The sequence below is a fragment of the Mycobacterium sp. genome (assembly GCF_052143115.1).
Lineage (GTDB): Bacteria > Actinomycetota > Actinomycetes > Mycobacteriales > Mycobacteriaceae > Mycobacterium.
This window is the reverse complement of record NZ_JBKQTQ010000330.1, coordinates 1-48545: the sequence shown is the minus strand read 5'-3', so window position 1 is coordinate 48545 and position 48545 is coordinate 1. Positions and strand designations below refer to the sequence as shown.

The 48545-nt window shown below is 62.9% G+C and carries 40 protein-coding genes and 3 pseudogenes; 19 read left to right on the top strand and 24 right to left on the bottom strand.

Annotated elements, in window-relative coordinates:
- The first annotated feature begins 312 nt into the window (after nt 1-312).
- From ACLQI9_RS32140 to ACLQI9_RS32130, 3 genes and pseudogenes are all read left to right on the top strand, one after another.
- A complete protein-coding gene (locus ACLQI9_RS32140; protein ID WP_442382784.1) occupies nt 313-1395 on the top strand; it encodes a sulfate ABC transporter substrate-binding protein in 1083 nt (360 codons plus the stop codon).
- 27 nt (nt 1396-1422) lie between these two features.
- Nucleotides 1423-3164: pseudogene (locus tag ACLQI9_RS32135) on the top strand (SulP family inorganic anion transporter).
- Nucleotides 3165-3348: 184 nt separating this feature from the next.
- Nucleotides 3349-4257 (top strand): TIGR03564 family F420-dependent LLM class oxidoreductase, encoded by a 909-nt coding sequence (locus ACLQI9_RS32130; RefSeq protein WP_442382786.1) that lies wholly within the window; start codon nt 3349-3351, stop codon nt 4255-4257.
- Nucleotides 4258-4264: 7 nt separating this feature from the next.
- On the opposite strand, the gene ACLQI9_RS32125 is transcribed toward ACLQI9_RS32130, so the two are convergent.
- The 4 genes from ACLQI9_RS32125 to ACLQI9_RS32110 all read right to left on the bottom strand — a co-directional run bounded on the left by ACLQI9_RS32125 (nt 4265) and on the right by ACLQI9_RS32110 (nt 9375).
- A complete protein-coding gene (locus ACLQI9_RS32125) occupies nt 4265-7162 on the bottom strand; it encodes an MMPL/RND family transporter (protein ID WP_442392818.1) in 2898 nt (965 codons plus the stop codon).
- A complete protein-coding gene (locus ACLQI9_RS32120; protein WP_442382782.1) occupies nt 7159-7593 on the bottom strand; it encodes an MmpS family transport accessory protein in 435 nt (144 codons plus the stop codon). Before ACLQI9_RS32120 ends, ACLQI9_RS32125 begins: the two co-directional genes overlap by 4 nt.
- A gap of 161 nt (nt 7594-7754) precedes the next feature.
- Nucleotides 7755-8351 carry a TetR family transcriptional regulator gene (locus ACLQI9_RS32115; RefSeq protein WP_442382785.1) on the bottom strand — a complete coding sequence of 199 codons (597 nt, stop codon included), beginning with the start codon at nt 8349-8351 and terminating at the stop codon, nt 7755-7757.
- Between the two features lie 91 nt (nt 8352-8442).
- A complete protein-coding gene (locus ACLQI9_RS32110) occupies nt 8443-9375 on the bottom strand; it encodes a TauD/TfdA dioxygenase family protein (protein WP_442382781.1) in 933 nt (310 codons plus the stop codon).
- A 69-nt stretch (nt 9376-9444) separates the two neighbouring features.
- Here ACLQI9_RS32110 and ACLQI9_RS32105 point away from each other — a divergent pair, with 69 nt between their 5' ends.
- Complete coding sequence (locus ACLQI9_RS32105) at nt 9445-10014, top strand: TetR/AcrR family transcriptional regulator (protein ID WP_442382780.1); 570 nt, start codon at nt 9445-9447, stop codon at nt 10012-10014.
- 27 nt (nt 10015-10041) lie between these two features.
- Here ACLQI9_RS32105 and ACLQI9_RS32100 read toward each other — a convergent pair whose 3' ends face one another.
- Together ACLQI9_RS32100 and ACLQI9_RS32095 are read right to left on the bottom strand one after the other, a co-directional pair.
- The gene (locus ACLQI9_RS32100; RefSeq protein WP_442382779.1) at nt 10042-10425 is read right to left on the bottom strand and encodes an STAS domain-containing protein; all 384 of its coding nucleotides are present in this window, start codon (nt 10423-10425) and stop codon (nt 10042-10044) included.
- Nucleotides 10426-10474: 49 nt separating this feature from the next.
- Nucleotides 10475-12136: a PP2C family protein-serine/threonine phosphatase gene (locus tag ACLQI9_RS32095; RefSeq protein ID WP_442392816.1), complete on the bottom strand. Its 1662-nt coding sequence runs from the start codon at nt 12134-12136 to the stop codon at nt 10475-10477.
- A gap of 279 nt (nt 12137-12415) precedes the next feature.
- On the opposite strand from ACLQI9_RS32095, the gene ACLQI9_RS32090 reads away from it, so the two are divergent.
- From ACLQI9_RS32090 to ACLQI9_RS32080, 3 genes are read left to right on the top strand one after another with little or no spacing between them, the layout of a single operon-like run.
- Nucleotides 12416-12814: a Zn-ribbon domain-containing OB-fold protein gene (locus tag ACLQI9_RS32090; protein WP_442382777.1), complete on the top strand. Its 399-nt coding sequence runs from the start codon at nt 12416-12418 to the stop codon at nt 12812-12814.
- Nucleotides 12815-12853: 39 nt separating this feature from the next.
- Nucleotides 12854-14065: a thiolase family protein gene (locus tag ACLQI9_RS32085; RefSeq protein ID WP_442392814.1), complete on the top strand. Its 1212-nt coding sequence runs from the start codon at nt 12854-12856 to the stop codon at nt 14063-14065.
- 38 nt (nt 14066-14103) lie between these two features.
- The gene (locus tag ACLQI9_RS32080; RefSeq protein ID WP_442382775.1) at nt 14104-14991 is read left to right on the top strand and encodes a fructose bisphosphate aldolase; all 888 of its coding nucleotides are present in this window, start codon (nt 14104-14106) and stop codon (nt 14989-14991) included.
- 110 nt (nt 14992-15101) lie between these two features.
- Here the strand turns inward: ACLQI9_RS32080 and ACLQI9_RS32075 are convergent, their stop codons facing one another.
- From ACLQI9_RS32075 to ACLQI9_RS32055, 5 genes are read right to left on the bottom strand one after another with little or no spacing between them, the layout of a single operon-like run.
- Complete coding sequence (locus tag ACLQI9_RS32075; protein ID WP_442382774.1) at nt 15102-15704, bottom strand: DNA-3-methyladenine glycosylase I; 603 nt, start codon at nt 15702-15704, stop codon at nt 15102-15104.
- 46 nt (nt 15705-15750) lie between these two features.
- Nucleotides 15751-16989, bottom strand: coding sequence for a thiolase family protein (locus tag ACLQI9_RS32070; RefSeq protein WP_442382773.1), 1239 nt, complete (start codon nt 16987-16989; stop codon nt 15751-15753).
- A gap of 5 nt (nt 16990-16994) precedes the next feature.
- A complete protein-coding gene (locus tag ACLQI9_RS32065) occupies nt 16995-17942 on the bottom strand; it encodes an aldo/keto reductase (protein WP_442382772.1) in 948 nt (315 codons plus the stop codon).
- 19 nt (nt 17943-17961) lie between these two features.
- Complete coding sequence (locus ACLQI9_RS32060; RefSeq protein ID WP_442382771.1) at nt 17962-18828, bottom strand: ABC transporter substrate-binding protein; 867 nt, start codon at nt 18826-18828, stop codon at nt 17962-17964.
- Nucleotides 18829-18879: 51 nt separating this feature from the next.
- Nucleotides 18880-19623, bottom strand: a complete 744-nt coding sequence (locus ACLQI9_RS32055; RefSeq protein ID WP_442392812.1) for an SDR family NAD(P)-dependent oxidoreductase — start codon at nt 19621-19623, stop codon at nt 18880-18882.
- Nucleotides 19624-20073: 450 nt separating this feature from the next.
- Here ACLQI9_RS32055 and ACLQI9_RS32050 point away from each other — a divergent pair, with 450 nt between their 5' ends.
- From ACLQI9_RS32050 to ACLQI9_RS32035, 4 genes are all read left to right on the top strand, one after another.
- A complete protein-coding gene (locus ACLQI9_RS32050) occupies nt 20074-20955 on the top strand; it encodes an aldo/keto reductase (RefSeq protein WP_442392810.1) in 882 nt (293 codons plus the stop codon).
- A 97-nt stretch (nt 20956-21052) separates the two neighbouring features.
- Nucleotides 21053-21478, top strand: coding sequence for a hypothetical protein (locus ACLQI9_RS32045; RefSeq protein ID WP_442392808.1), 426 nt, complete (start codon nt 21053-21055; stop codon nt 21476-21478).
- A gap of 271 nt (nt 21479-21749) precedes the next feature.
- Nucleotides 21750-22148 (top strand): MmpS family transport accessory protein, encoded by a 399-nt coding sequence (locus ACLQI9_RS32040; protein ID WP_324853308.1) that lies wholly within the window; start codon nt 21750-21752, stop codon nt 22146-22148.
- Nucleotides 22145-24970 carry an MMPL/RND family transporter gene (locus ACLQI9_RS32035; RefSeq protein WP_442392806.1) on the top strand — a complete coding sequence of 942 codons (2826 nt, stop codon included), beginning with the start codon at nt 22145-22147 and terminating at the stop codon, nt 24968-24970. Before ACLQI9_RS32040 ends, ACLQI9_RS32035 begins: the two co-directional genes overlap by 4 nt.
- Nucleotides 24971-24975: 5 nt before the next feature.
- On the opposite strand, the gene ACLQI9_RS32030 is transcribed toward ACLQI9_RS32035, so the two are convergent.
- Nucleotides 24976-26736, bottom strand: a complete 1761-nt coding sequence (locus ACLQI9_RS32030; protein ID WP_442381518.1) for an MOSC domain-containing protein — start codon at nt 26734-26736, stop codon at nt 24976-24978.
- Nucleotides 26737-26872: 136 nt separating this feature from the next.
- Here ACLQI9_RS32030 and ACLQI9_RS32025 point away from each other — a divergent pair, with 136 nt between their 5' ends.
- The 4 genes from ACLQI9_RS32025 to ACLQI9_RS32010 are packed head-to-tail and all read left to right on the top strand — an operon-like array spanning nt 26873 to nt 29464.
- Entirely contained in the window at nt 26873-27586 is a 714-nt protein-coding gene (locus ACLQI9_RS32025) for a TetR/AcrR family transcriptional regulator (protein ID WP_442392804.1), read from the top strand.
- On the top strand, nt 27573-28394 hold the full coding sequence (locus ACLQI9_RS32020; protein ID WP_442381522.1) for an SDR family oxidoreductase: 822 nt from the start codon (nt 27573-27575) through the stop codon (nt 28392-28394). The genes ACLQI9_RS32025 and ACLQI9_RS32020 overlap by 14 nt, the downstream gene beginning before the upstream one ends.
- A complete protein-coding gene (locus ACLQI9_RS32015) occupies nt 28391-28774 on the top strand; it encodes a carboxymuconolactone decarboxylase family protein (protein ID WP_442381524.1) in 384 nt (127 codons plus the stop codon). Before ACLQI9_RS32020 ends, ACLQI9_RS32015 begins: the two co-directional genes overlap by 4 nt.
- An 18-nt stretch (nt 28775-28792) precedes the next feature.
- A complete protein-coding gene (locus ACLQI9_RS32010) occupies nt 28793-29464 on the top strand; it encodes a nitroreductase family protein (RefSeq protein ID WP_442381525.1) in 672 nt (223 codons plus the stop codon).
- A gap of 68 nt (nt 29465-29532) precedes the next feature.
- Here the strand turns inward: ACLQI9_RS32010 and ACLQI9_RS32005 are convergent, their stop codons facing one another.
- From ACLQI9_RS32005 to ACLQI9_RS31985, 5 genes are all read right to left on the bottom strand, one after another.
- On the bottom strand, nt 29533-30240 hold the full coding sequence (locus ACLQI9_RS32005; RefSeq protein WP_442381527.1) for an alpha/beta fold hydrolase: 708 nt from the start codon (nt 30238-30240) through the stop codon (nt 29533-29535).
- A 48-nt stretch (nt 30241-30288) separates the two neighbouring features.
- Entirely contained in the window at nt 30289-31614 is a 1326-nt protein-coding gene (locus ACLQI9_RS32000) for an alpha/beta hydrolase fold domain-containing protein (RefSeq protein WP_442381529.1), read from the bottom strand.
- Complete coding sequence (locus tag ACLQI9_RS31995; RefSeq protein ID WP_442381531.1) at nt 31607-32482, bottom strand: alpha/beta fold hydrolase; 876 nt, start codon at nt 32480-32482, stop codon at nt 31607-31609. Before ACLQI9_RS31995 ends, ACLQI9_RS32000 begins: the two co-directional genes overlap by 8 nt.
- A gap of 12 nt (nt 32483-32494) precedes the next feature.
- A complete protein-coding gene (locus ACLQI9_RS31990) occupies nt 32495-33343 on the bottom strand; it encodes an alpha/beta fold hydrolase (protein WP_442381533.1) in 849 nt (282 codons plus the stop codon).
- A gap of 660 nt (nt 33344-34003) precedes the next feature.
- Nucleotides 34004-35035: a zinc-dependent alcohol dehydrogenase family protein gene (locus tag ACLQI9_RS31985; RefSeq protein ID WP_442392802.1), complete on the bottom strand. Its 1032-nt coding sequence runs from the start codon at nt 35033-35035 to the stop codon at nt 34004-34006.
- A 338-nt stretch (nt 35036-35373) separates the two neighbouring features.
- Between ACLQI9_RS31985 and ACLQI9_RS31980 the strand changes: the two genes are divergently transcribed.
- The 3 genes from ACLQI9_RS31980 to ACLQI9_RS31970 all read left to right on the top strand — a co-directional run bounded on the left by ACLQI9_RS31980 (nt 35374) and on the right by ACLQI9_RS31970 (nt 39516).
- Nucleotides 35374-36363 carry an amidohydrolase family protein gene (locus tag ACLQI9_RS31980; protein WP_442382258.1) on the top strand — a complete coding sequence of 330 codons (990 nt, stop codon included), beginning with the start codon at nt 35374-35376 and terminating at the stop codon, nt 36361-36363.
- A gap of 120 nt (nt 36364-36483) precedes the next feature.
- On the top strand, nt 36484-37503 hold the full coding sequence (locus ACLQI9_RS31975) for an alcohol dehydrogenase (protein WP_442382257.1): 1020 nt from the start codon (nt 36484-36486) through the stop codon (nt 37501-37503).
- A 177-nt stretch (nt 37504-37680) separates the two neighbouring features.
- On the top strand, nt 37681-39516 hold the full coding sequence (locus tag ACLQI9_RS31970) for an APC family permease (RefSeq protein ID WP_442382256.1): 1836 nt from the start codon (nt 37681-37683) through the stop codon (nt 39514-39516).
- Nucleotides 39517-39882: 366 nt separating this feature from the next.
- Here ACLQI9_RS31970 and ACLQI9_RS31965 read toward each other — a convergent pair.
- Nucleotides 39883-40019 (bottom strand): annotated as a pseudogene (locus ACLQI9_RS31965) (hemerythrin domain-containing protein); the annotation flags it as partial.
- A gap of 103 nt (nt 40020-40122) precedes the next feature.
- Here ACLQI9_RS31965 and ACLQI9_RS31960 point away from each other — a divergent pair.
- Nucleotides 40123-41358, top strand: a complete 1236-nt coding sequence (locus ACLQI9_RS31960; protein ID WP_442392800.1) for an IS256 family transposase — start codon at nt 40123-40125, stop codon at nt 41356-41358.
- Between the two features lie 63 nt (nt 41359-41421).
- Here ACLQI9_RS31960 and ACLQI9_RS31955 read toward each other — a convergent pair whose 3' ends face one another.
- The 6 genes and pseudogenes from ACLQI9_RS31955 to ACLQI9_RS31930 form a co-directional block, all read right to left on the bottom strand.
- Nucleotides 41422-42015: a nitroreductase/quinone reductase family protein gene (locus ACLQI9_RS31955; protein ID WP_442392798.1), complete on the bottom strand. Its 594-nt coding sequence runs from the start codon at nt 42013-42015 to the stop codon at nt 41422-41424.
- Nucleotides 42016-42090: 75 nt separating this feature from the next.
- Nucleotides 42091-42725, bottom strand: a pseudogene (locus tag ACLQI9_RS31950) (hemerythrin domain-containing protein); the annotation flags it as partial.
- Between the two features lie 224 nt (nt 42726-42949).
- Complete coding sequence (locus tag ACLQI9_RS31945; protein ID WP_442382255.1) at nt 42950-44032, bottom strand: hypothetical protein; 1083 nt, start codon at nt 44030-44032, stop codon at nt 42950-42952.
- A gap of 62 nt (nt 44033-44094) precedes the next feature.
- A complete protein-coding gene (locus tag ACLQI9_RS31940) occupies nt 44095-46830 on the bottom strand; it encodes a helix-turn-helix transcriptional regulator (RefSeq protein ID WP_442392796.1) in 2736 nt (911 codons plus the stop codon).
- Nucleotides 46831-46891: 61 nt separating this feature from the next.
- On the bottom strand, nt 46892-47368 hold the full coding sequence (locus ACLQI9_RS31935; protein ID WP_442382253.1) for a winged helix-turn-helix transcriptional regulator: 477 nt from the start codon (nt 47366-47368) through the stop codon (nt 46892-46894).
- Nucleotides 47369-47414: 46 nt separating this feature from the next.
- Nucleotides 47415-48182 (bottom strand): SDR family NAD(P)-dependent oxidoreductase, encoded by a 768-nt coding sequence (locus tag ACLQI9_RS31930; protein ID WP_442382252.1) that lies wholly within the window; start codon nt 48180-48182, stop codon nt 47415-47417.
- Nucleotides 48183-48545 lie beyond the last annotated feature (363 nt).

Here is a 48545-nt window from a genome sequence, read left to right as displayed (position 1 = left end):
AACCGCACGCTTGCCGACGACCTTGCCAAAGAAGTCCTAGCCACATGGTTCGATACCGAACCGGACGGCCGGGGCGACGCTGGTGTCGCCGACCTCGCCGCGGTCGAGGGTCGCAACCGACACTAGGGCCTCGCCGTCGGTTTCGAGGGTGCGGTCGATCCGATAATTAAGAACGCTTCAGGCCCGGTAGGCATGGCTGTTCTGTCGGAATTAATAATCACGCCGATTTCGACGCAGTGATATGCCTGGTCCGGCCTATAAGGTAGTCGGACTAACTGCCATTGAGAATGAATTGACACAAAGTTGCCACCCATGCCTCAAACGCCGGAACCGACGTCGAACCGGTCACGGTTCTGGTCGCGCATTCCGGTCCTCAATCTCGTCGGTGTGGCGGCCGTGCTCTTGGCCGCCGTTTTGATCACGGTGAGGAATCTGCCGGACAACACGCCGAACCAGCTCCTCAACGTCTCCTATGACCCAACGGTCGAAGTTTATGCGGCACTGGATAAAGCGTTCACGCAGCAATACCGCAAACAAACCGGCGTAACGCTGGACATCAAGGAGTCACACGGTGGCTCGGGCCGCCAAGCGCGCGCCGTGGTCGACGGCACCGAAAAGGCCGATGTGGTGTCTCTCGCGCTCATCAGCGACATCGACATCCTGAGCAAGCGCGGGCTGATCACCCCGGATTGGCAGAAGCGCCTCCCGAATAACTCGGTGCCATACACATCGACGGTGGTCTTTGTTGTCCACAAAGGCAATCCGAAGGGCATTCACGATTGGCCCGACCTCGTCAAAGACGACATCGGCGTCGTCACCCCCAACCCGCGTACGTCAGGTAACGGCCAGCTGAGCGTGCTGGCGGCGTGGGGCTCGGTCACCACGCGGGGCGGTAGCCCGGCACAGGCGCTCGCCTACCTGCATGCGCTGTACCGTCGCGTCGCGGCGTTCGACGCCGGCGCGCGCGCCTCTGCCACCAGCTTCTCGGTTCAGCGCATCGGCGATGTTCATCTGGCCTGGGAAAACGAGGCGCTACGCGAGGTCGAAGCCAGCAACAACGAGCTCGAGATCGTCTATCCGCCGGTCAGTATCCGCGCCGAGCCAGCGGTCACCTGGGTCGACGCCAACCTCACCGACAAGAAGACCGCCTCCTACGCCAAGGCCTATCTCGAGTATCTGTTCATCACCCCCGCCCAAGAGGTGTTCGCGCAGTATGGTTACCGGCCGATCGACTCCGGGATCCTGGCCAAAAACGTCAACCGGTTGCCGGCTATCAAGCTTTTTCCGATTTCCTCGATCGCCAAGGACTGGGACGATGCGCGACAGAAGTTCTTCGGAGACAACGGCATTATCGACAATCTCGCAGTGCCAGCGACAGTCGGCCCTCGCGTCTAAATACAGCCGGCCGTAGAGAGTGAAACCGTGGGCCCCGCAGTAAATTACGACTGGACTACAGGCCGGCGCGATCTGATCGCCGGCCTCACCGTTGCGGCCGTCTCACTGCCGCAGGGCATGGCATACGCCCTGATCGCAGGCGTCGATCCGAAGTTCGGCGTCTACTCGGGTCGTCGTCGCATCTGATCAACGGACCGACAAGCGCCATCTCCTTGCTGGTTTTCAGTTCCCTCGCCTTCATCGACCTCGACAACCGCACGGCCGTCTTCGAGGCATTGTTCCTGATCGCTGTGCTGGCGGGCACATTCCAGATCCTCATCGCGGTCTTCAGGCTCGGCGATTTGACGCGTTACATCTCTGAGTCGGTGATTGTCGGCTTCATGGCCGCTGCGGCCTTCTTGCTCGGCGTCGGCCAAATCGGTAACGCGCTGGGGGTGAAAGCCAAGGGCAACGGCAATATGCAGGTGTTACACCGGTTGTGGCTGACCGTGTTTCGCGGCGAAGCAATCAACCTGCGAGCGGTGTTGCTCAGCGTCACCGCCGTCGCGCTCGCGGTGGTGCTGCGCCGGATAGTCAAGCGCTACGGCTGGCCGCAGATCGACCTGCTGACCGTTCTCGTGGTCGCGGCGCTGATTGCGTACGCGGCCGGGTGGTCGATCTCCGGCGCCGATGGGAAGACGGCGGTGCCGCTATCTTTGAAAATTCCTCAGAGCCTGCCCTCCCCGCATATTCCGCACGTCGACTTCTCCACGCTCGGTGAGCTTTCGCGAGGCGCGTTGGCGGTCGCGTTCGTCGGTCTGATCGAGGCCCTCTCCATTGCCAAGGCTATCGCGCATCAGAGCCGGCAAAAAGTCGATTACAACCGGCAAATCCTGGCTGAGGGGCTGGCCAACCTGACCGGTGGGTTTTTTCAGAGCCTGCCTGGGTCGGGTTCGCTGACACGCTCGGCCATCAACTTTCAGGCCGGCGCCGTCACGCGGTTCTCCGGAATCGTCGCGGCCGCCGCCGTGTCGGTCGCGCTGCTGCTCTTCGCTCCTTTGCTGCATTACATACCTCAAGCCGCCCTGGCCGGATTGCTGCTCATCACGGCGGTGCGACTTGTCGACTACCGGCGATTGATCGACACGGTGAAGGCCTCGCGCTACGACGCCGGTCTGGTGTTTATCACCGCACTGACCGGAGTGATAATCGACCTCGACAAGGCGGTCCTACTCGGGATCGGTTTATCGGTCCTGCTATTCGTTCCGCGCGCAGCCAAACTCAAGGCGTCCGAACTGATCGTCACACCCGAGCGAGTGGTCCGCGAACGGATACCCGGCGATCTCGTCGACCCGTCGGCCGTGATCTACGACCTCGAAGGAGAGCTGTTCTTCGGGGCCGCACCTGATTTGGACCGCTACCTCGACACGTTAGAGGAGCGGGTAAGAACAAATGCTGCGAAATTCGTTGTGCTGCGGCTTAAACGGGCGCGACATCCGGATGCCGTGTGTGTCGAGCGATTGCTGCGGTTTGTGCGAGAGCAAGAGGAACACGGATTAACGGTCCTACTCGCGGGCGTGCGACCTGACACGCTCACCGTACTGCGCAACATGGGGCTGCAGCGCTGGCTGCCGGCCGAGCAGGTATTCCCCGAAGAGGACACCGAGTACTCGGCGACCCTCAAAGCAGTGCGCTACGCCCGCACGAAACTGGCAGTCGACAGTACACACCCTATTTCGACGAATGCGATCAACCACCATCCGAATCCGGTCCTCTACTACCTTGTCTGACAACCGATACGCGAAGTCCCTGTGCAATGAGCACACCAACGCCGTCGGCTAGACCTTGACCGGCACGTACCCCGTCAATCCGCCGTCGATAACGAACTCTGAGCCTGTCGCGTAGGAAGACTCGTCGCTGACTTGCCGCGGAGCTGCAAGCCGCAGGCTAGGATTGCCTTTCGTGCTGATCAGTTTGCTTGCCGGACTCTCCAACAAGTCACCTCTCGACAGCTGTATCCGTGAGCTCACCCAAGCCCGCGACGACGGGTTCGAGCGGGTCTGGATGACGCAGATGCCGTACGACTGCGACCTGCTCACAGTGCTGGCCGCCGCAATGCACGAGGTGAGCGACATCAAGGTCGCCAGCGGGGTCGTGCCGATCCAGAACCAGCACCCCATGCTGATGGCGCAGCGGGTGTTGACGCTCAACCAGATCGCCGGCGGACGATTCACCCTCGGTATCGGGGTCACCCACCGCGCCGTCACCGAGGGAATGTGGGGGATCTCCTGGGACCGGTCGGTGCGACGCCTCAGCGAATACCTTGATGGGCTGCTTCCGCTGCTGGCCGGGGAACAGGTCAATGCGACCGGCGAGATGTTGACAACCAGAGGCGCGCTCCAGATTTCTGGCGCGCCCACGCCCGACGTGTACGTCGCGGCGCTGGGCCCGCAGATGCTTCGGCTGTCCGGCCGCCGCACCGCCGGAACCATCACCTGGATGACCGGACCGAAGACGCTCAAGGAGCACATCGGGCCGACCATGCGCGCCGCGGCGGCCGAGACCGGGCGGCCCGATGGAGCTGTCAGCGTCGCCGCAGCCCTGCCCATCGCCGTCACCGACGACGTGGCCGCAGCGCGTGCAGTGGCGGCCGAGCAGTTCGTGATGTACGGCCACTTACCCTCCTATCGCGCGATGTTGGATCGCGAGGGTTACGCGGGACCGGAGGACGCCGCGCTCATCGGCGATGAGTCCACAGTGCACGACAGGCTCGATGAGGTGCGCGCCGCAGATGTCGACGAGTTCGTCGCGATTGCGTTCGACCCATCGCCCGAAGGCCGGGACAGGACGCGGGCGTTCCTGCGCAGCAGTGCTTCGCCCTGACAGAACCCTAAGCGGAGATTAGGGACTCAGCCTTGTTAGCCGGTGTCGGCCATGGTGAAGGGACCGGCCGCTGCCGGACGATCTGTGGCCACCAGAACCACTTGCCCAGCAGCGCGGCAATCGACGGCGTCATCAGTGACCGGACGACAAGCGTGTCGAACAGCAGGCCGAGGCCGATCGTGGTCCCGACCTGACCGATGACTGTCAACTGGCTGACCGCCATCGTCATCATCGTGAAGGCGAACACCAGCCCTGCCGAGGTGACGACCGATCCGGTGCCGCCCATCGATCGGATGATCCCGGTATTCAAGCCGGCGTGGATCTCCTCCTTGAACCGCGACACCAGCAGCAGGTTGTAGTCGGCGCCGACCGCGAGCAGGATGATGACCGACATCGCGAGCACCATCCAGTGCAGTTCGATGCCGATGAGGTGCTGCCAGATGAGCACCGAAAGTCCGAAAGATGCGCCCAGCGATAGCACAACGGTGCCCACGATCACCGCCGAGGCCACCACGCTTCGCGTGATGATCAGCATGATGATGAAAATCAGGCACAGCGATGCGATTCCGGCGATCAACAGGTCGTAATCGCTGCCGTCGTGCATGTCCTTGAAGGTGGCCGCAGTGCCGCCCAGGTAGATCTTCGAGCCTTCCAGCGGCGTGCCCTTAAGCGCCTCTTTCGCCGCCTTCTTGATCGCATCGATATGCGAAATCCCTTCCGCCGTCATCGGATCACCGTCGTGGCTGATGATGAACCGGACGGCGTGGCCGTCGGGGGAAAGGAAATTCTTCATACCGCGCTTGAACTCGGCGTTGTTGAAGGTCTCCGGAGGCAGGTAGAACGAGTCGTCGTTCTTGGATCCGTCAAATGCCTTACCCATGGCGCTGGAGTTTTTCTGCGCCTCCGTCTGCTGGTCCTGCAGACCTTTTTGGGTCGAGTACATCGTCAGCATCGTCGTCTTCATGCTCTTCATGTTCGCGATCATCTCGGGCATCAGCGCGGTTAGCTGAGGCATGAGCGTGTCGAGGTGATCCATGATGGGTAGCAGGCTCTCGATGTCGTCGGTCATCGTGTCGATACCGTCGAGCCCATCGAAGACGGACCGAAGAGACCAGCACACCGGGATGTCAAAGCAGTGCTTCTCCCAGTAGAAGTAGCTGCGGATAGGTCGGAAGAAGTCCTCGAAATCAGCCATGTGATCCCGTAATTCGGCAACATCGATGGTCATGTCGTGCATCTTTCGCACCATGGCATGCATATCGTCGGTCATCTGCTGGGTCAGGCTCTGCATCTTCACCATGCTGTCGATCGTGGTCTGCATCTCGTCGGCCTGCTTGAGCATGTCGACCATCTGATCTTGTTGGTATTTCTGGTTCAGCTGCTGGGTGACGCCTTGCATGCTGATCTGAAAGGGGATCGAGGTGTGCTCGATCGGTGTGCCCTGGGGCCGGGTGATGGCCTGCACGCGCCCGATGCCAGAGACTCGGAAGATCGCCTTGGCGATTTTGTCGATGACCAGGAAATCTGTGGAATTGCGGAGGTCATGGTCACTTTCGATCATCAGCAGCTCGGGATTCATCCGCGCCTGGGAGAAGTGTCGATCCGCGGCCGCATAGCCGGCGTTGGCCGGCAGATCGGCGGGCAGGTACCTGCGGTCGTTGTAGTTGGTCTGATACCCGGGCAGGGCGAGCAGGCCGACGAGTGCCACCCCGATCGTCATGATCAGGATCGGGCCGGGCCATCGGACGACGACCGCGCCGATCTTGCGCCAGCCGCGAATGCGCTGCGTTCGCTGGGGCTCGAGTATCTGCCGGAAGCGCGTTGCCACAGAGATGACCGCAGGGCCGAGCGTCAATGCCGCCGCGACGACGACCACCATGCCGATGGCCAACGGGATACCCAGCGTCTGGAAGTAGGGCAGGTTGGTGAAGTGCAGGCAGAACGTCGCGCCGGCGATGGTCATGCCCGACCCGAGTACAACGTGTGCGGTGCCGCCAAACATGCTGTAGTACGCATCTTCTCGGGACTCGCCTACACCGCGGGCTTCCTGATAGCGGCCTATCAGAAAGATCGCATAGTCGGTGGCCGCCGCGATCGCCAATGTGACCAACAGGTTCGTCGCGAACGTGGAGAGCCCGATGATCTTGTAGTAGCCGAGGAAGGCGACCATTCCGCGGGCGGCAGCGAGCTCGAGCATGACCATCGCCAGCGTGAGCAGCATCGTGATGATCGACCGGTAGACCAATAGCAGCATCGCAATGATGACCAAGAACGTGACGGTTGTGATCACTTGCAGGCTGCGGTCACCGGCGATGTGTTGATCCGCCGACAATGCGGCAGGTCCGGTCACGTAGGCCTTGACCCCCGTGGGTGCAGGCACGCTTTTGACGATCTGTTGGACGGCCTCGACCGATTCGTTGGCCAGCGCTTCACCCTGGTTACCGGCGAGGTAGACCTGGACGTAGGCGGCCTTGGCGTCGTTGCTTTGGGCACCTGCCCCGGTCAGCGGATCGCTCCACAGGTCCTGAACGTGTTCAACGTGTTTGGTGTCGGCCTCGAGCTTTTTGACGATCTGGTCGTAGTACGTGTGCGCCTCGTTGCCGAGCGGATTTTGGCCCTCCAGAACGATCATCACCGAGCTGTTCGACTTGTACTCGCCGAATACCTCACCCACGTGCTTGGTCGCGATTACCGATTGCGCGTCGTCGGGGCTCATCGACACCGAGCGCATCTGCCCGACGATGTCGAGCTGCGGGACAACGGTGTTGAGCACCACGATGATCGCGATCCAGCCCAGGATGATGGGTACGGCAAACGTGCGGATGAAACGCGGAATCGTAGGCCGCGCTGCATGTTTGGCGACGGGAATGGCGTCGGTTCGGGCGTCGTCGAAGCGTGCGCTCATGCTGATTTCACCAAGCAGAAGGTCAGGGCGTGCACACCGTTAGATATTTTCTCGGCCTTGACCTCGTTATCGATGGTGATACGGCAACCGAGGTAATCACCGTCGCTTTGTGCCGAGATGTTCGGGAACACCGAAGGGGCGGTCGTACTGAGCACCAACGTCCACGGCAGCGGCGCTCCGTCTATCCGCTGCGGATCGGCGCTGAGATCTAGATAGTTAACGTTGGCGCGCGGCGCCGATCCGAAGATCTCGTATTTGACGACCTTGGGTTTGAACGGCTTGGAGTCGTCTACCCGTGCGCTGGTCACGCCGGCGGCGTTCTCAGCGCCGAAGAACGACTTGACCCGTGCCACGGTGAAGCCACCGACCACCATGACCGCCGCAATCAACAGCGGCAGCCACGCGTTGCGGACAACCTTCGATAACTGCACCTAGATGCTTTCTCTCCACGAGTTACGTTGCACCACAACGAGCTTCGGTAGTTGCAGGGACTCACGCGGTCGCCCATGCGTGGGCGGGTACCGTTGTAAGACCATACTACATAATGTGCATCTTTTGCAGAATGTGCAACAATTACCAGCGGTGTTTCAGATCACTTCGTGAAAATGCTGTTGACCAGCGCAGCAGCGCGCTCGACGTAGGGCATCGGTGTGTCCTCCGCATCCTTGGGCCCGCCGCTCGTCCAGCTCTCGATGCCGGAACGCACGGCCGTCAATGCCAGCGCAGAGATCAACGCGGGTATCTCGTCGTCGGGCCCCATCGCTTGGCGACGGGCGACGATGTCGGTCAAGTGTTTTTGAAACCGCTCCAAGTCGGCCAGGAAGGCAGACAACACCGCAGGGGTCGTTTTGGCGAGTTCCAGCATGCCTTCCGCCTGTTCGCGCGCCGGGGGCATGTCGCGGAGATGGTGTGCCGCCAGGGTGATCAGCTCTGCCAGGACCACTGAATAGGGGGCAGGTCCGGCCGCGACGAAATCGGCGACCAGCTCTGGCGGTATGTCAGAGGGGCCGTAGGCGATCGCCGACTCTTTGTTCGGGAAGTAGTTGAAGAACGTGCGCGATGAAATCCCGGCCTCGACACAGATTTCTTCGATGGTCACCTTGTCGAAGCCGCGCTCGCGCGCCAGCCGCACCGCGGCATCGCGGATATCCGCGCTGGTCTGACGGCGGCGCCGTTCGCGCAGGCCCATCTGAGTCCCCACCCGCCCATCGTTGCACATAATGCAAACATTGCAGCCAAATGGCGTCGAGCCTGTTGGCAGAGCGTGATCGGTCGGCGGCTCAAGCCACGCGAGTTGTTGGACTGTCGATCACGGAGTATTCGGTCGCGTCGCCGGCGACTACCCGGCTCGGCTCACCGTGCACGCTCACCGGGATATCGCCGGCCAGCGTAATCCGGTGCATCCGGCGGGGCTGCTTTCCGTAATCGGAGACGGCGTAGTGCTGGGTCGCACGGTTGTCCCACATCGCGACGTCGCCGAGTTCCCAGTTCCATCGAATCGTGTTCTCTAGCCAGGTAATACGATCCTGGAAGATCCGGAACAGGGCCTGTGACTCGCTGCCGGTCACGCCCAAAATGCGCTTGACAAAGTTACCGAGGAGCAGCGCCCGCTCGCCCGTCTCCGGATGCACCCGCACCACCGGATGGTGCGTTTCGAAATGTGCCGAATGAAATTCGGCAGCGTACTTCAACACCGCGTCGGGGTTGGACTGTAACGCCGCCAACTTGGCCGGATCGATTTGGGCGTAGTCGAACTCGTTGCTATGCATCGCCCACAGGCTCTCAGCGAGCTGCTGCAGAGGCTGCGGCAACTGCTGGTAGGCAGCCACGGTCGACGCCCAGGTGGTGGTGCCGCCGTAGGAGGGCAGTTCGACGGCGCGCAGGATGGAGGCTTTGGGAACCCGGTCAACGAAGGTGACGTCGGTGTGCCACTGGTTGGCGCCTTGACCGTCGAAAGACTCCAGCCGCATGACCCGGCTTCCTTCGAATTTCAGGGTGGGGTGCGGGGTCGTTGGGACACCCAGGCTTTCCGCGAAGGCGAAGTGTGACTCGTCGTCCAGGTGCTGCTGACCGCGGAAGAACAACACTCTGTGCTGTGCGAGTGTCCGATTGATCGCGGCCGCGGTTTCAGCATTGAGTTCACCGAGTCGCACGCCCTCGACCCGCGCACCGATGTTCTCGCTCAGCTTCACCACACGGAGATCACTGCTCATGGCCGTCCCTTCCCGTCTTTCATCGTGTAGGCGGCTGTCTACACGACGGTCATCCGCTACTGTACACAGATGGCTACATCGCAGGCAACTGTCGCGGTCACCGCGAAACCAATCGGCAAAGAGGAGGTCGTCGCCGCCGTCCTGGAAGCGGCAGGCGAGCTATTCGCGGAGAAGGGTCCGGCTGCCACATCGATTCGTGAGGTCGCCGCACGGGCCGGGGTGAACCACGGCCTGCTGCATCGCCATTTCGGGAGCAAACGCCAACTGCTCGCAGCGACTCTGCAGCATCTCGCCGATTCCGCGGCGGCGCTGCGTGATTCCGGGGCGCCGGTGGAGCAACTGGAGGCCGCGCACGAACATCAGGCGCGCGTCATGGTGCGTTCGACGCTCGACGGATTTCCCATCGAAGAACTCCAGAAGCGCTTTCCCGGGATGGAACGGTTCCTGGACCAGGTGAGCCCCGGCCACACCGACGAACGCGAGGCACGGTTGTCGGCCGCCCACGCGATGGCATTGCAATTCGGGTGGGGGCTGATGGCCCCAACCTTGCGGGTCGCGTTCGGCCTCAAGGACCTCAGTGATGCCGAGATCCGGGAAGCAGTAGCAGAGCAAGTTGCGAAAATCGTTGCACCGCAATGACTGACCACCGCGACAGCTCAAGCGGTGTCAGCGAACGCCAGTCTCACCTGAAGTCGCGTGGCCCAACCGAGCGGAGACATCCGTTTGCGCATCGGAGTGCGACAAAACGAAGTGCCCGAACAGCCCGGTGACGTGCAGGACCCGTTCCAGGATAGGCGGTCGGTGGTCGAGATGAAGACGGACACCTGCCTGGGAGGTGCGGCGGTAGATGAGAAGCAGGCCGGACAGGGCCGCCGAGTCGAGAAACGTCAACCCGTCGAAATCGAGATGCAGATTCGCCAGGTCGACCTGTTCGCCCAGTAACCGCGTTGCGGTGTCGACCACCTCATCGACGGTCAAGTAGTCGAGGTCACCAACGACCCGCAAGCAGGCCGATCGTGCTGTCGTGGTGATAGTCAGGGAAAGAGTCATGCAGCGGCACCAATAACACTCGTGGTTGCGGTACGGACTTCAGAGAGACTCAAGCCGTGTACCTTCCCCGGGTGTGGCCGTCGACCACGCTGAGGTGTGTGCGGCGCGGGGCGGTAATGGCCACGACGGCAATGTCGTCGTGGACCTCCTGACCGACCCACTGCGTGGCGAGCACCATGACGCGTTCGACCACCGCCTCGGCCGGCATTCCGGCACACTCGGCCAGCGCGGCCTTCAACCGCTGCTCGCCGAACATGTACCCGCCCAGCGAGTCGCCCCGTGCCTCTATGACTCCATCGGTGTACAGCACACACGTCTCGCCGGGCGCCAGCGAAGTTTCAAACGACCGCACTGTGATGCTCGGCAAAGCGCCGACGAGCGTGCCGCGGGTATCAGCCTGTTCCACCTGCCCGCCGTCGCGCACGATCAGCGGTGGCAAGTGGCCGGCGCAGGTCAACCGCAGGCCCACCTCGCCGTCTCGGTGGGCGACCGAGGCCAGCACCAAGGTAGCGATACGGGCGTGTTCGGTGGAAAGCATTGCGCCGTTGAGTAATTCGAGCACAGCCCCGTGGTCTCCGGCCAGTGGCGTCAACGCCTGCAGCGTGTTGCGGATCTTGCCAGTGAGCATGGCGGCATCTAGTCCCTTGCCGCACGCATCGCCCAGCACCACCAGCGTCTCGCCTTCGGGGGTCGCCGCGGCGTGTAAGTCGTAGAAGTCGCCGCCAACGACCTCGTAATTCTCCGAAGCCCAGTAACCGCCGGCGAACTCAATTCCGTGCACCGGGTGTAACTGCGGAGGCAACAGATCGCGCATCAGCGTGCGGGTGGTCGCGGCCTGCTCCGCATACAGCCTTGCGGCAGACAACGCCGCGCCGGCCCGCGCGGCGAACAATCGCGCAAGCACCGCTTCGCCTTCGCTGAAGACCGCCTGGTCGGTATGCCGCAGCAGCACCAGCGCTCCTGCCGAAACACCGTGCCCTGGCAGCGGAGTGATCATCGCCGACCCCACCGCCCCGGTAAAGCTATGCGGGATTAGCCAATCCGGCAGTGTCGAGGGGTCGATCCAGCGTGAGGGAACCGGCGGGAACCCGCGCAGCGCCTCACTCAAACCTGGGACCACTGTCGGATCAGCATTGACGCTGCGCTGCTCCACCGCACCGGATGAGTCACTGTAAAAGATCGGCATCCGTCGGCCGCGGCCTGCAGGCCCTACCACCACCGCGGCTCCCGCTAGGTGTCGGGCCGCCATGTGCACGGTGGCTTCCCGGCAGCGATCGATGTTCACTGACGCCGTCAACACCGACGACGCCTCGAGCAGAAACGCCGCGCGTTCCTGCTCGCGCGCCAGCGCGTGCTGCGCCTCCCGCAACACCTGGCCGGAATCCTCGACCAGCGACCACGCCACCTCTCCGTCCGGAAGCATCGCCGGGTGCGCGTCGAACTTACGCTCGCCCACGCAGCCGGATACGAAAGACAACCCCTGACCGTCTGGAGCCGAAGATGGCTGCACGAGAAGGTCGTGTGCTTGCGACAGCCACCCAGCCGTGTCCTCGACGCGACTGCCCGGTATCGCCGCGGGCAACAAGGACTGGGCTGATGCACTTGATGCCCGGACCACTCCTGCCTGGTCGACGACCAGCGTGGGGCAGGGAACGTACGTCCACAGCGATTCAAGATCGGTCTCGACATCTACGGGAGACCGCTTTTGCATGGCAATTGACCTACGAATCGTCGTATCGACTTAACTAGCGTTAGCCCGCAGTTTAAGCACATCCATCGTCACGGTGAAAGGCTCGCTTACGCCCAATTAGGCGGATGTGTAGAAACTGGTTGGCACGCGGGCGATCTCAGCAGTCGGCTGAGCATTTGCTTCCGCCGAGGACAGCAACTCTCATCGGCTGACCATAACCGGTTCTAACTTGAAGGTGCCCGCTCTGTTGTAGCTGGTCCGCGAGCGCTACGGTCGGTAACACAGGCGACGGAGGTTGGTATGGCCGGGAAAATCCCGTTGGTTGACTATCTGGTGCTCGACGACGGCGATCCGCATCTGATCGCGCAGGAATGCGCCAACTGCGGCGCCCGCTTCTTCGACCGACGCAACGCGTGCGCGGCGTGCTTCGCGACCGGGTTCACGACGGTCCCGATCGCGACCGAGGGGACGGTGCGGGCGTTCTCGATTGTCACCTTCGCCGCACCGGGCGTCCCCACCCCATTTGTGGCGTCCGTGGTCGACTGCGACGGCACCCAGGTGCGCGCAAACCTGATCAACGTCGAGCCTGATCCCGAGCACGTCCGCGACGGGATGAAGGTGCGCCTGGCGACCTACCCAATGGGGACCGACTCGGCAGGTACCGAAGCGATCGGCTTCGGCTTCGAGCCCGCCGAATGACCAACGAGCACCGAATCGCGTGAGAAAGGAGCAGCGACGATGAGCGCCAGCGACGAGATTTGGATTCTCGGGATCCGGATGACGAAGTTCGGCAAGCACCCCGACAAGGACACTGTCGACCTGGCGGCCGAGGCTGCGACCGGCGCGCTTGCCGACGCCGGCGTGACCATGGCCGACATCGGCGCTATTGCCGCCGGGAACCTGATGGCCGCGAATGCCGGGATCGGTCAACAGCTGCAAAAGCAGATCGGCCAGACCGGCATCCCGGTGTACAACGTGGCCAACGCCTGCGCCACCGGGGCAACCGCGCTGCGAACCGCCATCATGGCGGTCAAGGCCGGCGAGGTGAAGTACGGATTAGCGGTCGGCGTGGAGAAGCTTTCCGGCGCAGGGCTGCTCGGCGCGGGCGGCAAGAAGAAGGCCGAGGCCGACGTCTGGGAGCCCAAGGGCCGCTACGGCGCTGTCGCGCCGGTCGACGGGCGGATCGGCACGGAGGCCATGCCTGGTGTGTTCGCCCAGATCGGCACCGAGTACGGCCACAAGTACGGTGGGACGAGCTTTGAGCTGTTCGCCAAGATCAGCGAGAAGAACCACGCTCATTCGACGCTGAACCCACTGGCCGCCTACCAGAAGAAGTTCACCCTCGAGCAGATCATGAACGACGTCATGATCGCCTACCCGAACACTCGCCCGATGTGCTCGGCCAACTGCGACGGCGCCGCGGCGGCGATCGTCTGCAACGGCGAGACGCTGAAGTCGCTGTCACTCGAGCAGCGGCGGCGCGCGGTGAAGGTGTCGGCGTCGGTGCTGACCACCGACCCCTACGAGGAGGGCTGCCAGGTCCTGCCGAACGTCAACACGCTGACCCGCAACGCCGCCGCGACCGCCTACCAGCAGGCCGGCGTCGGCCCGACCGATTTGGACTTGGTTGAGCTGCACGACTGCTTCGCCACCGCCGAGCTGGTGCACTACGACAACCTGATGCTTTGCGAAGAAGGTTGCGCCGCAGAATTTTTCAACTCGGGTGCCACCTGGCGCGACGGCTCGACACCGGTGAACGTGTCGGGCGGGCTGCAGTCCAAGGGCCACCCCATCGCTGCCACCGGCATCGCCAACATCTGGGAAATCTGCCATCACCTTCGCGGCGAAGCGGGCGATCGTCAGATTGAGAACGCCAAAGTCGGGCTGGCCCACGTGATCGGTCTGGGCTCCGCCTGCGGCGTGCACATCCTGGAAAAATCAGCAGCTTAGACAGACGGGAGCTAAAGAGGGCTACAGGAAGGACGGCAGTGAACGAAGAGCAACGCAACGTGATGGCATCAGGGCGTGGCTTCATCGCTGCGCTGGATCAAAGCGGTGGAAGCACCCCAAAAGCTTTGAAGCTATACGGGATTGCCGAGGACGCCTACCACGGCGACGAGCAGATGTTTGATCTCGTCCACCAGATGCGTGAGCGCCTGATGTCGAGTCCGAGCTTCTCCGGGGACAAGATCCTGGCAACCATTCTTTTCGAGCAGACCATGGACCGTGCCATCAATGGCGAGGACACCGCGGCGTTCCTGTGGAAGCAAAAGCACATCGTGCCGTTCGTGAAGGTCGACCAGGGACTCAGCGACGCTGAAAACGGTGTGCAGCTGATGAAGCCGATGACGAAACTCGATTCGTTACTCGAGCGGGCCGTCGATAAGGGCATTTTCGGTACCAAAATGCGCTCGTTTATCCAGGAAGCGAACGACGACGGGATCAAAGCCATCGTCGACCAGCAGTTCGATTACGCGCACACAATCGCCGAGGGCGGGCTCATGCCGATCATCGAGCCCGAGGTAAGCATCAAATGCCCCGACAAGCCCCAAGCGGACAGGCTGCTCGTGGAAGAGCTGAAGAGCAGGCTCGACGGGCTGCCCGGCGACGGGCAAGTCATGCTCAAGCTCACGTTGCCCGACGAGGACAACCTGTATGCGCCGCTGATTGAGCATCCTCGCGTTCTGCGTGTGGTCGCGTTATCCGGTGGCTACAGCCTCGCGGAGAGTTGCACGATTCTGGCCCGCAATCACCGCCTGATCGCCAGCTTCTCGCGAGCGTTGACCGAGGGGTTGACCGTCGACCAGAGCGATGCGGACTTCGACGAGAAGCTCAAATCGAATATCGATGAGATCTACGCCGCCTCGCTGACATAGCCGCTGCCTGATTGGCGAGCCCGCCTCCGTGCGGCGACCCAGATATCTTGCCCACCCATCGCCTTTATGTGCCCGTAATCGTCAATTACGCTGCGGTGCAACGTCGGAGGTTATGATTCTGCGCGGAAACAGCCTTCGAAATGACCGTTCTCGATCCCGACGGTCTGCATGAACGAATGCGCGACGACCGGCCCGACTAGTCGAAACCCCTTATTCCGCAACGTCAGGGAAAGTCGACGGGACTCCGGGCTCGCCATCCGGCCATCGGCCCAGCTTCGCAGTCGGTGGTGCTCACGCGGTTGATGTTGCCACGCCAGTTGCGACAACGAGTATTTCGATAGAAGACGAGCGTTGTGCAGGGTCGCTTCGATCTTTTGCCGATTGCGGATGATTGACGTATCGCCCATCAATCGCTCGACGTCGGCGGCGGCCATCGCGGCCACGGCCGCGGGTTCGAACCCGTGAAACGCTGTGTGCAGGTTGTCTCGCTTGTCGAAGACTGTCGCCCACGACAGGCCGTTTTCGAAGTACGTCAGGACGAGCGCTTCGAACAGCATGGCCTCGTCGCGGGTCGGCCTTCCCCATTCGTGATCGTGATACGCGGTCAGATCGCGGCCCGTCTCGGTAGCCCAACGACAGCGGGTGACGCCGTCGGCGGCGGTTACCACGGTCGCCAGTTGTGGCGGCATATCGACACCGGCCATCGCCTTCATCTAGCGGCCTTACCGACTGTATTCGCGTGTTGCCATTGGGCTTTCGTCATCCTGCTTGAGGATTCTCCAGAACTAGCGCAATGCCCTGCCCCGAGCCGATGCACACACCGGTTACCCCGTATCGCGCGTTGCGTTCACGCAGTTCGGTGGCCAGGGTCAGCACGTACCGAGTGCCCGAGGCGCCGAACGGGTGCCCAGTGGCGACAGCTCCCCCGTTAGGGTTGAGTTTGTCGTCGGGGATCGTGAACCCGTCCAGTTGGTTGGATAGCTCACGCAGCACTCCAAGTGCTTGTGCGCTGAATGCTTCGTGCACTTCCCAAACATCGACTTGGTCGGGGGTGAGTCCGGCGCGTTTGAGCGCCAAAGGAATCGCCCACGCCGGGGCTAGCCCCATGATCAGTGGATCGAGCGCGTAGACCGCCGACGACACCACCCTGGCCAACGGAGCGACACCGAGCTCGGCCGCCTTCTCTCCTGACGCGATCACGACCGCGCTGGCCCCGTCGGTGAGTGGGGATGAGTTGCCGGCGGTCATCTGGGTGGTGCCGGACTGGACCGGCAGAGCGGCCAGCCGTTCGACGGTGGTGTCATCGCGAATGAACTCATCGTGCTCGAACACCCGCGCCGGGGTTTTCTTGGTTGCCGGGATCGGCACTGGCATAATCTCTTTGGCTAGTCGGCCTGAATCACGAGCCGCTGCGGCGTGCTGTTGGGACCTTAAGGCGAACGCATCGATCTCCTCGCGTGTCAACCCGTAACGATCGGCGACGTTCTGCGCCGTCTCGATCATCGAGATGTAGGCGTTACGGGCCAACAGGGTCGGGTTTGGCGGGCCGCCAGCCCCGGCCCACATCGTGTCGAGCAGGAAAACGGGGCCGCGGGGGGAGAACGGTGCGTCCCCTTTCATGTAGGCCCAGCCTGATCGGGACATCGACTCGACCCCGCAGGCGATGCCGACATTCAAGTCGCCGGCCATGATCGCATGGCTGATAGCCACCGTCGCGCTCACCGACGAACCGCAGAACCGATTGATCGTGGCGGCGGCGACACTGTCGGGAAAGCCGGCGGCCAATGCGGCCCATCGTGCGACATCGCCCATTCCTTCGTGGGCTACGTTGACGCAGCCAGCGATGATGTCTTCGACCTGCTCAAGAGGCACCCCGACGTGCTCACAGGCACCTCGCATCGTCATCCCCAACAGATCATCGAGCCGCACATGCGACAGCGATCCCCCGTAGCGCGCAAACGGGGTACGCGTCCCGCCGAGAACAAACGCATCAGTCATATCTGTCACCTGTCCGAAGGCACCTCGGCGAATCCCGGTTCTCCGCCGTCGGCAACCGAATTGAACCGGATCCGAGTCTCGAGGCGTTCGCTGATCTCTCGCACCGCATCATCCGGAAGTGCAGTGACATCGAAATTTTCTCTGATGCGTGACGGCGTAACGGATCCCGTGAGAACCGCGGTGCCACGCTGAATGCCCCAGGCCAAAAGCACTTGCGCAGGCGTCTTTTCAACCCGCTGAGCGATAGAGACGATGAGAGCGTCGTCGAGCAGCCGCGGTTTCAGCGCGTGCCCCAGCGCCGCGAACGCCAACAAGATGATCCCATGTGACTTGCATAATTCGTGGAGTTCCCATTGCGGGTGATACGGGTGCGACTCCACCTCGACGACCGCCGGCTTGATTCGGGCGGTATCGATGATCCCTCGGGTGCGTGCCGCGTCGATGTCGGACAGGCCTACCGCCCGTGAAAGTCCTTCGTCGACAAGGGCCTCCATCGCAGACCAGGTTTCCTCTAACGTAACTCCCTCGTCGTAGATGACAGCTCCATGCGGGTGACGGGGATCTTGGTCATCTCCGGGCTGGAACGCGAACGGGGTGTGCACTAGATACAGATCGACGGCATCGAGCCCGAGCCTGTCCAGGCTGGCTTGTAACGCGGGCTTGACCCGTTCGGGTCGATGGTTGTTGTTCCACAGCTTTGTGGTCACAAACAGGTCCTCGCGGCGCACCGTCCCGTCCGCGAACAACTCTTTGAGTGCCGCGCCGACCTGCGCTTCATTGCGGTATCGCTCGGCAGCATCGAGGTGGCGGAAGCCCACCTCGACCGCTGTCTTGACGGCATCTCGGGTCTTTCTGTTATCCGAGAGCGAAGTCCCGAACCCCAGCGCCGGGATCTCACCGCTGCCGTTGTTCAGGACAAATTTGTGCTGATTGAGATTCTCATTCGATGCCATGGCTGTCAGCCTTTTCTATTTATTGAGACGGCGCGTAGATGCTGTCTGCGGCTACCGACGCGACTCCGAGCTCGGCTGCGACCGCATCGACCGCACGCCGGGCAACGTCGAGGTTCACCCCGCCGTCGGAGGTGTAATACGGATGGATGTAGCGCTCGTAGTAGCGCTGCACCTCTTGATGTGTCATCCGGTCCAGAAACGACGCGATGTATTTGATGGTCAGATCGGGTTGGTCGGCCATAGTTTTCAGGGCGCGCTGGTTGGCCCGCACCAGCGCCTGCACCGCCGGGCTGTCGATCGGATTGTGGGTTGCGTCCACCGCGATTCCTACGGTGGGAATCTGGAACTGATCTCCCACCCAGGCCAGCACGTGGAAACCCTCCTCTTGGGCGACTTGCTCAGGTCCAAGGGTGCTGCCGACGTAGGCGGCGTCGATGGAGCCGTCACGCAGGTGCCGCAGGTCCATTTGGTAGTCACCCGGATGCCGCGCCACGCATTGCACGTCGCGGTCGGGGTCCAGACCGTGCTGACGCAGCACGATGCGTGCGAAGCACCCAGGCGGAGTATTTGCCGCATGTACGGCGAGCCGGCGCCCGCGTAGGTCCGCCATGGATGTCACGCTGGCGTTGCCGAGAAACCAGAACAATGGACGGTCGGTGTTCATGCTCAGCACGGTCCATTCGAAGCCGTCGGTCAGCCGCGATAACACCGCCCGGCCGAGCCCGATGGTCGCACAGGAGCGCACACGCGTTATGTCCCAGCGGGTTCCATCCCGCAAGGCAACGTGGACGCCCTCGTCTTCGAAGTAGCCCTCCTGATCGGCCACGTAGGCGACCAACTCCTCATGGATGCCGCGCCCGACATAGGCGAGATCGATTGTTTGCATGCCGAGAGTCCTTCCTCCGTTTGGATGAGATGCGATGCAGCGCAGCCGCATTCAGTCCATCGTCAGGCCGCCGTCGAGCGGGAAGTAGTGGCCGGTGGTGAAACCGGAATCCTCACTCGCCAAGAAAGCCAACGTTTCGGCCACCTCGTCGGGCGTGACGAGTCGTCCCATCGGCGCAGCCGCACCGAGCGAACGCAGCTGTTCGGGGGTCAACTTCTGGTTCATCGACGTACCCTGCACCGTTGCCGGTGCGACGAGGTTGGCGGTGATACCGTGCGGCGCCAGCTCGAGTGCGATGTAGCGGGCAAACTGATTCACGGCCGCCTTTGGGACGCCGAGGTTGATCATGCCGTTGCGCGGATGCCGCGATGGCTCGGCGGTGAGGTAGAGCAGGCGGCCATAGCCACGCGACGTCATGCCCGGCACAACCGCTTTGGTGAGAAGGAAGGCGGCGTGCAGCTCTAGGTCCAGCTTTCCGCCGAGCTGTTCCCAGGTCAGATCGGCGAAGGAGACGATGTCGTAGGGGATCAATGCGTTGTGCACCAGAACGTCGACTCGGCCCCACCGCTGTTCGGTGTCGCCGACCATCGCCGAGACGTCATCCGGGATGGTGACGTCGGCCCGAACCGCCACCGCCTCACCGCCGGCCGCTGTGATCGCCGCGACCACCTCGTCTGCCTCCTCGGCGCTCGAGTGGTAGTTGACGACCACTCGGAGCCCGCGCTCGGCGAGGACCCGCGCCGTCGCGGCACCGATTCCCCGGCTGGCTCCAGTGATGATCGCGACTCGTGACATCAGAGTTGGCCTCCGGGTGAAGAGAAGAGCTCGTTAATCCACAGGTGAATCGGGCCGACCACGCCGTCCAGACTCGCGGGTTAGGCATGCGTTCGCGCCAGTAAAAGTCCGCGGCCCTATCGGCGAGTTCGCCCCAGTTTCTTCAGGACGTCTTCACGAGCAGATGCTACGGCGCGAAACATTGCCGGTATAGATGTCGACCGCAGATTTAATGCCCACGATCTGCGTGGCATCCCAATGACGCGCTCTTCGCCTATGGCGTGCGCACGACGTTGCTGACATGATCGCTATCGTGGAATCTCCGCCGATGCATGCCTGGATGAGGGCCGACACCATGCCACTTCGACTTCATCCTGACGAACGCGCGATCAGCCGATTGTCGATGATCCGATGACAGCACCCGAGGCGGTTCGCCATTCGCGGATTCAACTTGCGCACGGACAGGGCGCGATGCCCGCCGTCGGGTTTGGCACGCTCATTCCGGATCTCGCCGCGACCAAGCAGGCCACCAAGGCCGCACTGGGAGTGGGGTTTCGACATCTCGATTGCGCAGAGCGGTACCGTAATGAAGCGGCGGTGGGTGATGCGATGCGCGAGATGTTCGAGACCGGAACGGTTCAGCGCGAAGAGCTGTTCGTCACCACCAAGTTGTGGAACACCAATCATCGCCCGGAGCGCGTCAGGCCCGCCTTCGACGCCAGCCTCAATCGCCTTCAAATCGACTACGCCGATTGCTATCTGATCCACACGCCGTTCGCCTTCCGCCCCGGCGACGATCAAGATCCGCGTGACGAGAACGGTCAGGTGATCTATGACGACGGAGTCACGTTAGCGGACACGTGGGCCGCGATGGAGGCCCTCGTCGACGACGGCCGCTGCAGGTCGATCGGCCTGTCGGATGTCACATTGGAAAAGGTACGGGAGATTGTGGCGATCGCACGCATCAAGCCGGCCGTGGTGCAAGTCGAATCGCACCCATACCTTCCCGAATGGGAACTGCTCTCCTTCTGCCAGGAACATGGGATCGTGCTGCTGGCGTTCGCGGCACTGGGACATTCGTCGGTGCCAAACCTGTTGGAGGATCCGGTAATTACAGCTGCCGCAGGACGCCTAAGCATGACACCCGCTCAGGTTGTCCTGTCCTGGGCTGTGCAGCGCGGTACCGCTTACCTGACCACTTCGACCAAGGCTGCGCGCATCCAAGAGAATTTTGAGATTGCGACACTCCCTGAAGACGTCATGTCCGACATTCGAAACCGCATCACCACCAACGTCAGGTTCAACACAGTGATAGCCAGCGGCGTGCCTGGGTTCATTCCTCGCAGCACGTGACCCGAACGCCACCGGACAGAGGTCGAAGCACTACTCCTACTGAGGTAGCGTTTTGACGAGTCTTCGGTAGTTCAAGGGTGGAGCGAGGAGCGGAGTAATGGAATCGGCTTTATTTGGGTTTGTGACCATAGTCGCCCTTGCCTTGGCGTTCTTCTTCGCTGCCTTTGCTGGTGTATACGTGAGGCGGCTCGAGGCTCGGACCTTTAATCCGATAGGCGACGAAATAGGCAGTGCCAGAACAGTTACGCGCAAAGTGCGCAAGGGCGAGCCCATGTCGGCGGATGAGTTGGACTATGCGAAGCAAATCGTCGGTGCTCGTAGCTCCGTGATGACGTTCTGCATCCCCGCCACTCTGTTCATGCTGGGACTCTTTTATGTGTTCGGGAGTCTTTACCACTTGCATGGAGCAACGCCATCCGAACGGACATTTCTCGGAGTGTTCCCCATGTTGGCCGCCACGAACTTCACGACTCAGATTCTCCGCAGCATAAGGTTGAAAAGGCGTCTGCGGAAAATTTCATGAAGCAAATCAAGGCATGTGGTGCTGCCGTTTCGGTGATTTCCGGTGCGTCGGACGTTGATTCTTACGCGCTGCCGACTGGACCAACAGGTGATAACGTCGCCCCTTGCTCGCGTTCCTGCGAAGGCTGGTAGTGTCATATCGCCCATATCTCAACCTAGTTGATATATGGCCAAGGTAGGCGAAGCGAGAACACGAGGTCGGGGACCGGATTCCGGAAGGTGATGGAGTGAGCCCTCGTTCAGTCGACAGGACTGTCTTGGCGCGAGTCTGGATGCCTTTAGTTGCTGTCGTTGCGGTCGGCGTGGGTGCGGTGGCCATGTGGAAGGTGCACCAGTTTTCCGAGCCGCCTCCTGTCGTCACCGTCAATGAACCGGCAGCACCTCCGGAGTTCAGTATCAAACGGCTCACGTATGAGTTGTTCGGCTCCGTCGGGCAAGGGGGGATGCTCGTCTGGGTGGACATCGACGGGCATCCGCATCAGGTTAATCTCACGACCTTGCCGTGGTCGCACACGGAGTCGACCACGCTCACCGTGGTGTCCGGCAGCATCTCGGCGCAGGTTCATGGTGGTCAAGTCGGCTGCCGGTTGCGGGTGAATGGCGTTGTCCGCGCTGAACAGTCCGACACCCATCAGGATGCACACGTCTTTTGCCTGGTGAAATCAGCATGAGCGAGCATCGGGTGGAGCCTCCGGCGAAACGCCCCTTCGTGCCCAGAATGGTTCGCGCCTTCGCGATACCGATCATCGCCTTTTGGGCCCTTCTCGCCGTTTCGACGAACACCTTCATGCCCCAGGTAGAGAGGGTCGCAGAAGAGCTCGCGGGGCCGGTGGTCCCACACTACGCACCGTCGCAGCGGTCGTTGCTGGCCATCGGTGCGAAGTTCCAGGAGTCCAATTCGACCAGCTTGGCCATGGTCGTGCTGGAAGCCAACCGGCCACTGGGCGACGTGGACCATCAGTACTACGACGATTTGATGCGCCGGCTGCTGCAAGACACCAAGCATGTGCAGTCCGCCATAGACCTGTGGGGGAAGCCGATCACCGCGGCGGGGGCGCAGAGCCTCGACGGCAAGTCCGCGTACGTGCTGTTGCGTCTCGCGGGCGATATCGGCCAAATGCAAGCGAACGAGTCCGTTGCTGCGGTTCGGGATATCGTCGCCAAGGACACGCCGCCACCCGGGCTCAAGGTCTACGTCAGCGGCGCGGCGCCGCTCGCCAAGGACACGGTGGCTATTGCGAATTCAAGCTTGAACGACATCACGATCGTGACGATCTTCCTCATCATCGGGATGTTGCTGCTGGTGTACCGCTCCCCCGTCACCCTGTTTGTGCCCCTGGCCGGAGTTCTGTTCGAGATGCTGGTCGCGAAGGGGGTTATCGCAACCCTCGGGCATCTCGGGTACATCGAGCTCTCGTCATTCGCCGTGAACATCGTCGTCGCGCTGACCCTGGGAGCGGGAACGGATTACGGCATCTTCTTGATAGGCCGCTATCACGAGGCGCGACACGACGGCGAAGGCAGGGAGGAGGCGTTTTACACCGCATATAAGAGTGTCACGCCCGTCATCCTTGGCTCGGGGCTGACGATCGCGGGGGCGTGTTACTGCTTGACTTTCGCGCGACTCAATTACTTCCACACCATGGGGCCGGCTGTCGCGATCAGCATGCTGTTCACGATCGCGGCAGCGCTGACGCTCGGCCCGGCCTTCTTGACCGTGGGCAGCCTCTTCGGGCTCTTCGACCCAAAAAGCAAGGCCAAGGCACATCTATATCGGCGGATCGGGACGAGCGTGGTCCGGTGGCCGGTGCCGATCCTCTTCGCCAGCGCCGCTGCCGTCATGCTTGGGGCGATCTTCGTGCCGACGTACCGGCAGAACTACGACGACCGTGAGTATCAGCCGCGGAGCGGCTCCGCCAATCAGGGTTTCCAGGCGGCCGATCGGCACTTCCCGAAAAGCAAGCTGTTCTCCGAGATGCTGATGATCGAGTCGGATCATGACATGCGAAACTCGGCTGACTTCATCTCATTGGACCGCGCGGCCAAGGCCCTCGAGCGCCTTCCCGGCGTCGCGATGGTGCAAAGCATCACCAGGCCCATGGGCCGAGCTTTGGAACATGCCACAATTCCCTACTTGTTCACCACACAAGGCAGCGGGAACGGTCAACAACTCCCGTTCAATGTCCAACAAAACGCTAATACCATCCAGCAGGCACAGATCACCACCCACACCGTCGCCGTCTTGCGGAAAGAGATCGACTACTTCCAGAAAGTGTCGGACGAGCTGCACAAGACGGTTCTCACCGTCGAGGATCTGCAAAGGGTCTCCGACGATTTGAATGAGGAGATCTCGAACCTCGACGACTTCTTCCGTCCGATCAAAAGCTATTTCTTCTGGGAGAAGCATTGTTTCGACATACCGATTTGCTGGACGTTCAGGTCGGTGTTCGCGGCAATCGACAACATCGACAAGTTGGCCGAAGACATCAAATACGCCAAAATCTCCCTGCAAGAGATAGACAAGACCTTTCCGCAAATCATCACGCAGCTGAAACTCACGGCAGACGACTCGGAGGCTCTAGCGCGTCTTTTGGTCAACACCTACGGTTCCTCGTCTCTGCAGTCCGCACAGACCGACCAGACATTCTTCGACCAGGTCAATGTGGGGCTTGACTTCGACCAGTCCCGCAGCGATGACTTCTTCTATATCCCGCACGAGGGTTTCGACAACGAAGACGTCAAGACGGGCATGAAGCTCCTGATGTCGCCGGACGGCAAGGCTGCTCGGTTGATTATCACCCACACGGGCGACGCCAATGGCCCGGAAGGCGTGCAGCATGTCGAACAGTTCCCCACAGCTATAACCGGGGCGCTCAAAGAGACGTCGCTGGCCGGCGCGAAAGTTTATATCGGCGGTTCGGGATCAACCAACAAGGACATCAAGGAATACGCCATGTCCGATCTGCTTATCGTGGCGATCGCTGCCTTCGTGCTGATCTTCTTGATCATGTTGTTCCTGACGAGAAGTCTGATGGCTGCCTTGGTCATCCCCAGCACGGTGGCCTTCTCGTACGCCGGAGCGTTCGGGCTCTCCATACTCGTCTGGCAGCACTTCATCGGCCTGCCCCTGTACTGGCTGATATTGCCGCTGACGTTCATCATCCTGGTGGCGGTGGGTTCCGACTACAACCTCCTGTTGATCCTCCGTGTCAAAGAGGAGCTTCACGCCGGAATCCACACCGGTCTGATCCGCGCGCTCGGAAGCACCGGTGGCGTGGTGACGTCAGCGGGTTTGGTGTTCGCGTTCACCATGCTGGCGATGCTGACCAGCGACCTACGAACCATCGGTCAGGTGGGTTCCACCGTATGCATCGGCCTGCTGCTCGACACGTTGATCGTGCGTTCGTTCGTGGTGCCGTGCATCCTCAGAATCCTCGGGCCGTGGTTCTGGTGGCCAACCCTGGTGCGGCCCCGTCCGCTACCGCAACGATAAGAGTGTTACAGGTCGACGACGACGGGTTCAGCCGGTTGTGAACAGCACAGCAGGATGTTGCCCGGCGCCGGCGGTTCCAGAGGTTCCAGGGTGTAGTCGACGGTTCCCGAGATCAGTGCCGTCTCGCAGTTGTGGCATACGCCGGTGCGACATGCCCACTGCACCGGGACGTCACACTCTTCGGCGAACTCAAGCAGGCTGGTAGCGGGCGGACCCCATGGTGTTGTTATGCCGCTGCGGGCGAACTGTACCGAGGGGCCCGATCTGGTCGGCCCGACCGGTGCATGCGGCGGGACCGCTGTCGCGGCGATGCCAGGGGTGAGTGCTGCTGTGGCGCCAAAGATTTCGGTGTGAATCTGGGCGTGCTCAAAGCCCGCCTCGACGAGTCCCGCACTGGTGTCGTCCATGAAGCTTGCGGGCCCGCATAGATATACGTCGCCGGTGGGGGGTAGCCCGAGTTGGGCGACCACCGCCGCGGACAGGCGGCCGTACTCGGTGTTGGCCGGGAGCTGCTCGGCTGGTTCGGGTCGACTGTAGAAGACGCGAGTGCGGCCGTTGCTGAGCTGGTCGAGGAGTGCTCGACTTTCTGCGGCGAAAGGGTGCTGCGACTGGTCGCGCGCTGCGTGCAGCCACCACACCTGCCGCGGTGATTCCGTCGCGGCCAGGGTGTGCAGCATAGACAGCACCGGCGTGGCGCCGACGCCCGCGGACATCAGGATGACCGGTGACTCGGCGTCGGTGAGGAAGAACGTGCCGCGGGGCGCGGCGACCTCGAGGATGTCGCCGTCCTTCACGTGGGTGTGAATGTATGTGCTTGCCGCGCCGTGTGTTTCGCGTTTGACGCTGATCCGGTAGGTCCCGGCTCCGGCCCAGTTGGACAGTGAGTAGTTCCTGATCAGAGTCTGGTGGGTGTCGTCGGGGGAAAGGCGCACGGCGATCGATTGACCGGGCCGCCAAAGCGGCAGCGGCGCACCTTCCGGATCGGCGAAGGTGATCGAGCGAACAGTGCGGCTTTCCTCTTGAGTTGCCGTCACTTTGAGGTGGCGGAACCCAGCCCAAGCCGGCGGCGGGCTACTAGCGGCGGCCGTCAGGCCGGTGTTGCCCGCCGACGTTGATGTGGTGGCCGCCTGGGTGAGCAGGTTCTGTAGGGATCCCTTCCAGCCGGAGCTCAACGCGGGGATACGCAGGGCGCGTTCTAATGCGTTGCGTGGATGGCCCGGAAGGTAAAGCAGCGCGTCGATTTCGGCGACGCTGACCTGCTCGGGTCCCGCGCCGACTTTAACGATGTCCTGTCCGGCTTCAATCTGTCCTTCGGTGATGACCCGGAAGTAGAAGCCCGGGCGGCGGTGGGAGACCAGCAGGGCGGCCATCTGCGGCTCCCCCAGCCGCAAGCCGACCCGGTAACAGGTCACCCGCGGTTGGCTGACTTCGAAGACGGCGTGGCCGATCCGGTATTGATCGCCGATGCAAACCTCATCGTCCGGCAAACCCTCGACGGTGAAATTCTCACCGAAATGACCAGGTTGCAGGTCGTCGCGATGCAGTTTGTCCGACCAGTACCGGTAGGAATCAAGCTGATACACCAGCACCGCACGGTTCGCTCCACCGTGCCCGCCTAGGTCGCCTTGGCCGTCGCCATCCACGTTGAGCCGGCGGACCATTCTTGGCCCCACCACCGGCTGTTTCCAGACACCGGTGTAGACCGTGCGACCGTTCCATGCCACATCCTTCGGCAGACCGACGTTCACCGATACCAAGGTGGCCATGGCCCCGACCCTTCGTGCGCGCTCGACAATCTATTGTCAGCGACGCGTCAAGAGCGGGTCTATCGACAACTGGCGCCGCCGACGATGAGAGATTAAGGCACTTGACATAATTTTGTTGCAGTGATGTCCTGGTGGCATGGTGCGCGAAACATCCCCTGAGACACGGGGGTCTACGGTGGACCGGCTGGTCGAAGTCGGCGAAAGGCTGTTCGCGCAGCTCGGCCTCGACGGTGTCTCGTTGCGCCAGATCGCGGCAGAGTCCGGCACCTCGAACAATTCCGCGGTGCGCTACCACTTCGGCTCCAAAGCGGCTCTGGTTACGGCGATCATCGAGTATCGGCTGCCGGACATCATCCAACGTCGCGAATTGCTAGCTGCCCGTAGCGATCCGGATGACCTTCGGTCAGTGCTGGAAGCCCACCTGCTGCCCACGGTGGATATGGCCGAGAGTACCGACAACCACTATCTGATCTTCATCGAGCAATTGCTGCGGTACGGACGCAGCACGAACCATCCGTTCCTCGATGTCTCGGCACCGTTGCGCAACTCGCATCGGAAGTTTCTGCGGACCACCGAAAACCTGTTGCCGCACCTGCCTAATGCACTTCGGGCGGAGAGGATCGTGGCCGTTGCAAACCTGTGCCTGCACGCCTCGGCTGACCGTCAGCGGGCGCTTCACTTCGGTGCACCGCAGCGCAGTTACGCGCTGCATGTCAACGACCTCTTCGACGGATTGGTCGGCTACCTGAGCGCTCCTGCGTCGGCCGCCACCCTGCGGAGCCTGAACGCGAAAACAACGCAATCCGCCGCCAGGCATAACCGAACGCAGTGCCCCGATGAACACGCTTGAGGACAAGGTCGCCGTCGTCACCGGAGCGGCCAGCGGTATCGGCCGCGCGATTGCCCACTCCCTGGCCGGACACGGCTCCCACATCGTCGCGGTCGACATCGACACCGTCGGTATCACGACGTTGGCGACGGAGCTCACAGCCCAGGGAGCTACCGCTGCGGCCTGCACCGCGGACATCTCGGAGGCTGACGCCTTCGACGACGTCCGTAACACGGCACTGGAGCGGTTCGGCCGTGTCGACATCGTGGTCAACAACGTCGGCGTGCTGACCAACGGTCTGCCACAAGACATTCCGGTCACCGAATGGCAACGCATCCTGAACATCAACCTGATGTCGATCGTGCGCAGCAACACCGTGTTCTTGCCGCTGCTCCTCGACCAAGGCAGCGGACACGTCGTCAACACTGCGTCATTCGCCGGCCTGTTCACCTACTCCTACGACCGGCTGCCTTATGCGGCGACCAAGGCCGCCATCGTCCAGATCAGCGAGGGTCTGGCACTTTATCTGCGACCCAGGAATATCGGCGTCACGCTGCTGTGCCCGGGACCAGTGCTGACCAACATCGCGTCGTCGGTGCCGAAGTTCGGCGCCGGCGCGGCCATGCGCACCCCCGGCGATCAATTCGAACTGCTCGACCCCGCACCAGTCGGTGACCTGGTGGCCGAGGCGATTCTGCACAACCGCTTTTTCGTGCCCACCCACCCGCAGGTCGTCGATGAGCTACGCCGGCGCGTCGACAGCTGGGATGCCTACCTCGATTACCAGATCTCCCGTGAACCCCCCGCACCGAAAGGCCAAGACCGATGACCGATGCCCGCACAGATGGCCTCAACGTATTCAACGAGCTGATGCCCGGACTGATCCCGGACAACCTGACAAGCTTGCGCGACGGCAGCTTCGCCGACGAACTCGCTGACCTGAGCTTCGACCACGTTTTCGGTAGCTTGTGGACCCGTCCCGGATTGGACCGCCGTTCCCGCAGCCTCGTCACCCTCGGCGCGCTCATCGCGCTGCGGGCCACCGAGGAACTGGAGTTCCATTTCCCCATTGCCCTGCGCAACGGTTTGACCATCGAGGAGATCGAAGAGGTGGTCTACCACATGGCCGGCTATGCCGGTTTCCCGGCAGCGGCTACGGCCCGCAACATCGGCCGCGAAATGCTACCCAAACCGCAAGCCACAACCTAGCGGCGGCAGGATTGGCTCATGGAACTTTATGACGTCATGCGCACCACGGCCGCGGTACGGGAGTTCACCGGCGATCCTCTGCCCGACGATGTGCTCGAGCGCATCCTCGACAACGCGCGGTTCGCGCCGAGCGGCGGCAACCGCCAGGGCGCCCATGTGATCGTGGTGCGTGATCGGGCCACCCGCGAGGCGCTGGCCGAGCTGTCGATTCCGGGCGTCAGACGGTATGTCGCCCAGCTGGGAAACGGTGAAAGCCCGTGGAACCCGCTGCACCCGCCGAGAGCGACGGCCGCGGAAATAGCGGCCACCGAAGTGCCACCCCATTTCACCGCGCCGCTGTTCAACGCCGCGGTGGTGCTTGTGGTCTGCGTCGATCTCGAGTTAGTCGCGGCGATCGATCAAGACCTCGACCGGATCGGCGTGATCAGCGGCGCATCGATATACCCGCTGGTATGGAACATCTTGCTGGCCGCGCGCAACGAGGGCTATGGGGGCACTATCACCACTCACGCGGTGGCGGAGGAGCCGCGGGTCCGCGAACTGCTCGGGGTGCCGGATTCATACGCGGTCGCCGCGGTATTGCCGCTGGGAAAGCCGCGGCGGCAGCTGACGAAGTTGAAGCGCAACAGCGTCGCCGAACTCGCCACCCGGGAGCGGTTTGACGGTGAGCCGTTCCGCGCGAAGGGCTAATTGCTCAAGAAGCGTGTGACGGCTTCCAGGGTGTGTTCTGAGTGGGTCACCGGCGGCGTGTGACCCGCTCAATCGATGCCTGTGATAGCTCCGCTACCGGGGAGAGCGCGGACAAGTTCCTCCCCGCGATCGAAGGGTATTGGGATGTCTCCGCGGCCGTGAATCACCAACGCAGGGTGACGAATCGTCTCGACACGGTCGGTGATGTCATCGGCATCCATCAGCACCGAGATGGCCTTGGCCACGCGCTCGCCGCCCTGGCCAACCAGCTGCGGCAGCCACGCCTGCTCGTATTGCGGGCTGTCGAGAAGCAGCTCCAGCAGCAGACGAGCGGTGGCTTCGGTGTTACCGCCGGCGAAACCCTCGCGAACTTGACCCATCTGAGCCAGATCGGGCGCACCGAAAGAGTGGGACATGGTGTCGATGAGGACAAGGCGTTCGACGCGGTTGGGGTCGAGCAGTGCCGCGCGCAGCGCCGTGAACCCACCCTGGGAGTGCCCCACCCAGGTCGCCGAGGGCAGATCGAGATGATCAAGCACGGCCATCCCGTCACGGGCCGCATCCCAGTACGAGAAGCTCTCCCCATCGTCTACCGTCGCACCATGGAGTCGCAGATCCCATCGGACGCAACGGAACTGTGATTCCAGACTGCTTGTCAGCGCGTCCCACATGTGTAGGTTCATGACGTTGCCGTGCACGAATAGCAATGTGGGCGCATCGATTCGGCCAGCATCGGCGATGCTCAGGCGTGCCCCAGGGACTTCAACGTAAGGCATTTCGCTTTCACACCCCGACGATAAGTCTTTGGTTGCTACTCGCGGGCATCAACAGGCTTTGAGGAAGCCCGCCAGATGTTCGATCGCCTGCGCGGATTCCGGCAAGCCGCTTGCGATATAGACGGGCCAGACGTGTATCCCGTGTTCCCACGACTCGAAGGTGACATCCACCCCTGCGGTCAACGCGCGGTCGCGGATGCGGGCGGCGTCGTCATAGAGGATTTCCTTGTCGCCGACCTGGATAAGCAGCGGCGGCAGTCCTTTCAGGTCGGCGAAGACAGCCGAACACCGCGGGTCGGCAGGGTCGGAGTCACCGAGATAATCGGCGGCCATGGACTCCAGCAACGCGCGCGTGACGTAGGGATCGATATCGCGGCGCTGCTCGATGGACGGCCCACTGAAGGTCAGGTCGGCGAACGGGGAGATCATCGCGACGCGGGCGGGCAGTGGAAGCCGGAGGTCGCGGGCGGCGACCGTCACGGCCAACGCGAGGTTGCCGCCGGCGGAATCGCCCAGCACGGATAGCGAGCCGGGATCGACTCCGCCGTCGCCGACCAGCCAGGTGTAGGCCGACACGCAGTCGTCGTAGGCCGCCGGGAAGGGGAACTCGGGGGCCAAGCGGTAGTCGACGGCGTGCACTGTCGCGTTGGCGGCCAAGGCGACTGCTGCGGCTAAGGGTAAATAGCGCTCAGGGGGCGAACCGCTGACGTAGCCGCCGCCGTGAAAGTAGATGACGGTGCGATCGGGTCTTCCGACGGCGGGTTCGATGCTGATTGTCGGTACCCCTGCGAGGTCGGTGTCGCGGCGCGTCACACCTTCTAACGTTGTACGCCCATCGTTGAACTCCCGGGTGCTTTCCGCATCCGTCCGGTCTGGCCGGCCGCGAAGATAGCTGACAAATGCATTCATTAGTTGGGATTCGGGGCGTTGGGTGTCAGCAGGCGAGACCGTAGACGACACGCCGCCGGTCGTCGGCTCGGCGGGAAAGGTGTCTCCGAACATGGGCAGCCCGCTTCTGGACTGGGAGCGGGTGGCTTCGTCCTGGATGACATCCCAGTGCTCGGCCAGCAGCCCGTCGGCGACGCGGACGATGTCGGTGACGATCCAGTTGGCGGGCTGGCCGATTTGAGAGAAGCGGCCGTGCAGCATGACGTAGTCGCCTTCGGCGACCACAAGCTGGTGTTCGTAACGCATGTCCGGGGGCATCGTCTTGACCAGGTCGAAGAGGCCGTCACGCCCAGGTTCGATGTGCGCACTGCGCTGGATGTAGTGCGGTGACCAAAGCCGCTGCGCCGCTGCGTAGTCGCGTCGGTTGAACAGCGTATCGAAGGCTTCGATCACAAGTGCCTTCTTAGCCTGTTCAGCCTCAGTCATCGTGCCCCGACCCGTGGTCGTCGAGGAATTCCGTGACATCAGCCGCGAATTCGCTGGCGTGCTGGAATAGGAATCCGTGGGCGGCGTCCGGATAGATCTTGACACTCGCCTGAGGGATGAGACCGGCCAGCAAGTACGAAAAATGGGGCAGGATCATCGGGTCGCTGTCACCGTTAGCGACAAACACCGGATGACCGATCGCGCTGACACGCTGTAACGCTGCATGATTGGGGATTCCCCAGTCGCACACCGCATCATATTGCGCTTGCCTGGTCGCCCAGGTGGTTGGTTCATCGACATCGCTGGTGCGTCCGTAGATGCGCCCCAGTGTCTCCTGGCCCGCTTGTCGACTCGCAGCTGACGAGGTGAAGAAGACGTCGAGATAACCGTTGGGGTCTGGCTGCGGCTGACCCACCGCATTGATCACCTCGGGGGCCCAGCCGTGCATCCCGGCTCCACCCCGAGGCGCCGCGGAGGCCAGTACAAGTCGGCGTACTACGTCAGGCCGGATCAGCGCGATCTCCTGAGCCACAAAGCTGCCGATCGAGAACCCGAGGACATCGACGTGCGGGGCGTTCAACGTCGCGATGAAGGCAATGGCGTGCCGAGCCATCTGCTCAATCGTGTCCGGAGTTGTGCCGGTTGTGGCCCCGACACCCGCGTTGTCGAACGCTACGACACGCCGCTGCGCGGCCAGGGCATCCACGAGCTGCGGGTCCCAATTCTCCAGGTTTCCGCGGAAGTGCTGCAGCAGCACCAACGGCACTGTGCTGGAGCCGATTTCACGGTGCGCGTAGTCGATGCCGTTGCCAGCGCGGATGAGCTGATTGGGAGCGGTGCCATAGCTGAGTCCCGTCGTAGTCGTCATGTCGCGTTCCTTTCAGCCGTTGAGGAATAGTCGCGCATTGGCCAGAAAGACGTCTGGGTGTTGCGACTGCGCGCCGTGGTTGGCGTCCGACAGCATCAGAAGTGTGGCGTTGGCGAGGTTCTCCGCCAGGATGGCGGCGTTGACCGAGTCGACGACGACGTCTTTGACGCCGTGAACGATCAACGTCGGCTGCTTGATCGTTGCGAGCATGGCGTAGCGGTCTGTGGTCGGGATTTCGCCCCATTCACGGATTGCATGCAACTGAGCGGCGGCGGCCGTGGAGGTGACCGCTGCATCACGATCCGCCTCGCGCCGGTTAAGGCGGTTCAGATATGCATGGCCCGCTGCCTGGCTGGCGTCGCTGGGCGTGAAGAACGCATTCAAAAGCAGGGCTACGGGGTCGTTGAGTTCATCCGCCGATAGTTCGTCGAAGGTCATCTTCTCGCCGCCGCGTGGCCCTGTTCCGCACAGGATCACGTGGCGAAACGTCTCCGGATGAGACGAAGCGATCTGCTGCGCGATCATCCCACCGAGTGAAAAGCCCAAGAAGTCAACGGTTGTCAGGTCCATGGCGTGTAGGAACGCGACGCAATCGACGGCAAAGTCGGCGACTGTCGCCGGAGTGGCGCCGGTTGAGCTTCCGATTCCCGGGTAGTCGAACGTGATCACGTCACGGTCGGCCGCTAAGCCGTCAACGATGAGGGGATCCCAGTCGTCCAAGTTCGCGGCGAAGTAGTTTGCGAGTACCAGTGGTATGCCACCCCGAACACCCACGCGGCGGTACGCGAAGTCGACACCATTCGCAGCGCGTACCGCCTCGGTCGGTATCTGGGAGTACGTCTGCGTTGTCGGTGTGCTCATCAGAGGGCAGTCCTCACCTTCTCTCGAAGTCGGTCGAGTCGACGCATCGACAAAGACCGCGCCACCGACACTGCCAGCCGGCGATGTCGCGATCAGTCACAGATTCGTGTGAGGCATCGGTCCCGGCAACTGTGCCCAGTGATGGCTTTGGGGCAGCAGAGCAAACTGATAACGCGACGGTCAGCGGCTTATCGACATGCACGCCGTCGTCAATCTTTGAGCGCCGAAAAGCTTTTCGCAGTCCATTCGCAACAACACGGCGCTACATAGCTAATACCTAGGTTAGCGAAAGGTCAGGGCAAAGTCCCCTGCCTAGCGTCGATGTTGTTACGCCGACGAAGGGAGATCTAGATGGGATTACGTACCGTCAAGCTCCGTCGATTGCTGGGGGCTACGGCGTTATGCGGCGGTATGGCGATTGCCGCGACCGGCATTGGCGCGGGCATCGCGGACGCGGCGCCCTGGGGCCCGCCACCACCCCCGCCCGGCCCGGCGGCTTGGGGGCCACCCCCGCCGCCACCGATGTGGGGACCGCCACCTCCGCCACCGCCAGCCTGTATCCCGTTCCTTCCCTGCTGACCGATAGGTGAGGAGACAGGTGACGGGCGACGCTGTGGACGCCGCCAATGACCAGCCGGCGTCCACAGCGTCCGCCTAACGTCAGTTGTCTTCGGCGTTGGGAGCGATAAAGACCTTGCCGCTGCGCCCGAGCGATTCGGATTCGGTTACCGCGTAGTGAATGTCGTCCAGACTGAATTGCTTGCCCGGTGAGGTGTTGAGGATCCCCTGGCGGATCAGATCCAGGCACTCGTCGATCAGTTGCGGTAGGGCGGGACGGTCGGCTGCGAAGAACCCGGATTTGTCGAGGCGTGGCAGCCAGTACCCCAGCCAGTACACCTCCAGGGTGCGCCGGCCGGACAGCGTGAGCCGCGGGTCGTCGCCCACGCTGATTCCTTCACCTGTCAGCGATCCGTACTCCAGCATGCGACCGTCCTCGGACAACGATCGGAAAATCTCGGTGCCGGTCTGACCGGCAACGGGATCGATCGCGAAATCGACACCCTGCGGGCCTACGATGTTGCGGACCTGTTCGTCGATCGGCCCCTCACTGGACACGATCACCTCGTCGGCGCCGAGGTCCTTGAGTTCCTGCACCGCTTCGCGGCGGCGCACCACGTTGATGGTCCGGATGCCGTCGTATTTCGCCAGCCGGATGATCATGCGGCCCAATTCGCTGCCGGCGGCTGACTGCAGCAGCCATTCCCCGCGGGGCACGGCCAGCACGTGGCGCACCATGAGGATCGCAGTCGCCGGGTTGATCATGAGTGACGCGATCTGCTCGTCGGCGAATTCGTCGGGCACCGGCCAGGCTTTCTCGGCCTCTACCACCGCGTATTGCGACCAGTTGCCGCCCTCGGAGTTGCGCGCGAAGACCCGCTGGCCCGCTGACAGCCCGTCCACCTCCGGGCCCACCGCATCGATGACCCCGACACCCTCGAACCCGGCGCCGGACGGGAAATGGGGAGCCACACCGGAATAGTGGCCCCGAACATAGAGCAGATCGGACGGGTTGACGGGACTCAACTGAATCTTCACCCGTACTTGGCCTGCTCCCGGCTGTGGGACGGACTGTTCGGTTACAGCCAGAACGTCTGCTGGCTCTCCATAGTGATCAAAGCGAATGGCCTTCATTTTTTAGCCTTTCAATGTGGCGTCACCCGGTCAACGGGGTGCATTTGGACGGGCTGTCCGCTGACACCCTCGAACGGGTGCTTGCTACAGCGCGATGGCGAATCGACCATCTCAGTACGTCAACCTACCTGAGTATTTTCAGCCCTCAGACGATGGCTTTTCTCGCGCAGGTGGAATCAGGACGCGGCATCGCCCCCGTGATGAAATCGCTAGTCGAACAACTGGAAACAACCGGCGCCGCGCGCAATAAGCAGCTGGTCCACCTGCCCGTGTGGGCACTCGCAGCCACCCGACTTAACTGACCGCGATGATCGCCCGACGAATAAGGAGACCCAGCCATGAAGAACAAGATCGTCCTCGAAGAGCATTTCGCCACAACGGATACCATCGGTGACTCCCAGGAGTATTTCCCGGCTCAGATCTGGCCAGAACGGCGTCACCAGCTGCTGGACTTCCAGACCGAACGCCTCGAACGCATGGACGCCTGCGGTATTGGCTTCGCCATCCTTTCGCTGAATGCTCAGGTGATACAAGGAATCCCGGACTCCGCAAAGGCGATCGACGTCGCGCGCCGCGCCAACGACAGACTGGCCGAACAAGTCGCGGCCCGACCCACCAGATTCGGGGCGTTCGCCGCGTTGCCGATGCAGGATCCCGACGCCGCGGTTACCGAACTGCACCGAGCGGTGAAAGACCTGGGCTTCCTCGGGGGCTTGGTCAACGGATTCAGCCAGGTGGGCAGCCTGGACAACGCGACCTACTACGACCTGCCCCAGTACCGACCGTTTTGGTCGGAGGTCGCCCGGCTGCGCGTGCCGTTCTATCTGCATCCGCGAAACCCGCTGCCCAGCCAACAACTGGCCTACGAAGGACACCCCTGGCTGCTCGGCCCGCCGTGGGGCTTCTCGGTGGAGACGGGGATCCACGCGCTGCGGCTGATGGGCAGCGGGTTGTTCGACGAGTTTCCCACCTTGACCGTGATCCTCGGCCACCTCGGCGAGCTGGTGGCCAACAACATCTGGCGCACCTCGCACTGGGCTTCCCCGGACGGCAAGCACCCCTTGGGGGTCCCGATGAAGCAGTCCTTCATCGATTGCTTCCGCCAGCACTTCTACGTGACCACCAGCGGCAACTTCCGCACCATCGCCATGCGCAACGCCATGGAGGAGATCGGCACCGACCGTGTGCTGTTTTCCGTCGACTACCCGTTCGAATCGATGGAAGAGGGCGCCACCTGGTTCGACGCCGCCGAGATCGGCGAGAACGACCGCGATAACATCGGCCGCCGCAATGCCGCCCGACTCTTCAATCTCCCCAATAACCTCTGACGTCAGGCAGACCCAAAGATCCGGCGCTCACGGGCGGGAATCCGCGGGCGCCTCACCCAAATGGATGACGGTGCGCCAGCCGAAGCCGTGCCACGTTGAACCCACCGAAGGAGGCTTGGGATGTCGACCTATCGCGCCTTTCAAGTCACAGGGCAGCGGCAATTCGAATTGGCGGAGCGTGAGCTGCTGGACCCGCAGCCTGGTCATGTGCGGTTTCGTGTGCAGAGTTGCGGTGTCTGCCACAGCGATGTGCTCGCCGTCGAGGGCCTGCGTCCCGACCCCCGCCAGCCGGTGGTACCGGGGCATGAGGTCGTCGGCGTCATCGACGCCCTCGGAGACGAGGTAACCGGATGGAGCGTCGGTGACCGCGTTGGCGTTGGCTTCCTGGGCGGTCACTGCGGCGTGTGTGTCTGGTGCCGTCACGGGGATTTCGTCAACTGCGAAGATCAACCTCGACCCGGGACGGACGCGGACGGTGGATACGCCGAGGCGGTCTACGCCCGCGCCAGCGGGCTTGTCCGCATTCCCGACGCCCTGGAGTCTGTCGATGCCTCTCCGCTGCTTTGCGCCGGCATCACCACCTACAACGCACTGCAGAAGTTGAAGGCCGAACCCGACGCGCTAGTCGCGATCCAGGGCATCGGCGGCCTGGGCCATCTGGGTGTGCAATACGCGAACAAATTGGGCTACCGAGTCGCTGCCATCGCACGAGGTACCGATAAGGCCGCGCTGGCGGATAAGCTCGGCGCACATCACTACATCGACAGTGCCGCAGTCGATCCCGCCAAGGCGTTACAGGAACTCGGCGGAGCGGTTGCGATCGTCGCCACCGCGGCCAGCGGCGCATCCATGTCGCCGCTGTTGGCTGGGCTCGCACCGCGCGGTCAGCTAGTGGTCGTCGGCGTGGGCAATGACCCGATTGAGGTCGACGCCTCCGCTCTTGTCTTTGGTAGCCGCTCGATCGTCGGCAGCCTGACCGGCTCGTCGATCGAAAATGAGGCGAGCCTGCAGTTCAGCGCCACACATGGCGTCGCACCCATGACCGAGGTGCTGCCGTTCGAAGAAGCACCAGCGGCCTATGAACGAATGATGTCCGGCCACGCTAGATTTCGTGTGGTCCTCGACATGCAGACCCGATAGCCGACAGGGCGCAGGTACCGCAGCGAGTAATGAAAATTGTTTCACGGCGTGCGATTTCACTTGAACGTCGGCCTGCGTACACGCGCCCGTTGGCACCTGATTGCTTGATCGTCATCGAGAGGGACGGGCCTGGCTTTAAGGCAGCGGTCCGCGCGTTCACGATGTTAAATCGTCACCGTGGTTGAAACTCTAGAGGGCGCGCCGCACGTCCATCGAATCCCCGATCCTCGCCTCCGACGACATCATCGCGGCGACTCGCACCGGCTGACTGCCTTCGGGGGTCTTGCCGCGATGTCGCTGGATGCGTTGTCCAGCGTCGCGTACGGCCCGGAAGCGATCGTGCTCGGTTTGGTCACCGCGGGCGCTGCTGCCATCAGTTGGACCGTGCCGATTTCCCTGGCGATCGCGCTCTTGCTGCTGGTGCTGGTGGTGTCCTACCGGCAGGTGATCGCCGTACATCCCGACGGTGGCGGTTCGTACGCGGTGGCCAAGAAGGATTTGGGCCGGTGGCCGGCTCTGCTGGCCGCGGCGAGCCTGGTCGTCGACTACGTGTTGACCGTGGCGGTGAGCCTGTCAGCGGGTGCCGACAGCTTGGCGAGCGTGTTTCCGCCACTGGCGCATCACACGCTCGCGCTGTGCATGGCGGGACTCGCCGTACTCGCCGTGATCAATCTGGTCGGTATCGCGGAGTCGGCGAAGGTGCTGATGGGTCCGACGCTGTTGTTCATCGCCGGGATCTTCGCAATCGTCATTTTCGGCTTCTTCGAAGACCATCCGGTGGCGCTGATCGGCGATGATCTCGGGCCGATCCACGCTACCGAGGCGCTGGGCGTGGTGGTGATTCTCAAGGCGTTTTCGGCCGGATGCTCCTCGTTGACCGGGGTGGAGGCGATCGCCAACGCGGTGCCCGCGTTCCGGTCACCGGCGGTCAAGCGTGCCCAGCGCTGTGAGGTCGCGTTGGGGGTCTTGCTGGGGGCCATGCTCTTAGGTCTGGCCTTCCAAATCCGGTTACACCAGGTAGTTCCTCGCGGCAACGTGACGATACTGGCGCAGTTGTCGGCGGGCGTGTTCGGAACCGGATGGCCGTTTTACGTGATCAACTTGGCGGTGACCCTGGTGCTGGCGTTCGCGGCCAATACCAGCTTTGGCGGCCTACCGGTGTTGCTGCAGTTGCTGGCCAGGGATCACCGGATGCCGCACATGTTCGCGCTGCGCGCTGAAAAGCCGGTATTCCGATACGGCGTCACGGCGTTGGCGCTGCTGGCCGCCGCGGTGCTGGTCATCGTGGACGCCGACACCCAGCGGCTGTTGCCGGTATTCGCGATCGGGGTTTTCATCGGGTTCACGATCAGCCAAACCGGTCTGGTGTTGCACTGGCGCCGCGAACGCGGCCCCCGCTGGGTGGGCTATATCCTGCTCAACGGCTTCGGCGCGGTGCTGACTGCCATCGCCGGGATCGTGTTATTTGCAAGCAAATTCACCGAAGGCGCGTGGCTGCTGCTGATCTTGGTGCCTGGGCTGATCAGCCTTTTCAACGGAATCGAGCGCTACTACCAGCGCGCCGGCGAACAGCTCGGCCTGGGAAAGATGCCCGCTAAACCAGTGCCCGGCACCGATACCAAGGCGTTGGTGATCGTCCCGATCGTCGCGGTGAGCTGCGTGGCCGAGCGGGCGTTGCAGGTCGCGATGCGGATCGGCCCCGAAGTCGTGCCGGTAACCGTCGATATCGACCCCGACGCGACTCAGCGGCTGCGCCAGCAGTGGGAGGATTGGGACCCGGGGTTGGAGCTCAAGGTGTTGGACAGCCCGCACCGCAGCCTGGTCGCGCCGACGCTCGAATATGTGCGATCCGAGATCGACAAGGGCCGGCACGTCACCGTGTTGCTCGCTCAGGTCGAGCCCCGGCGCTGGCGTCACCGGTTGCTATACAACCAGCGCGGCGCGATCCTGGGGACCGCGCTTCGGTTACGCACCAAGGCGCTCGTTGCATCCCTGGGTTTTCCCATCGACTGACGGCGCAACAACGTGACAAACGATGGTTAGCTGCTCCTGAAGGCGTTGGCGCCCATCACAAGCGCCGCCGTCCCGCCGTAGAGGTATCCAACCTCCACGGCCTCGGTGATCTCGGCTTCCGAGGCGCCTGACTCGGTGGGGCGGTCTGGATGAGCACGCCCGCGCCGACGATCAGCGCCGCGCCCCACAGAGCTGTGCAAGCCTTCAATTTGCAGAGCCAAGGATGTCTTTCACGATTCTGAGACACTCTTACCCATGAGTGAGATGTATTCATCATGGGCAAACCGTACGTCTGCGGTACTCTCGCTGCGACCGAAACATGTTGCGCCACTTAGCTTATAAAGGTCTATTTGGGCAACCGGCGTTTCAGGCGGGAGTGAACTGGCTCAGGTCATAGATACCGAGACTTTTCTCTATATCAGCGACTTCATCGACTACTCGTTGGAAACCTCTTGTCCGAACCGCCGGTGCTCTTCGTCTTCAAAGGTCTCGGTCACGTCCCGGGGTGTGGTGTAACTAGCGGCGTGTCGGTCCCGACGTTGAGGGGCCATCGCATGAGTCTCTGTGGTGAAACCGCCAAGTATCACTACCGAGAGGAACAACGCGATGGCCCTGGATCAGTCTGCCTTGTTGGAGGTGCTCGACGCATTACGCAATGCCGATGCCGCTGATCGGATCACGCAGGCCGCTGAGACGATCTATCAAGCGTTGATCGACGCGGAGCTGACCGCGCTGATCGGCGCCGGCCCGCACGAGCGCACCGCGTCGCGGACCAACCAGCGCAACGGATCACGACCGCGCACGATCAGCACCACCGCCGGAGATCTGGAGCTGCGTATCCCCAAGCTGCGGTCCGGCTCGTTTTTCCCGGCGCTGTTGGAGCGGCGCCGCCGGGTGGACCAGTGCCTGTTCGCGGTGGTGATGGAGGCCTACCTGCACGGCACCTCCACCCGCAAGGTTGACGACCTGGTCAAGGCCCTGGGCGCCGATAGCGGCATCTCCAAAAGCGAGGTCTCGCGGATCTGCGCCGATCTGGACACCGAGGTGGCCGCCTTCCGCGACCGCCCGCTGGCCGAACAACGGTTCCCGTATGTGTTCCTTGATGCCACCTATTGCAAGGCCCGGGTCAACCACCGGGTGGTGTCTCAGGCGGTGGTGATCGCCACCGGGGTGGCCGCCGACGGGCGCCGCGAGGTTCTCGGCTTCGATGTGGGTGACTCCGAGGACGGCGCGTTTTGGACGGCGTTTCTGCGCTCGCTCAAATCGCGTGGGCTCTCGGGGGTCCAGCTGGTGATCTCCGATGCCCATACCGGGCTACGAGCGGCGATTGACGCGATCCTCATCGGGGCAGCTTGGCAGAGATGCCGAGTCCATTTCCTGCGCAACGTGTTAGCCCAGGTGCCCAAGGGATCCGCCGAGATGGTCGCCGCGGCGATCCGCACCATCTTCGCCCAGCCCGACGCTGAGCATGTCCGTGAGCAGCTCGACACCATCGCGCACATGCTCGGGCGCCAACTGCCCAAAGTCGAGACGATGCTGCGCGAAGCCGCCGACGACATCACCGCGTTCGCCGATTTCCCTGTGCCGCACTGGAAAAAGATCTGGTCAACCAACCCGCTGGAACGGCTCAACAAGGAGGTCAAACGCCGCACTGACGTCGTCGGGGTGTTCCCCAACCCGGCCGCGCTACTGCGGCTGGCCGGCTCGGTGCTCGTCGAAGCCCATGACGAATGGCAGGTCGCCGACAAACGCTACCTGTCGGAAACCACCCTGGCCCTACTCCACAAACCCAGCGACCCAACCCAGCACAACATTGCAGCCCACGACGCACTCACGGCATAGCTGGAAGCCGTAGGTGCAGTGACCTTGCCCGTTCGGCGCGCGACCGTCGACGACGCGGCATCGTCAACCAGGTTCCACCAGGAATACGGGATAGCGCTCGGCAAGCGCGGCGAACTCCGAGAGGGATGGGTCCCGTCGAACGCCGAAATAGTTGCGCGCTATGTAGGCCGGTGACCGCGAGAACGCTCGATGATTGGCGTAGGCACGCAGAACTGGCGGCCGGTCTGCAGACGGAATCTCGATCAATCGCACGGAAAAGGATTCGCCATGTCGCAGTGTCACTCGTCCAGCGGCGGCCCGCACGTTTCGTACCCATTCCGATTCGCCCCCGAGGGAAACCAGGTACTGCCGACCATTGTGGTCCACCGAGACCACAGCGGTGCGGCGTAGCCGACCGGACCGGCGCCCAGGCACGTCCAGGGCGACCGTGGTTGCTGGAGTCCATCCCCGGGCGGCGAGCGCGCCGACCGCGCGGTTGATCAGCCGGTGCGGCGTCGGCGGTGGCCGGTAGCGACCGGCGGCGCGGTAGCGCATACGAGCCTCCAATCGCTCCGCCAGCAGGTCGCCGACAAACGCTACCCCTCCGAAACCACCCTCGCCCTGCTCACCTCCACCCCCGGACGCACGCAACCAACCCGTTGCAATATCCACCGCCATCACGGCATAGTGAAACCCGCAGAGCCTCAGGCGAAGCGAAAGCCCGACTTACACCACTCGATTGGGCGCGACCAAGGTCTCGGCCAGGTCGCGAAACTCTCGAACGCTCATTACGTCACGCAACGCGGGAAATATGACGGTGTCCTCGCGTGCCTCGTGCGGCTCGTACATCCGGATGAAGGTCAGCATGTCCTGCGCTAGAGCATCTCGAGCTGGTTGATCAGATGCAGCTGCGCCGCTGGTGGCGGCAAGGACTCGGTCGGTCAGCAGGCGGCCACGCTCGTGCTGAATCCCAATACGCCAGTGAGATCGGCTAGTTTGCTCGCTTTCTCAAGGCTCGGGAAGACGTACTGTTCTTCGAGCTTTTCGTGGTAGTCCTCGATAAATCGTCGAATGATCCTGGCGCCGCTGTTCAGCGCCTCCGTAGGAGTCTGCTCGCCGGCCCGCAGGTGGCCGATCCCCTCTCGATAGATCAGCAAGACGCGCTGGAGTACTCCGTGCTCACGCATTAAGTCCTCGGGTGCAGTGACGGGCGCCGCCTCTGCCGTGGGTGCGCCAGGCGTGCCGGGACTGGGTTTTGAGGGCGAGTTGCTGCACCCCGACATCGCCAGAGCGCCGGCTGCTGATATGCAGCTCCCGAGAAGATGACGTCGACCGATGACGGGTGGCATCTGCTCTGTCACGGCATGCCGTCCTTTGCTGCTGCTCATCAGTGGTTTGGCGGCACTCCGGACGCGGTCCCGCACTGGACCGGATACTGGACACTGCCCCTTCTTCGCCTATTGGCGTGAACAGTTTGGCAGCAACTAGAGCCAGCAGTCTATATCTGATATCGGTTCCTGATATTTGAATACATCCAGCCCCTGCGTGATCTGTGCGCCAGCGCAACCCAGATTCAGGTCTCGTCTAATGCATTGTCGCAGAAGGTGCTTCGCTATGTTCGCCGTCGTCGGGCGTCTCGTGCGAGTCTGGCGGGAGGGCGCCGCGGCGGCATCGGCGTCGACGGCCATCGCCGCGTGCCGGTCCACATTGCCGGTGGCGCGTCGAGTTCGCGGGCCATCAGTATTGCGACCGTGTCGTAATTGGCGCGCCAGCCACGAAAATGTGGCCACGCCTCCTCATCGGTCTGTTCGATCGGGTAGCCGACTTCGCGCAGCATTGCGGTAGCCGATCTGAATTCGTCAAACGACACCGTGACCGGCCCGTCCGGGTCAGGATCGTCGGGTACCGGCAGCCGCATGACTGTCGCGATCTGCTCTATCGCCACGAAGCCCATCCGAAGCGATAGCCGCGCGGCAAGTTTGGGTTCTCGCGACGGTGTCAGCGCCAGATGCAGGGCAGCGGCATCCATCACCGCAATCAGCGAGATCAGCCAGTGCGACAGCGGCCGCGGTGATCGCATCCTGGCCAATGTCAGATAGGTGGTGTGGGATTCGGCGACCTCAGCGGCCCACCGTTCCCATGTGGTGAACAGCTCCTCAAGAAGGAGGGGTATGTCGCCGTCCTCGATTCCCCAACGGGTGCGGGCCAGAATCTCCGGCCCCCACGCTGGAACACCGGCGCGTGAGGTAAGCAGGGTGACTTCGGTTTCACGCCGGTTAAACGCGGCGTAGAGGGTAGGCAAGTACCCGACTTGCAAGCCGATAACGACGAGCCCCGTGAACGCTGCCAAGTATTCGAGCGTCGTGCTGCCCGTCCCGGTCGGCGCGGCGTAACCGAGGGTGAACATCGACGATCCCGCGTGAGAAAACGCGGCTGCGAGGCTCCCGTTCAGGCTCGGCAACAGCAGCAGCGCGAAGCCGGCAACGAGCAGCCCGAGCCATACCGCCAGCCGTATCAGCAGCGTTAGTGGCGACTGCCACGCGAGGATGCGGTCACGGCGCTCGAACGACCGCACCCGAGTGGTCAGTTGGAGGAACCCAGCGTCCAAGACTCGGTCGACCGTGCGTGATATCGGGGAATTGACACCGCGCGCCACCACAAGAGTCCCGACAACACTAAGCAGGGTGCTCGTCACGACGAACAACCCCACAGCGAAGCCTAGCCACGTACCGATCACCACACCGCCGCCACATTCACTTAGTTCAGTTCGCCGCGTTCGCGCAGCGCATTGGCCAACTGCACGCGCGACTGGACTGCAAGCTTCGAATATATCGAGCGAAGGTGGGTCCCCACGGTATTAACGGATACGCCAAGCGCCCTGGCAGCCGCCTTGTCGGTGTGGCCGTCGGCGACCAGATACGCCACTCGCCGTTCGGCCTCGGTGAGTGATCGGGGCTGCGGGTCGTTGTGGTCGCGGACCCACTTTGCGCGCCGGGCACCCGCTTGCCGCATGACGCGCTGAACCGCTGCCCGGCGGGCACACGCGCCCATGTGGTCGTAGTCATCCCAGGCGGCGTCGAGTTGGTGCAGCGCAGCCTCGCGTTGGCCGGCGTCTAGCAGCATGCCGCCGTAGCCTTCCGCTCCGATGGCCCGTAAAACCCGCCGCGGGCTGTGTTGCAGGACTTTCACCGACTCGGCCACCATGGCCGAGTCACGGTTGAACAACCCGCGCATGTTCAATGCCAACCCAGTCAGCGTCGCGACGTCCGGATTATGCCGCGCACCTTCTTCAGCAACTTCGATCGCGCGCTCAGTGAAATCGGTTGCGCTGCAAGCTATCCCAACTTCAAAGAGGATCGTCATCCAGCAAGGCCACCACGCCCAGTAGCTGCGCGATTGGTGCGGCGCCGCCAATAGTTGCGACAAGATTTGGCGGCTGTTGTCGAGGTCGCCCTGCAGCGCGGTGAGCCAGCCCTGGGTGAACGTCACACCCGGATGCGCTCGGTGTCCGCCCGTGATGTCGATAGCCAGCCCAAGTCGTTGCTCGGCGAGTGCTGCCTGGCCGCGCAGTAACGCGACGAAAGCGCGGATCAACGTGCCCTCCACGACCTGCACCATGTTGCCCACTAGCTGCCCCAGTTCCACAACGGTCTCGGCGACTTGATCGGCCTGGGGCAGGTGGCCGAGGTTGTAGTGCTGTTTGGCTTGGGCGAATAGCAGGTCGGGGAGCAGCGACTCGGACTTGGTATCGCTGTCCTCACGTGCGGCGTCCAGCAGGATCTGGGCATCGTGGTAGCGATCGAGAAGCTGCAATTCCATGATCTCCTCAGCGAGGTAGGAATTCCTCGTCACCGATCGCAGTTCACGGAAATGCTTCAGCGCCAACTGATGTCGGCGCTGAGCGTGTGCAGCTTCACCAGCGGCCTGCAACGCCAGCGCGATTGCGTCACCGTCACGTGACGTCCGGGCCAGTGACAGCGCGGCGTTGGCCTGGTCGGCGGCCGCGTCGGCACCTAGGGTACGGGTGGCCGCCAACGCATGCGCAGCTTGAAATCGGGCAGCCAGATCGGGCCGGCCCGTACTAAGAGCGAGTCCGTGCTCCGCGCGATCGATCAGGTCGGCGATGCGTCCGCTGAGCCAGAGGGCTTTCACGCCGTGGGTCTGGATCCGGCTGATTGTGTCGACGTCATCGACGGTGGCCAGCAGCCGGTCGGCCACGGCGATCGTGTCGTTGGCGCGTTGTGCGCCCGACAGCACCGACACCGTTCGTTCGCCCAGCTCCAGCCAGTACGGCTGTCCGGGGCTCAGGGTCGCGAAGGCCTGCAGTGCAAGATCGGCGGCGTCGACAGCGCTCGTGGTGACCAGGGCTTCCGCGGCGGCGACCATGATCCGCGCGTTGGACTCGTCACCGAAGGCGGCGGCCGCGCGCGCGTGGATGCCAGCCGACACCGGATCCGCCCCGGAGCCCGCGAAATGTCGTGCCAATCGTCCATGCAGCCGACGCCGCTTCTCGGTGGAGAGACGTTCGTAGACCGCCTCCCGCACGAGGTCGTGTCCGAAGCTGAGTTCGCCGGCGGTCAGGGTCACCAGGCCCGACGCGAGTACCGCGGTCACCGCGTCGTCGTGCTGGCCTCCGGGCATCGCGTCACATACGGCGGGTAGTTCGGTGATCGACACCGCGCGTCCGGCGGCGGCTAGGGCCTCGATGAGTTCCGTTGCCGTGCTGGATAAGCCATCCAATCGCTGATACACGGCGGCGCGAAATTCGGCTGGAATGTCTTCGTCGCGCCCCGTCTCGGCGTACCGCGCCGCGCCGTCAATGATGTGGGTGGCCAACAGCGGATTCCCGCCAGCGGCATCAAGCAGCTCGTCGACGCCGCCGTGAAGGCTGTTCCCGAGGCGATCCCGAGCGAGCTCTGCCAGTACCGCACGCGGCAGCGGGTCCAACCGGAGGTGCTCGACTCCGACGGTATCCGCGGCGCTGACCGTTAGCCCGGCATCGTCGGAGCGACTGGCCAGCACCCACACCACGGGTCGACCAGACAGCCGGGCGATCAACGACCGCAACGCGTAGCGACTGAGCCGGTCCGCCCACTGCACGTCGTCCACAGCGATCATCAAGCGATGAACAGCCGCCAGCTGCTCAAGGTGTCCAGCGATGCGATCAACCAGTATCAGCGGCTCGCGGGCGAGCCCGACGATCTCCTGGAATTGCGCCGCAGTCAGAAGCGGATCCCGTCCGCTGCGCAGCAGCCCGATGATCGGTGCGCCGGCGCAGGCCTGCTCGATTTCGTCGCACTTGCTGCGGGCGACCCGGACGCGCGTGTGGCTTGCTTGACGGCAGATCTCGGAGAGCAGCGCCGTCTTTCCGATCCCCGGCTCACCGGTGATCAGCACCACCCCGCTGGCCCCGTGCACACGGGTGCGGCGGACGATACCGAGTGCCGTCGCCAACACCTCGTCGCGACCCCGCAGCGGCCCATAGGGTCTCATCAGCCGACCTTTCGACCCCGCCGGCACAGCGACGATCTTCGCTCCCCCCGCGGGAGGCGGCTCATAGCCGGTTACCGCGATGCATGATCAAGCCACGACCGACGACCGGCTCGGTATCGCGGGCATCGATCTCCTGACCGCAGTCGGAGCACACCACGCACACACCGACGCGATGCCCACAGGGCTTGTGCAGCAGGTCAACGGGCGGGGCCGCAAGACCGGTCCACTCGTTACCCCATTGCATCAGGGCGACGTAGACGGGAAACAGCGCGCGGCCCTTGGCGGTCAGCCGATACTCGTTGAGATCGCGCACGGCATGCTCGGCGTAACGGCGTCGTTCCAGAATGCCGTGGTCGACCAGCCTGTTCAGCCGTTCCGACAGCACGTTGCGAGCCAGACCGATGCCCCGCTGAAAATCCTCGAACCGCCGGGCCCCGTTGAATGCTTGCCGCAGGATCACCCACACCCACCGCTCGCCGACGATGGCCGCCGAACGAGCGATCGCGCAGTTTTCATCGAGCAGATCGGCATGCTTCATCACCGATGAGGATAGCGCTGATTGCAGTTGCGTTTCAAAACTTAGTTCACGAGACGGTGAGGCCGCCGTCGACCACCAGCGTGGTGCCGGTGACATAGCTCGCGGCGGGGCTCGCGAGGAACACCAGCGCGGCCGCAAGCTCGTCTGGATCTCCCGGCCGACCGGCAGGCACCCGCGGAAGCTGGCTGTCGATGTAACCCTCGGGGAACTGATCGGTCATCTCTGAGGGGAAAAAGCCCGGAGCCAGGGCGTTGACGCGAATGCCCTTGCGACCGGTCCACTGCACGGCCAGGTCTCGGGTCAGACCCGTCACACCAGCCTTGCTGGCCGAGTAAGCCGCCTGGGGCAATCCGCCGCTGGTCAGGGCGACGACACTGGCGATGTTGATGATCGAACTGCCCGGTTTCATGACACGGCCACACGCTTGGGCCATCCAATACGACCCGTTGAGATTGATGTCGATGACCTCGCGGAACTGATCGGGTGATTCGCGTGTCGCCGGTACGGCGGTGCCCTTACCGGCGTTGTTGACGAGCACGTCGACGTGGCCGAACTCCGCCATCGCCGCGTCGACCACGGCCTGCGCGTCCTCGGGACGTGCGACGTCCGCGGTCACGGTTAGCGCGCGCCGACCCCGCTCCTCGATCAGGGCACGCGTCTGCTCGAGCCGATCGGTGCGGCGCGCGGTCAGCACCAGGTCGGCGCCCGCCTCGGCAAGGGCCTCGGCGAAGGCGATGCCCAGCCCGGACGATGCTCCGGTTACGATTGCCGCCTTCCCGTCGAGCCGGAATCGGTCGAGGACCGTCGTCGTCATCTGGTTGTCCTTAAGTTCATGGAAGGCGGAGTCGCCTTTCGTACCTAGTTGCAAATTACTACTAGTGGAGTAGCGTGTGAAGCCGTTCAATCGACACGGCAGGAGTCCGGTGTCCAAACCACAGCTCCAGCAGGCGTCGTTCAGTGTCTCGTCAAGAGTTCAGATGGTTAGCCTCGATTTTTCCCGCGGCGGGTTCGGGGTCGGATGAGCGGGTGCTTGCCGGTTGTGAGGCCTGATTGTTGCAGGTGGGTGTGACAGGTCGGCCGGTGTCGCTCGTTGGGCGGGCTTTCCAGGGCCGGTGGGTCTTCGGGTCGGTTGGATGGTGGGCCGGATGTTTATGGGAATGCGGCTCGTAGTTGTTGC

Bases quoted from the DNA above. Each gene is read 5' to 3' on its own strand.
- ACLQI9_RS32140 (WP_442382784.1), top strand. From the start codon at position 313: ATGCCTCAAACGCCGGAACCGACGTCGAACCGGTCACGGTTCTGGTCG.
- ACLQI9_RS32125 (WP_442392818.1), bottom strand. From the start codon at position 7,162: ATGAGCGCACGCTTCGACGACGCCCGAACCGACGCCATTCCCGTCGCC.
- ACLQI9_RS32115 (WP_442382785.1), bottom strand. From the start codon at position 8,351: ATGGGCCTGCGCGAACGGCGCCGCCGTCAGACCAGCGCGGATATCCGC.
- ACLQI9_RS32110 (WP_442382781.1), bottom strand. From the start codon at position 9,375: ATGAGCAGTGATCTCCGTGTGGTGAAGCTGAGCGAGAACATCGGTGCG.
- ACLQI9_RS32105 (WP_442382780.1), top strand. From the start codon at position 9,445: ATGGCTACATCGCAGGCAACTGTCGCGGTCACCGCGAAACCAATCGGC.
- ACLQI9_RS32100 (WP_442382779.1), bottom strand. From the start codon at position 10,425: ATGACTCTTTCCCTGACTATCACCACGACAGCACGATCGGCCTGCTTG.
- ACLQI9_RS32095 (WP_442392816.1), bottom strand. From the start codon at position 12,136: ATGCAAAAGCGGTCTCCCGTAGATGTCGAGACCGATCTTGAATCGCTG.
- ACLQI9_RS32090 (WP_442382777.1), top strand. From the start codon at position 12,416: ATGGCCGGGAAAATCCCGTTGGTTGACTATCTGGTGCTCGACGACGGC.
- ACLQI9_RS32085 (WP_442392814.1), top strand. From the start codon at position 12,854: ATGAGCGCCAGCGACGAGATTTGGATTCTCGGGATCCGGATGACGAAG.
- ACLQI9_RS32075 (WP_442382774.1), bottom strand. From the start codon at position 15,704: ATGAAGGCGATGGCCGGTGTCGATATGCCGCCACAACTGGCGACCGTG.
- ACLQI9_RS32070 (WP_442382773.1), bottom strand. From the start codon at position 16,989: ATGACTGATGCGTTTGTTCTCGGCGGGACGCGTACCCCGTTTGCGCGC.
- ACLQI9_RS32065 (WP_442382772.1), bottom strand. From the start codon at position 17,942: ATGGCATCGAATGAGAATCTCAATCAGCACAAATTTGTCCTGAACAAC.
- ACLQI9_RS32060 (WP_442382771.1), bottom strand. From the start codon at position 18,828: ATGCAAACAATCGATCTCGCCTATGTCGGGCGCGGCATCCATGAGGAG.
- ACLQI9_RS32055 (WP_442392812.1), bottom strand. From the start codon at position 19,623: ATGTCACGAGTCGCGATCATCACTGGAGCCAGCCGGGGAATCGGTGCC.
- ACLQI9_RS32050 (WP_442392810.1), top strand. From the start codon at position 20,074: ATGCCCGCCGTCGGGTTTGGCACGCTCATTCCGGATCTCGCCGCGACC.
- ACLQI9_RS32045 (WP_442392808.1), top strand. From the start codon at position 21,053: ATGGAATCGGCTTTATTTGGGTTTGTGACCATAGTCGCCCTTGCCTTG.
- ACLQI9_RS32040 (WP_324853308.1), top strand. From the start codon at position 21,750: ATGCCTTTAGTTGCTGTCGTTGCGGTCGGCGTGGGTGCGGTGGCCATG.
- ACLQI9_RS32035 (WP_442392806.1), top strand. From the start codon at position 22,145: ATGAGCGAGCATCGGGTGGAGCCTCCGGCGAAACGCCCCTTCGTGCCC.
- ACLQI9_RS32030 (WP_442381518.1), bottom strand. From the start codon at position 26,736: ATGGCCACCTTGGTATCGGTGAACGTCGGTCTGCCGAAGGATGTGGCA.
- ACLQI9_RS32025 (WP_442392804.1), top strand. From the start codon at position 26,873: ATGGTGCGCGAAACATCCCCTGAGACACGGGGGTCTACGGTGGACCGG.
- ACLQI9_RS32020 (WP_442381522.1), top strand. From the start codon at position 27,573: ATGAACACGCTTGAGGACAAGGTCGCCGTCGTCACCGGAGCGGCCAGC.
- ACLQI9_RS32015 (WP_442381524.1), top strand. From the start codon at position 28,391: ATGACCGATGCCCGCACAGATGGCCTCAACGTATTCAACGAGCTGATG.
- ACLQI9_RS32010 (WP_442381525.1), top strand. From the start codon at position 28,793: ATGGAACTTTATGACGTCATGCGCACCACGGCCGCGGTACGGGAGTTC.
- ACLQI9_RS32005 (WP_442381527.1), bottom strand. From the start codon at position 30,240: ATGCCTTACGTTGAAGTCCCTGGGGCACGCCTGAGCATCGCCGATGCT.
- ACLQI9_RS32000 (WP_442381529.1), bottom strand. From the start codon at position 31,614: ATGACTGAGGCTGAACAGGCTAAGAAGGCACTTGTGATCGAAGCCTTC.
- ACLQI9_RS31995 (WP_442381531.1), bottom strand. From the start codon at position 32,482: ATGACGACTACGACGGGACTCAGCTATGGCACCGCTCCCAATCAGCTC.
- ACLQI9_RS31990 (WP_442381533.1), bottom strand. From the start codon at position 33,343: ATGAGCACACCGACAACGCAGACGTACTCCCAGATACCGACCGAGGCG.
- ACLQI9_RS31985 (WP_442392802.1), bottom strand. From the start codon at position 35,035: ATGAAGGCCATTCGCTTTGATCACTATGGAGAGCCAGCAGACGTTCTG.
- ACLQI9_RS31980 (WP_442382258.1), top strand. From the start codon at position 35,374: ATGAAGAACAAGATCGTCCTCGAAGAGCATTTCGCCACAACGGATACC.
- ACLQI9_RS31975 (WP_442382257.1), top strand. From the start codon at position 36,484: ATGTCGACCTATCGCGCCTTTCAAGTCACAGGGCAGCGGCAATTCGAA.
- ACLQI9_RS31960 (WP_442392800.1), top strand. From the start codon at position 40,123: ATGGCCCTGGATCAGTCTGCCTTGTTGGAGGTGCTCGACGCATTACGC.
- ACLQI9_RS31955 (WP_442392798.1), bottom strand. From the start codon at position 42,015: ATGGCGGTGGATATTGCAACGGGTTGGTTGCGTGCGTCCGGGGGTGGA.
- ACLQI9_RS31940 (WP_442392796.1), bottom strand. From the start codon at position 46,830: ATGAGACCCTATGGGCCGCTGCGGGGTCGCGACGAGGTGTTGGCGACG.
- ACLQI9_RS31935 (WP_442382253.1), bottom strand. From the start codon at position 47,368: ATGAAGCATGCCGATCTGCTCGATGAAAACTGCGCGATCGCTCGTTCG.
- ACLQI9_RS31930 (WP_442382252.1), bottom strand. From the start codon at position 48,182: ATGACGACGACGGTCCTCGACCGATTCCGGCTCGACGGGAAGGCGGCA.